The sequence below is a fragment of the uncultured Winogradskyella sp. genome (genome assembly GCF_947498345.1).
In the GTDB taxonomy this organism is placed as follows: domain Bacteria; phylum Bacteroidota; class Bacteroidia; order Flavobacteriales; family Flavobacteriaceae; genus Winogradskyella.
Map to the genome: position 1 here is coordinate 1 of NZ_CANMJY010000001.1, position 57,671 is coordinate 57,671.

The 57,671-nt window shown below is 32.0% G+C and carries 50 protein-coding genes and 2 tRNA genes (1 of these 52 running past the window's edge); 28 read left to right on the plus strand and 24 right to left on the minus strand.

Going from position 1 to position 57,671, the window contains the following annotated elements:
- Positions 1-89: 89 nt before the first annotated feature.
- Complete coding sequence (locus Q0912_RS00005; protein WP_299110593.1) at positions 90-1,100, plus strand: type IX secretion system membrane protein PorP/SprF; 1,011 nt, start codon at positions 90-92, stop codon at positions 1,098-1,100.
- A gap of 43 nt (positions 1,101-1,143) precedes the next feature.
- Here Q0912_RS00005 and Q0912_RS00010 read toward each other — a convergent pair whose 3' ends face one another.
- Both Q0912_RS00010 and Q0912_RS00015 read right to left on the minus strand, forming a co-directional pair.
- Positions 1,144-2,310 carry a vWA domain-containing protein gene (locus tag Q0912_RS00010; RefSeq protein WP_299110596.1) on the minus strand — a complete coding sequence of 389 codons (1,167 nt, stop codon included), beginning with the start codon at positions 2,308-2,310 and terminating at the stop codon, positions 1,144-1,146.
- Between the two features lie 7 nt (positions 2,311-2,317).
- On the minus strand, positions 2,318-3,346 hold the full coding sequence (locus tag Q0912_RS00015) for an SIMPL domain-containing protein (RefSeq protein WP_299110599.1): 1,029 nt from the start codon (positions 3,344-3,346) through the stop codon (positions 2,318-2,320).
- Positions 3,347-3,726: 380 nt separating this feature from the next.
- Here Q0912_RS00015 and Q0912_RS00020 point away from each other — a divergent pair, with 380 nt between their 5' ends.
- From Q0912_RS00020 to Q0912_RS00030, 3 genes are all read left to right on the plus strand, one after another.
- Positions 3,727-5,733: a histidine kinase gene (locus Q0912_RS00020; protein ID WP_299110601.1), complete on the plus strand. Its 2,007-nt coding sequence runs from the start codon at positions 3,727-3,729 to the stop codon at positions 5,731-5,733.
- A gap of 76 nt (positions 5,734-5,809) precedes the next feature.
- Positions 5,810-6,544, plus strand: a complete 735-nt coding sequence (locus Q0912_RS00025; protein WP_299110604.1) for a LytTR family DNA-binding domain-containing protein — start codon at positions 5,810-5,812, stop codon at positions 6,542-6,544.
- 125 nt (positions 6,545-6,669) lie between these two features.
- The gene (locus Q0912_RS00030) at positions 6,670-7,185 is read left to right on the plus strand and encodes a gamma carbonic anhydrase family protein (RefSeq protein WP_299110606.1); all 516 of its coding nucleotides are present in this window, start codon (positions 6,670-6,672) and stop codon (positions 7,183-7,185) included.
- Here Q0912_RS00030 and Q0912_RS00035 read toward each other — a convergent pair.
- The 9 genes from Q0912_RS00035 to Q0912_RS00075 form a co-directional block, all read right to left on the minus strand.
- A complete protein-coding gene (locus Q0912_RS00035; RefSeq protein WP_299110608.1) occupies positions 7,175-7,522 on the minus strand; it encodes a GTPase in 348 nt (115 codons plus the stop codon). The two genes, Q0912_RS00030 and Q0912_RS00035, sit on opposite strands and share 11 nt — an antisense overlap.
- A gap of 88 nt (positions 7,523-7,610) precedes the next feature.
- Positions 7,611-8,390 carry a glutamate racemase gene (gene murI / locus Q0912_RS00040; RefSeq protein WP_299110610.1) on the minus strand — a complete coding sequence of 260 codons (780 nt, stop codon included), beginning with the start codon at positions 8,388-8,390 and terminating at the stop codon, positions 7,611-7,613.
- A gap of 63 nt (positions 8,391-8,453) precedes the next feature.
- Positions 8,454-8,954: an OmpH family outer membrane protein gene (locus Q0912_RS00045; protein ID WP_299110612.1), complete on the minus strand. Its 501-nt coding sequence runs from the start codon at positions 8,952-8,954 to the stop codon at positions 8,454-8,456.
- Between the two features lie 32 nt (positions 8,955-8,986).
- A complete protein-coding gene (locus Q0912_RS00050; protein WP_299110614.1) occupies positions 8,987-10,102 on the minus strand; it encodes an OmpH family outer membrane protein in 1,116 nt (371 codons plus the stop codon).
- Between the two features lie 155 nt (positions 10,103-10,257).
- Positions 10,258-12,831 (minus strand): outer membrane protein assembly factor BamA, encoded by a 2,574-nt coding sequence (gene bamA, locus Q0912_RS00055; RefSeq protein ID WP_299110616.1) that lies wholly within the window; start codon positions 12,829-12,831, stop codon positions 10,258-10,260.
- Complete coding sequence (locus tag Q0912_RS00060; RefSeq protein WP_299111883.1) at positions 12,803-13,543, minus strand: isoprenyl transferase; 741 nt, start codon at positions 13,541-13,543, stop codon at positions 12,803-12,805. The genes bamA and Q0912_RS00060 overlap by 29 nt, the downstream gene beginning before the upstream one ends.
- A 1-nt stretch (position 13,544) precedes the next feature.
- A complete protein-coding gene (locus tag Q0912_RS00065; RefSeq protein WP_299110618.1) occupies positions 13,545-14,234 on the minus strand; it encodes a DUF6089 family protein in 690 nt (229 codons plus the stop codon).
- A 122-nt stretch (positions 14,235-14,356) separates the two neighbouring features.
- Entirely contained in the window at positions 14,357-15,235 is an 879-nt protein-coding gene (locus Q0912_RS00070) for an NAD kinase (RefSeq protein ID WP_299110620.1), read from the minus strand.
- Positions 15,236-15,238: 3 nt separating this feature from the next.
- Positions 15,239-15,895, minus strand: coding sequence for a CBS domain-containing protein (locus tag Q0912_RS00075; protein ID WP_299110622.1), 657 nt, complete (start codon positions 15,893-15,895; stop codon positions 15,239-15,241).
- 90 nt (positions 15,896-15,985) lie between these two features.
- On the opposite strand from Q0912_RS00075, the gene Q0912_RS00080 reads away from it, so the two are divergent.
- From Q0912_RS00080 to clpX, 7 genes are all read left to right on the plus strand, one after another.
- Positions 15,986-16,699, plus strand: a complete 714-nt coding sequence (locus Q0912_RS00080; RefSeq protein ID WP_299110624.1) for a pyridoxine 5'-phosphate synthase — start codon at positions 15,986-15,988, stop codon at positions 16,697-16,699.
- The gene (locus tag Q0912_RS00085) at positions 16,696-17,460 is read left to right on the plus strand and encodes an alpha/beta fold hydrolase (protein WP_299110627.1); all 765 of its coding nucleotides are present in this window, start codon (positions 16,696-16,698) and stop codon (positions 17,458-17,460) included. Before Q0912_RS00080 ends, Q0912_RS00085 begins: the two co-directional genes overlap by 4 nt.
- 18 nt (positions 17,461-17,478) lie before the next feature.
- A complete protein-coding gene (locus Q0912_RS00090) occupies positions 17,479-18,555 on the plus strand; it encodes an energy transducer TonB (protein ID WP_299110629.1) in 1,077 nt (358 codons plus the stop codon).
- An 18-nt stretch (positions 18,556-18,573) separates the two neighbouring features.
- Positions 18,574-18,921: a phage holin family protein gene (locus Q0912_RS00095; protein ID WP_299110631.1), complete on the plus strand. Its 348-nt coding sequence runs from the start codon at positions 18,574-18,576 to the stop codon at positions 18,919-18,921.
- Positions 18,922-19,001: 80 nt separating this feature from the next.
- Positions 19,002-20,324, plus strand: a complete 1,323-nt coding sequence (tig, locus tag Q0912_RS00100; protein WP_299110633.1) for a trigger factor — start codon at positions 19,002-19,004, stop codon at positions 20,322-20,324.
- Between the two features lie 86 nt (positions 20,325-20,410).
- Positions 20,411-21,085, plus strand: coding sequence for an ATP-dependent Clp endopeptidase proteolytic subunit ClpP (gene clpP / locus Q0912_RS00105; RefSeq protein ID WP_299110634.1), 675 nt, complete (start codon positions 20,411-20,413; stop codon positions 21,083-21,085).
- 45 nt (positions 21,086-21,130) lie between these two features.
- Positions 21,131-22,360 carry an ATP-dependent Clp protease ATP-binding subunit ClpX gene (gene clpX, locus Q0912_RS00110; RefSeq protein WP_299110635.1) on the plus strand — a complete coding sequence of 410 codons (1,230 nt, stop codon included), beginning with the start codon at positions 21,131-21,133 and terminating at the stop codon, positions 22,358-22,360.
- Between the two features lie 264 nt (positions 22,361-22,624).
- Here clpX and Q0912_RS00115 read toward each other — a convergent pair whose 3' ends face one another.
- Positions 22,625-23,818, minus strand: coding sequence for a hypothetical protein (locus Q0912_RS00115; protein ID WP_299110636.1), 1,194 nt, complete (start codon positions 23,816-23,818; stop codon positions 22,625-22,627).
- A 146-nt stretch (positions 23,819-23,964) separates the two neighbouring features.
- Positions 23,965-25,482 carry a GH3 auxin-responsive promoter family protein gene (locus tag Q0912_RS00120; protein WP_299110637.1) on the minus strand — a complete coding sequence of 506 codons (1,518 nt, stop codon included), beginning with the start codon at positions 25,480-25,482 and terminating at the stop codon, positions 23,965-23,967.
- Between the two features lie 54 nt (positions 25,483-25,536).
- Between Q0912_RS00120 and Q0912_RS00125 the strand changes: the two genes are divergently transcribed.
- Positions 25,537-26,328: a DUF2797 domain-containing protein gene (locus Q0912_RS00125; protein ID WP_299110638.1), complete on the plus strand. Its 792-nt coding sequence runs from the start codon at positions 25,537-25,539 to the stop codon at positions 26,326-26,328.
- Here the strand turns inward: Q0912_RS00125 and Q0912_RS00130 are convergent.
- From Q0912_RS00130 to Q0912_RS00150, 5 genes are all read right to left on the minus strand, one after another.
- Complete coding sequence (locus Q0912_RS00130) at positions 26,325-26,957, minus strand: LysE family transporter (protein ID WP_299110640.1); 633 nt, start codon at positions 26,955-26,957, stop codon at positions 26,325-26,327. The genes Q0912_RS00125 and Q0912_RS00130 overlap by 4 nt on opposite strands.
- Before the next feature lie 112 nt (positions 26,958-27,069).
- On the minus strand, positions 27,070-27,264 hold the full coding sequence (gene rpsU / locus Q0912_RS00135) for a 30S ribosomal protein S21 (RefSeq protein WP_218546125.1): 195 nt from the start codon (positions 27,262-27,264) through the stop codon (positions 27,070-27,072).
- Between the two features lie 76 nt (positions 27,265-27,340).
- Positions 27,341-28,204 carry an RNA polymerase sigma factor RpoD/SigA gene (locus Q0912_RS00140; RefSeq protein WP_299110643.1) on the minus strand — a complete coding sequence of 288 codons (864 nt, stop codon included), beginning with the start codon at positions 28,202-28,204 and terminating at the stop codon, positions 27,341-27,343.
- A gap of 112 nt (positions 28,205-28,316) precedes the next feature.
- Positions 28,317-30,974: an AsmA-like C-terminal region-containing protein gene (locus Q0912_RS00145; protein WP_299110645.1), complete on the minus strand. Its 2,658-nt coding sequence runs from the start codon at positions 30,972-30,974 to the stop codon at positions 28,317-28,319.
- Positions 30,975-31,082: 108 nt separating this feature from the next.
- Entirely contained in the window at positions 31,083-31,787 is a 705-nt protein-coding gene (locus tag Q0912_RS00150) for a queuosine precursor transporter (RefSeq protein WP_299110648.1), read from the minus strand.
- 71 nt (positions 31,788-31,858) lie between these two features.
- Here Q0912_RS00150 and folK point away from each other — a divergent pair, with 71 nt between their 5' ends.
- Entirely contained in the window at positions 31,859-32,986 is a 1,128-nt protein-coding gene (gene folK, locus Q0912_RS00155; protein WP_299110651.1) for a 2-amino-4-hydroxy-6-hydroxymethyldihydropteridine diphosphokinase, read from the plus strand.
- Positions 32,987-33,066: 80 nt separating this feature from the next.
- On the plus strand, positions 33,067-34,731 hold the full coding sequence (locus Q0912_RS00160; RefSeq protein WP_299110653.1) for a T9SS type A sorting domain-containing protein: 1,665 nt from the start codon (positions 33,067-33,069) through the stop codon (positions 34,729-34,731).
- Here Q0912_RS00160 and Q0912_RS00165 read toward each other — a convergent pair whose 3' ends face one another.
- Both Q0912_RS00165 and Q0912_RS00170 read right to left on the minus strand, forming a co-directional pair.
- On the minus strand, positions 34,732-35,388 hold the full coding sequence (locus tag Q0912_RS00165; protein WP_299110655.1) for a class I SAM-dependent methyltransferase: 657 nt from the start codon (positions 35,386-35,388) through the stop codon (positions 34,732-34,734).
- Positions 35,381-35,914: an RNA methyltransferase gene (locus Q0912_RS00170; protein WP_299110657.1), complete on the minus strand. Its 534-nt coding sequence runs from the start codon at positions 35,912-35,914 to the stop codon at positions 35,381-35,383. Before Q0912_RS00170 ends, Q0912_RS00165 begins: the two co-directional genes overlap by 8 nt.
- A gap of 110 nt (positions 35,915-36,024) precedes the next feature.
- Here Q0912_RS00170 and mutS point away from each other — a divergent pair, with 110 nt between their 5' ends.
- The 12 genes from mutS to Q0912_RS00230 all read left to right on the plus strand — a co-directional run bounded on the left by mutS (position 36,025) and on the right by Q0912_RS00230 (position 50,800).
- On the plus strand, positions 36,025-38,637 hold the full coding sequence (gene mutS / locus Q0912_RS00175) for a DNA mismatch repair protein MutS (RefSeq protein WP_299110659.1): 2,613 nt from the start codon (positions 36,025-36,027) through the stop codon (positions 38,635-38,637).
- A 94-nt stretch (positions 38,638-38,731) separates the two neighbouring features.
- Positions 38,732-38,803: transfer RNA gene (locus Q0912_RS00180), tRNA-Gly, on the plus strand.
- Between the two features lie 43 nt (positions 38,804-38,846).
- Positions 38,847-38,931: transfer RNA gene (locus Q0912_RS00185), tRNA-Leu, on the plus strand.
- A 162-nt stretch (positions 38,932-39,093) separates the two neighbouring features.
- Positions 39,094-39,942, plus strand: coding sequence for a helix-turn-helix domain-containing protein (locus tag Q0912_RS00190; RefSeq protein WP_299110661.1), 849 nt, complete (start codon positions 39,094-39,096; stop codon positions 39,940-39,942).
- Positions 39,943-40,014: 72 nt separating this feature from the next.
- A complete protein-coding gene (locus Q0912_RS00195) occupies positions 40,015-41,559 on the plus strand; it encodes a S8 family peptidase (protein ID WP_299110663.1) in 1,545 nt (514 codons plus the stop codon).
- 97 nt (positions 41,560-41,656) lie between these two features.
- Positions 41,657-43,243, plus strand: a complete 1,587-nt coding sequence (locus Q0912_RS00200; protein WP_299110665.1) for a serine hydrolase — start codon at positions 41,657-41,659, stop codon at positions 43,241-43,243.
- A gap of 6 nt (positions 43,244-43,249) precedes the next feature.
- Positions 43,250-44,701 carry an amidohydrolase family protein gene (locus Q0912_RS00205; protein ID WP_299110667.1) on the plus strand — a complete coding sequence of 484 codons (1,452 nt, stop codon included), beginning with the start codon at positions 43,250-43,252 and terminating at the stop codon, positions 44,699-44,701.
- Between the two features lie 88 nt (positions 44,702-44,789).
- The gene (locus tag Q0912_RS00210) at positions 44,790-45,605 is read left to right on the plus strand and encodes an AraC family transcriptional regulator (protein ID WP_299110669.1); all 816 of its coding nucleotides are present in this window, start codon (positions 44,790-44,792) and stop codon (positions 45,603-45,605) included.
- Positions 45,606-45,705: 100 nt separating this feature from the next.
- Complete coding sequence (locus tag Q0912_RS00215) at positions 45,706-46,845, plus strand: DJ-1/PfpI family protein (RefSeq protein ID WP_299110671.1); 1,140 nt, start codon at positions 45,706-45,708, stop codon at positions 46,843-46,845.
- A gap of 15 nt (positions 46,846-46,860) precedes the next feature.
- On the plus strand, positions 46,861-48,195 hold the full coding sequence (locus Q0912_RS00220; protein ID WP_299110673.1) for a sialidase family protein: 1,335 nt from the start codon (positions 46,861-46,863) through the stop codon (positions 48,193-48,195).
- Positions 48,196-48,200: 5 nt separating this feature from the next.
- Complete coding sequence (locus Q0912_RS00225; RefSeq protein WP_299110675.1) at positions 48,201-49,064, plus strand: hypothetical protein; 864 nt, start codon at positions 48,201-48,203, stop codon at positions 49,062-49,064.
- 89 nt (positions 49,065-49,153) lie between these two features.
- Entirely contained in the window at positions 49,154-50,800 is a 1,647-nt protein-coding gene (locus Q0912_RS00230) for a M20/M25/M40 family metallo-hydrolase (protein WP_299110677.1), read from the plus strand.
- Positions 50,801-50,900: 100 nt separating this feature from the next.
- On the opposite strand, the gene Q0912_RS00235 is transcribed toward Q0912_RS00230, so the two are convergent.
- From Q0912_RS00235 to Q0912_RS00250, 4 genes are all read right to left on the minus strand, one after another.
- Positions 50,901-51,275, minus strand: coding sequence for a DUF3052 domain-containing protein (locus Q0912_RS00235; protein ID WP_299110679.1), 375 nt, complete (start codon positions 51,273-51,275; stop codon positions 50,901-50,903).
- A gap of 7 nt (positions 51,276-51,282) precedes the next feature.
- Positions 51,283-52,197: a hypothetical protein gene (locus tag Q0912_RS00240; protein WP_299110681.1), complete on the minus strand. Its 915-nt coding sequence runs from the start codon at positions 52,195-52,197 to the stop codon at positions 51,283-51,285.
- Between the two features lie 11 nt (positions 52,198-52,208).
- On the minus strand, positions 52,209-52,616 hold the full coding sequence (locus tag Q0912_RS00245; protein WP_299110685.1) for a DUF1761 domain-containing protein: 408 nt from the start codon (positions 52,614-52,616) through the stop codon (positions 52,209-52,211).
- A gap of 69 nt (positions 52,617-52,685) precedes the next feature.
- Positions 52,686-53,531, minus strand: a complete 846-nt coding sequence (locus Q0912_RS00250) for an AraC family transcriptional regulator (RefSeq protein ID WP_299110687.1) — start codon at positions 53,529-53,531, stop codon at positions 52,686-52,688.
- Between the two features lie 448 nt (positions 53,532-53,979).
- Between Q0912_RS00250 and Q0912_RS00255 the strand changes: the two genes are divergently transcribed.
- Both Q0912_RS00255 and Q0912_RS00260 read left to right on the plus strand, forming a co-directional pair.
- Positions 53,980-56,787, plus strand: a complete 2,808-nt coding sequence (locus Q0912_RS00255) for a triple tyrosine motif-containing protein (RefSeq protein ID WP_299110690.1) — start codon at positions 53,980-53,982, stop codon at positions 56,785-56,787.
- Positions 56,788-57,055: 268 nt separating this feature from the next.
- Positions 57,056-57,671, plus strand: the 5' end (the start) of a protein-coding gene (locus Q0912_RS00260) for a glycoside hydrolase family 2 TIM barrel-domain containing protein (protein ID WP_299110693.1). The gene runs 2,579 nt beyond the window's last position; only the first 616 of its 3,195 coding nucleotides appear in the window; it begins with the start codon at positions 57,056-57,058; its stop codon lies off the right edge, out of view.

Genomic DNA, 57,671 nt, shown 5'->3' on the forward strand with positions numbered 1-57,671 from the left:
TATTGGTTCTTGGTTGAGTACGACGAACCAACATCAGGACAAAGAAAAGAGTTTAAAGCCCATTTTACCTTGAAACGATAAAATTTATTATGAGATTAAAAAAGTTTTGTTTAGTAGCGTTTACTGCAATAGTAGCAAATTTTAGTTTTGCACAAGAAGGAGTACCAATTTATTCAGATTATTTAACCGATAATTATTATTTAATACACCCTTCTATGGCAGGTGTTGCAAATTGTGCTAAAGTGCGACTTACAGCTAGGCAGCAATGGTTTGGTGTTGATGATGCACCAAGTCTACAAACATTAAGCGCCAATGGTAGAATAGGGGATTCTCCAGTAGGGATTGGTGGTATTTTGTTTAATGATGCCAATGGTTACCATTCTACTGTAGGTGGGTATGCTACTTTTGCTTATCATTTAATGTTCTCAAGAAATGAGATCGATTTAAATATGTTATCATTTGGATTAAGTGCAGGTTTCCTACAATATAAATTAGATGAAACCGATTTTTTAGCACCAGGTGAGTTTGATCAGGCTATTGCTGGTATTGAGCAAAGCGCTACAAATTTTAACATTGATTTTGGCTTCTCGTACCATTTTTTAGATTTTTATGCTCATTTCACAGCTAAAAACATATTAGCAAACGAAGGTATTAATTTTAATGACCAAGGTTTTGAATTTGATAATCTACGAACTTATTTAGGTTCTATAGGCTATACTTTTAGCAAATTTGGAAGTGATTGGAGCTACGAACCTTCGATTATGTATATGTACAGAGATGCAACAGAGGAATCATCTATTGATATTAATGGAAAGGTATATCGTGAGATGGATTTTGGAAAAATATGGGGAGGCTTATCCTATAGGAGAAGTTTAGATGGTGCTGAATTTGTTGATGGTTCGGGTACAAGTAGCCAAAAGCTACAGTACTTTACTCCTTTTATAGGTGTAGACTATAATAATTTTGTGTTTGCTTACACTTATTCTTATCAAGCTAATACCATTAATTTTAATACTGGAGGTTTTCATCAAATCACACTAGGTTATAATTTTAATTGTAGAAGAGAGAAATACGAATGTAATTGTCCAGCAATAAACTAATAAAAAAGGCTTGATTTTTAAATCAAGCCTTTTTTATTTTGAACTATTCCCACGTATAATTTTTCTGTTGAGCTTGTGTTTTTATAGCTTTTATCATAGCACTTTCTAGACCGTTAGTTTTATTTGTTGATTTTTTTGAAATATAATCACGACGCTTTATATTTAATTCTACGATAGCTTGTTGGAGCTTTTCTCTGTCTTTACTTTTCTTTTCGATATAAGATTTTATTTCAGCTTTAGACTTTCCTTTTAGTTCATCAGGGAGTTGTTCTTCTTTTAAATCATCATAAGAAAAATGGACATCTTTCTCAGCATCAACTAAATCCCAAGAACTGTTTTTGTACAACCTGGAACTTTTACTTACAGTCCTGCTCACAGCATTTGCTTTATTATAGCCTCTGGCATTAGAATCTTGTTGAGCTTGAAGTTGCATTTTTGCCAGACCTGTTCTTCCGTATGCAACATAAGTTTTATTGAGTTTTTCGTTTAGCTCTAGGATTTTATCATCATAAGGAGAGGCTACATGAACTGTTACTTGATTATGGCTTATCGCCATATAATCACCATGGGTTAAATCAGCACCATCTTTCCAATAACTCGAAATACCTTGATTATAATCACCACAAAATATAGTATTTACAGTAACATCATTCTGATGAGCTAATTTTGAAGCTTCTTTATAATTCACTTGCCCTTGAGTATAAGGTTCATTTCCTGCTATAAAAATAAGTTTTAGATCGTTTTTGTTATCACCCCATTCTAATTGATTCAATGCTGTCTTAATTACTTTCCCGCAATATTCATTTCCTCCGTTAGTTGTTAATGAAAATAAAGATTTAGAGATCTCATCCAGATCATCACTAAATGCAATAACTTGTCTTAAGTAGCCTTCATCAGCGTTAAGATTATCATTGCCATATTCGTAGACTGCGATTTTAAGGTTAGGGCTCTTTTCTTCACATTTGGCATAAGACAATTCGTTTACAATTTGCCAAAGTTGTGCCTTAGCTTGGTCAATAAGTCCGTCCATGCTGTTGCTTGTGTCTAGTAAAAGAGCGACTTTAATTTCAGGTTTTTTTATGTTTGATTTGGTTACTAGTTTTGTTTCAATAATAGAAACATCTTGAGTATTATTCTTTGAATTTGCATTACAAGCTGTAACTATTGCTAGGCTTAATGCCAGAGTTGTGGTTTTAAATACATTTTTCATAACTATATTATTTTGTTTTTAATTCTTTTACATCAATGGTGCCATTGGGTGAAATAACATAATATTTGTGCTCAATTTCTGTTTTTGTAACGGGCCTTTCTTTTTGTTCTTTAGGTTTTGGAGTCAATACTAATTTTATATTCATTCCCATTTGTACAACAGGTTCTAATATTGATGGATTAATTACTAAATCGTAACGCTCATAGGTTAGTGGTTGATAGTAATATGATGTTTGCTTTTTTACAGAATTAATAGCTTTTCCTTTTTTTAAAGCATCAAATGATACGCTGTTGTAGGCTTGGTAGCTTTGATAAAAGTCTTTAGGGAAATAACAATACTTATCATCTGCAATTGTAACATTGTATTGTGATAAATCAAAGCCAAGTATGCTATAGTAAGCCTTTTTATCTACAATAAGTTTTAATAATTCACCTTGAAGGTTTTTATAAACGGTCTGAATATTTTCGATAAAATAATCGACCTTAACTAAATTATATACTTCACTTTTTGCACAGGCTTCAAGAATACTTTCAAACTGATTAGTTTTAGTAAACTGAATATGTATATTTTGTTGTAACTCAAATCCTTTAGGAACTTCAGTATACGTTTTGCTAAACAACTTTTTGGTAACTTCAACTTCGTATACAGGTACAAATGATATCACATCAATCGCAAAATTTTTCTGAGTAATCCCTTTTGCATTTAACCGCATTTTAATACTATCTATACGTTGTTTCATTAAGGCATTTGTTTTTTCTGCAGTAGGTCCTATTTGAGATATATTAAACATTGCCGTATATGTGGTTGCGCTTACATTTTGAAGCGCTTTTACATCTATAGTTAATACATTACTTGGGTGTAATATTTTATTAATTTGTTGATGTACAGTTGGATTATATATTGTTGCATTACCAGAAGCAAGTATGTTTTGCCTAGAAATTTCTGGTGTAATTTGATTGTAGTTTCCTCTATGTTGAGCAATTAGTATGCTACAACAGAATAGAAATACCATGGAGGCTAAATTGTTTTTTTTCATTTTGATTTATGTGTTTTGATTAATGATGCCATAAAGCTCTGTCGAAAAAACTTCAATAAAAATCAAGAATGAGTGAAGCGTAGTTGTCGATGCGTAAAATAGGTCTAGCCTTTAGTTAACTATACCAATTGATTACCTAAAAAACCTCAATTTTTATGATGCTATTTTTTGAAACCAAATAAAGTATGTAAGTTTAGTCCAATTAATAAATATTAGTGTTAGTGAAACCAAATAATATATACATATTAATCCTATTTTTTTGCACTCTTAGCTTATATAACTTTGGGCAAAACAATAGGGTTGAAAATTTTGAGGATGAACGACTATTTATTATAAGAGGATCTGTGTATGATAAATTTACTCACAAGCCCTTTAGAAATGTGGAAATATTTATTAATGGAGGTAAATACACAAGAACAGCTGTAGACGGAACATTTAATATTCAAGCTAAAATAGGTGATGAGCTTATTGTGCAGCACAGTGATTTTGAACCTATATACTATACTATAAAATCGAATGAACGTATCAACATTGAGGTTATAGATGAGCAGCAAGGTAGAAGATCTAAAGTAGATGTTAATACGAAGAATTTTAATAAAATGATTGACTCTGCAGATGCGTATTTAAAAACCGATGCGGAAAAAAGTATAAAATTTATAGGTAATGCTTTAAATATAGAAATTTCATCATACCAAATAGCAGAAGCACATGAATTATTAGGTGATATTTATATGTATTGGAAACAATACGACTTGGCTATTTCTGATTATAAAATTAGCATTCAAAATGCCGAAAAATCTTCTGCCATATTAAAATTAGCAAGGGCGTATTTTAATAATAGCGATTATTCAAAAAGTCTTTCAACATATCAAGATCTTAATGAAAAAGATTTATCTAATTATGACAAAACAGTTTTGTACGAGGGTATAGGGGATGTTTACCTAAAAATGGGTGATATACCAAAAGCTATTAGCGCATATAATAAAGGATTAAAAATAGCTAAGAAACATTTAATAGCACCAAAAGTAACGGATTTTAATTCTAAAATAGCAGAAGCGTATAATGAAAAAGGGGAAGTAGATAAGGCTAAGAATTTTTATAATAGTTCTCTTAATTTAGCTGCTAAAGAAAATAAAAAACGAGTCGTTGAAGAACAAGTAAAAGTAGCAGAATTTAATAGCGCAAATGAAGATTATGAAAGTGAGATTGTATTAAGAAAACAGGCTATTGAGAGTATTGAGGATATAGAAAAAGATTCAATTATACCTAATGAAAGTGCTTTGACATCGCAGAAACAAAACTATAAATTGGGTAATGCCTATCTACTTAATAATGATCTTGAGAATGCTATTCCTTCGTTTAAAAAGAGTATAGAAGAATCTGAAAAAAAAGGAGATTTAGATGTAAAGAAAGACGCAACACGAAAGCTATCAGAAGCATTTATAGATATGGGTAATGCTGAAGAAGGCTTAAAATGGTTAAATGAGTATAAGAAAACGGTTGATCAAGCCTATGCCAAAAAAGTACAAGAGTTATCCCAAGTAGCGCGTTTTAGCAGAAATCTGGCAGAGCAACAAAATAGAATAACCTCCTTAGAAAGTGATAGAGCGTTATCTAGAAGTACATACGAACTTACACAAGAGCGTAATAAAAGCCAGCAGCTTATTATTTATTCGCTTATTGGTGGTTTGATCTTGTTATTAATAACAGGCTATTTAATGTTTAAATATATAAAGCAGCAACGTTTAGCAAATAATCTGTTAGCATTAAAATCCTTAAGAAGCCAAATGAATCCGCATTTTATTTTTAATGCGTTAAACTCTGTAAACAGTTTTATAGCTACCAATGATGAGCGTACAGCTAATAAATATTTATCTGATTTCTCACATCTTATGCGTTCGGTTTTAGAAAATAGTGAAGAGGATTTTATTCCTTTAAAAAAAGAAATTGAATTATTAGACTTATATACTAAACTCGAACATTTCAGATTCCAGGATAAATTTGATTATTCTATTGATGTTGATGAGAGTGTAAATGTTGAAGAGTTTCAAATTCCACCAATGTTATTACAGCCTTATATAGAAAATGCAGTTTGGCATGGATTGCGCTATAAAACCGAAAAAGGACATTTAAAGATTACTATACAACCTAAACATAAAGGAGAAATAGCCATTACCATAACAGATGATGGTATTGGCAGAGAACGTTCTAAAGCCTTAAAAACAGCTAATCAAAAAAAGCAGAATTCTAAAGGTATGAATAACATAAAAAAGCGTGTTGCCATTTTAAATGAGATGTATAAAGATAAAGTCGATGTGGTTATAGAAGATTATCAAAATTTAGAAGATGCAGGCACTAAAGTTGTTGTAACATTAAAAAAAGATTAAATAAAATTAGAAATGCATTGTTTAAAGTTGAGAGTAACTTTTGCGATACACAGTTTCTAGATTCAAAGTAAAAACCATGAAGTTAAATGCTATATTAGTAGAAGACGAAGAAAAAAGTAGAGAGATACTTAAAAATTATCTTACAAAATATTGTCCAAATATTTCCATTATTGGGGAAGCAGCAAATGTAGATGATGCACTTGTACTCATAAGAAATAACAAATTAGACGTTGTGTTTTTAGATGTAGAAATGCCCTATGGCAATGCTTTTGATTTATTAGACAAAGTAGGTGATATTAATTTTGAAACCATATTTGTAACGGCCTATAATCATTATGCTATTGAAGCCCTTAATGCCCATGCATCCTATTATCTCATGAAACCTATTTCTATTGATGAACTGATAAAAGCTGTAGATTATGTTACCGAAATTAGAGCTAAGGAGGATGCTTTACAAGATCAGGTTTTAGTGCCAAAAACAAATTCGGTAAATGGTAAGATCACTCTACCACAACAAGATGGTTTTGAGATTTTAGAAACTGCAGATATAATGTATTGTAAAGCAGATGATAATTATACAGAAATCTACCTTAATAACAATAAAAAGAAGCTAGTCAGTAAGACCTTAAAATATATAGAAGAAAGCTTAAAAGATGCCAATTTTGCCAGAGTACATAAAAGCTATTTGGTTAATGTTAATGAAGTAGTAAAGTATAAAAAGGGTAAAGGAGGAAGTGTTGTATTAAGCAATGGAAAAGAGATAATGGTATCTGCTTCTAAGAAATCAGATTTGTTATCCTATTTTAAATAATACTTTGCTGCATTAATACAAGAAATTAAATAGATGCAACCAATAATTTTGTATTTTGAATTAATTATAACCCAAAGGGATTTTAATTACTTTTTTGCGAAATTCCTTTTCTCAAAAGAATATATATGCCAATAATAGAAGCAGTAAAAGGAATATATCCTCAAATTCCTGATAATTGTTTTATCGCTGAAAATGCAACTATAGTTGGGGAAGTCACTATGGGAAATAATTGTAGTGTTTGGTTTAATGCCGTGATTAGAGGAGATGTACATTTTATAAAAATGGGAAATAAGGTTAATGTACAAGATGGAGCGGTTATCCATGCTACATATCAAAAATCGCCAACTACAATAGGAAACAATGTCTCTATTGGACATAATGCTATTGTACATGGTTGTACAATTGAAGACAATGTACTAATTGGTATGGGAAGTATTGTTATGGATGATTGTGTAATAGAAAGTAATAGTATTATTGCAGCTGGCGCAGTAGTAACCAAAAACACTATAGTTAAATCAGGAAGTATTTATGCAGGAGTGCCAGCCATAAAAGTAAAGGATATTAGTAAAGTTCTAATCTCTGATGAGATAGACAGAATAGCTAATAACTATGTCAAATACTCTAGTTGGTTTAAACAATAATTTTTAGTAGCTCAATCAATTCTTCTACAGTTGTAATTTCATTTAAAACATCTGGGCTTAAAATAGTGGTAAGCTGATGTTCTTCTAGTTTTAAAACTATTGGGTACATCATTTTAACATTTGGAAATGTGTTTTCGAACACATCTTTGTGGTAAAATTCCATATCAAAATGATTTTCTTCTCTAAAGGTTTTCCAAATCATATTTTCAGAAAAAGTATCGTAAGTCAGTGCACACAAGTTACAAGTATATGTAGAAGGACTAAACAGTTTATGGCCAACATCTAAAAGGGCATTTAATTTTCCAGAATTGGCATTGTAAATAAAAAGTAACTTCATATTCTAATTAGTTACAAATATTCATTAACCCTTACATAATAGTAGTTAAAACGTTTCATAGAGATTCTTGCTTTTTGTTAGAATAACACTAAAAATCTAAATAATAGGTTTCAAATTTATGGTTCATTATTGTATTAAGAACCTCTGTATCTCCGTTAGAGTACAACTTAATTGAAGGTGGTTTTGTGTTATGATTCAATAAATCATTATTTATAAGTATGGCTTTGGTTTGCTTTGCTACAGCTAAACCAGAATCTATAATTTTCACATGTTTAGGGAGCATCTCAGAAAGTATTGGAATAAGATAAGGGTAATGTGTACAGCCTAGAACCAAATAATCGATGTTATGCTTTAGCATAGGTTTTAGATAGGTTTTTAAAAGATCTTGCATTTCACTAGAATATAACATTCCAGATTCTATGAGAGGAACAATACCTTCGCCAACCTGCTCAATAACTGTAATACCATTAGCATATAAATCGGTTGTTTTGTAAAACAAATGACTACTCAAAGTACCTTTGGTCGCTAATATACCAATAGCTTTGGTTTGTGTATTTAAAGCTGCTGGTTTAATTGCAGGCTCTATGCCAATAAATGGTACATCGTAATTAGCTCTTAAATACGAAATAGCATTTGTGGTTGCCGTATTGCAAGCTACAACTATAATTTTACTGTTTTTGTTGAGAAGTAATTCGGTGTTTTTAATACCTAATTGAAGTATTTCTGCTTCAGATTTATTACCATAAGGGGCGTTCTTACTATCAGCCAAATAGATATAATTTTCGTATGGTAAAAGTGTATAAATCTCTTTAAATATAGATGTGCCTCCAATACCAGAATCAAATATGCCAATAGGTGAATTACTCATAGTACAAAAATAAAAAGTCGCTTATAAAATAAGCGACTTTCTAAATGTTATTTCTTTATTAGATTAAATTCCCATCTCAGCTTTAACATCTGCCATAAGGTCTTTGCCTTTAGCAACTATTAAACCACCAGCCTCTAAAACATAATCAAAGCCTTGTGTTGCAGCTACTTTCTCTATAGCAGCTTTAGCTTTTTCTGTTATAGGTTTTAATAAATCAAACCTTTTTTTCTCTAAGCCTTGTTGTGCTTGTTGCTGATATTGACCTAAACTTTGTTTCATGCTTTCAACTTCTTGCATACGCTTTTGGTTTTCTTCTTGTGTTTGGGCACTAGCTTCAGCATCGTATTGTTTCAACTTGGCTTCAAGTTCTTTAATGGATTCTTGTATTGTCGCTTGATACGTTTGACCTAACTTAGCAATTTCATCATCTGCCTTTTTATATTCTGGCATTGCCTCGATTAGTTTTTGAGTATCGATGTGTGCAATTTTACTTTGGGCAGCCATAAAACTCGTAGCTCCGATAAAAAGTGCTGTTGCAAACAATAGTGATTTTAAATGTTTCATTTTTTCTAAATTGTATTTGTGTGTTATAATTATTAATTGTTTTCTCCTTCGTTCTTCTTAGCTTTAGCTATAGAATCTCTCTTTCTTAGTTGTTTTTCACGCTCTTCGCGTGCTTTTTTTCGTTGATCAATTATTCTTTGTTTTTTGGCTTCTAATGCTTTTCTTCTTCGTTCTCGGTCTTTAGCTTTTATTTCTGCAGCCGTCAAAGGTTTTTTAGCCTTTACCGAATCATTCTTTACAGCCGTTTTTGCTTTTGTACTATCTGCAACCGCTGTTTTCGAGTTTGTTTTTGAATTAGCAGGTGGTAGATTTTTAGCTTCAGTTTTTTCAGTTTCTGCCTCAGTTTCTTTGTCGCTAGATTTTTTATCACGTGCGTCTATCACCTTTTGTCGTCGTTCTGCTGCTTCACGTTTTTTTGCTGCTCTAATCGAATCTTGAGTCGCTCTTCTTGCTGCCAGTGCTTTTTCTCGTTCAGCACGTTTTGCGGCTAATTCTGCTTCTCTCGTTGCTTTTCGTTCGTCTAGAGCTTTTTGGCGCTCATCTTTTTCTTCACTTACTACAGGTACAACCTCTTCATCTTCTAAAGCTTTTCGCTCTTTCTTGCTTTTTGCCTGATTTCTTTTAGATGTTCTTGTAATTGTTCTGAGAACTTGCTCACTAATATCGTAACGTTCAGCAGAATATAGCATCACTACGTCTGCAGACTTATCAAAAACAAAATCGAACTTTTTGGTTTCAGCAATTTGCTGTACAGCCGAAAATATCTGATCTTGTATAGGTTCTATCAATTGACGTTTTTGAATAATTAAATCTCCGTTTGGACCAAAACGTTTTTGCTGATAATCTAATATTTCTGCCTCTTCAAATGAAATATCTTCCATGCGTTCTTCATACAATTCTTTAGTAAGTAAAACGCTCTCGTTTTCAAGCTCTTTTTTCTTTTGCTCTATAACACCGAGTTTTTTTTCGATCTCTGTTTTCCATTGCAACACTTTTTTATCGAGTTGTGTAGATGCTTCTTGATATTCTGGCACATTTTGTAAAATATATTCAGTATCAATATAGCCAATCCTTACACCACGCTGCGCATTAGCACCAAAGCTTATTAGACCTAATATTGCCAGTAAAAAAAGAACTTTAAATTTCATCATTTTTGTTTTTTGTTTGGAGACATTTTTCTTGTCAATCAAATGTTTTGTCGTTTAGAGTGTTACTAATCTTCAAATTTAACGAAATATATCTTTAAAAATTTTAACACCATGATGAAATCCATATTCTACAATTAGAAAATATCGTGCCAAACTTAAAATTGTTGTCCAATAATAAAGTGTGTTTCCCATTTTCTAGGCGATGTTCCATCGGGTAAATCATCAAAAGCGTGACCAAAATCTATACCAAGTAAACCAAAGGCTGGCATAAAAATACGTAATCCAACACCAGCCGATCTTCTTAAGTTAAAAGGATTAAAATCCTTAAAATCATTAAGAGATTGACCGCCTTCTAAAAATGAAAGTGCATAGATTTTTGCTTGAGCGCCTAAGGTAATTGGATAACGCAACTCTAAAGAAAACTTATTATAGATTGAGCCACCATCTTGCGAAGATAAGGATTGATTAGGGTAACCACGTAGCTGAACGACTTCTCTTCCGTCTAATGCAAAATTTCCTAAGCCATCACCACCAACAAAGAAACGTTCAAATGGGATAACACCTCTATCGTTGTTATATGCTCCCAAAAATCCAAATTCTAAACTTGGTCTTAGGACTAATTTTTTTGTTAATGCAGTATACCAATCTGCTCTAAACTTAATTTTATAAAACTCTAACCACTTAAAACGTTCTTGGTCAATTTCGCCAATTCTTGCAAAATCGTCTGGATCGGCAGGATCTAATTGCTCACGTTCTTCTTTTAATGCTTTGTAATCTACACCATTAACCAGTGAGTAAGGAAAAGTAAATTTTGCTGAAGCCGTAAAGCTAGATCCACCTGTTGGAAATATAGGGTCTATTGATAGGTTATTTCTACTTAAACCTATAGTGTAGGATAAATTGTTAGAAGATCCATCCCCAAATGTAAATAAGCCCGTATTATAATTTTTTAAATCATAATGCTGATAACTTATGGCCTGAGATAATAAGAAATAATCATCTGGTTTTCTAAGTCGTGTTGAAAGCCCTACAGTTAACCCAGTAATATTAAAACGCCTGTTTCTATCTGCTCTACGTGTCTGTGGATTAAATAAAAATTGTCTGGAATATGAAAGTGATGTTGATAGCTGAAATGGTTTTTTGCCACCTAACCAAGGTTCGCTAAACGAAAAACTATAGGTTTGAAAAAACTGACTTGCCTGTAATCTTAGAGCTAAACTTTGGCCATCACCTCTGGGTACAGGCTTGTAAGCATCTTTTTTAAAAATATCTTTAATAGCAAAATTATTAAAAGATAAGCCTAAGGTACCAATGAAGCCACCACCACCATAACCTCCTTGTAGTTGTATTTGGCTAGAACCTTGTTCTACTACTTCATATTCTATATCTAATGTCCCTTCTACAGGGTTAGGGTTTTTTATGTTTGGTGTTAGTTGTTGGGCATCAAAAAAACCGAGTTGACCTAGTTCTCTTAATGTTCTAATGATATCTGACTTTCTGTATAATTCACCAGGTCGAGTTCTTATTTCTCTATATATTACATGGTCATTGGTAATATCATTACCTTTTACTGTAACATTATTAAAGTATGCAGGTTTACCTTCTGAGATACGAATTTCCATATCTATGACATTACCATCTGCACTAACCTCAACAGGGTTAATAGTTGAGAACATATAACCAGTATTCTGATAGAGGTTGGTTAAATCTGCTGCATCAGGATTTTTAGTATCCGCTATGCGCTCTCTAAGCTCTACACCGTTATAAGTGTCTCCTTCTTTTATTCTTAGTACACTTGCCAATTGTCTGTCTGTATACACAGTATTACCAACAAAATCAATTTTACCGAAGGTGTACTTTTCGCCTTCTTCTACCTTGATGTTTAAGCTTATAGTTTTATCATCGTTGTAAATAATTGAATCTGAAATAATCCTCGCATCTCTATAGCCATTCTCTTTGTATTTATCTACAACACTAACCAAATCAGTTCTAAAATCTTCTTCTATATATTTAGAGCGTTTTAAAATTCTGATAAAATTTCTCTTCTTCGTATTTTTCATGGCTTTACGAAGCTTTTTATCTTTCATCTTTTCATTGCCAACAAAGGTGATTTTTTTAATTTTTACTTTTTCGCCCTTGTCAATTTTTACAAGCATATTAACTCGCTCTTTCTCGAGAGAATCAACAACTTGGGTTGTTACAATGTTAACCTTAGTATTTAAAAATCCTTTTTCTTTGTATTTGTCGGTAAGATAATTTCGGGTTGTAGCAATAAGATTCTCGGTTACTTTTGCACCAGACTGGAGTTTATTTTCGCTAATAACCTCATCTTTTTTACGTTTCTTAATACCTTCTATTGTTACTTCATTGAGCTCTGGTAAATCGATAAGACGAATCTCTAAATCTGCAGTATTACCCTTAATATTTGTTATAAAAATATCTATACTACTAAATAGATTAGATTTCCATAATGTCTTTACTGCATTTGCAATTTTCTCTCCACCAACTTGTATTTCTTCATCTTTTCTCAGTTTAGAGTATGCAATGATGGTTTGTTCACTAAAGTTAGTGTTCCCCGTAACAGAAATGTTTTTGATTATGTATTTTGCTCCACCTTCAACTTGGGCATTACCTACCAGTGAAATTGAAAAAAATAGTAAGGTACATATAAATTTAGTAAAGGTGCTCAATACTGATTTATTAGGTAAGTTGTTCGCTTGTTTTTCCAAATCTTCGTTCTCTATTTTGATAATTTATCAGCGCTTCGTATAAATCTTCTTTTTTAAAATCAGGCCATAAAATATCTGTAAAATATAATTCTGCATAGGCTATTTGCCATAGCAAAAAGTTACTGATGCGCTGCTCACCACTTGTGCGAATTAGCAGGTCTACATCTGGTAAATTTTGCGTGTAAAGATGCTTATTTATAATGGATTCGTCAATACTTTCTGTAGAAATTATATTATTTTTAACTTTAAGTGATAATTCTTTAATAACATTAACAATTTCTTCACGAGAACCATAGCTTAATGCTAAAGTTAATGTCATATTCGTATTGTTTTTAGTTTTTTCTATAACATCTAAAAGTTCTTGATTTGCTTTTTTGGGTAGATCTTGTAGAGAACCAATTGCTGATAATTTTATATTGTTATCCTGTAAGGTTTTGATTTCCTTTTTTAAGGATTTTACCAAAAGCTTCATCAATGTCTGTACTTCTAATTTAGGTCTGTTCCAGTTTTCTGTAGAAAATGCATAAAGCGTTAGGTTTTTTATACCTAATTCAGCACTGGCTTCAACTACTTGCCTTACAGCTTTAGTGCCATTTTCATGCCCTATAACACGCATAAAGCCTTGTTGTTTTGCCCAACGTCCATTTCCATCCATTATGATTGCCACATGGTTTGGAAGTTTTTCTTTATTTATTTGTTCTTTAAGGCTCATGTTAAAAGTTACAATAGCAAGGTCTTCTACCAAAGGTGTAAGTTAATGTAATTCCTGAAAATACATACCAATCATTACTATTGGTATTACCAAAGCTTAAGTTTTCTCTAGATTCAGCGTCTGGTACACTCCCATCTAATTCGTCTGAAAATGTGTATCGAGCCCCTATCTCTGCGGCCAAAACTAAATGATTAGAAATGTTGCTTTTATATCCTAAAACCATTGGAATGCCATAAGCCCAACTACTCGTATTTTCTGATGTATACTGTCCAGTAGTAGTGAAAAAGTAATTATCATGATTGGTTAAGGTGATACCAGAATAAAGATAAGGGGTACCTTTTATACCAGAAGTATGTAAATCAAAATCCCAAAACGTAAACTCCATACCTGCAGAAATTTCTAAAATACTAGTATTAAAGCTATACCCACGTTGTTTTCTCCTTGGATCATCAGATTTACCATCTATACCTTCTAAATCAGAAAATATTACAGAGGCTCTAAACGAATGTCTGGGACTTCTGTTCCACTTTACTATAGCACCAAATGCAGCTTGATTAGGTGATATGTAATCCGTAGCTCCAACATCTCCTATAAAGTTACTTCCGCCAGCAAATATACCAACCTCATAGATTTGAGCACTAGTATTTTGGGTGAAACATATACTTATTAAAATTAGGATTAAATACCTCATAAATTTTTCAAAGTTTGCAAATATAACAATTCTGATTAGCCTATAACAATTTGACACAAAATGTCTTACAGATAAACAGTTTTTGCGAATATTTATTGTGCTAAAAGGGTGTGCATTTATGTTTAGTTACGTCGATCTTCTCCCCAAAGCAATTTTTTTCTGAGCGTATCTAAAAAGGTTTCATCTAAGCGTTCTACCATTTTAATTACAAAATCAGCTTTTTTCACAGTAACTGTTGTTGCATTTGAGAGTGTTACAATACGAGAATCTAAAGACATTAAAAACTGATTTTCCCTACCATCTACTTTAAATGTTACCTCTGTGTTGTCTGGTATAATTAAAGGTCGGGCGCTGAGGTTATGAGGGGCGATTGGTGTTAATGCAAAGTTGTTGGCATCTGGGGCTATTACGGGACCTCCACAACTTAAAGAATAACCTGTAGAACCAGTTGGTGTAGAAAGTATTAAGCCATCAGCCCAATACGAGGTTAAATACTCATTATTGAGATGTGTTTGTACCGTAATCATCGAGGTAGTATTCTTTCTGCTTAAGGCAATCTCATTAAGAGCAAAGTTAATGTGTTCTACATTGTCATTTTTTGGTGTAGTTTCTACACTGAGTAACGTGCGTTCAGAAATTTTATAATCTCCTTTAAATATTTCCGAAAGGGCAGTTTCAATTTCATCTGTTTGTATGGTGGCTAAAAACCCTAGTCTTCCAGTATTAATACCTACTATCGGAATTCCTAAATCCCTTACATAAGTAATGGCTCTTAGAATTGTTCCATCTCCACCAATACTTATTAGTAAATTAAAGCTATCATCTAATTCACTAAATTTTTTAATCGCAGAATTATTCTGTATCGTAGCATTTAGAGTTTTTAAAAACGTTGTCTCAATTAATACATCAACTTCTTTTTTAATTAGAAAACCGAGAAGTTGCTCTACTGCTTTTTGAGATGTGTCTTTAATATAATTCTGACCATAGATGGCTACCTTCATATTTTACATATTTAGATATTTGTTAAGATACTGAGAGCGTTCTTTTAAGCTTTCGATGTACGAATCTTCTTCGTGCCCAGAAACAATATTATAACTATAACGTCTAAAGGTTTGAATAATCTCGTTAAGGCTCGCATTACTAATTTTAATGGTAATTCTTGCTAAATCACTATCCATTTTAGAAATAAACGCACCTAACAACTTAGCATCGTTTGACTCAATAATTTGGCTGATTTCACTAAAGGAATAATCATTAATACCTTTCTCGACTATTAAAATACCTCCAGGTTCCGAAAAGAAAGGCGTTTCATTAAATAAATGTATAATATCATTAAGCTCATAATAGCCTAAATATTTATTATTCTTATCTAAGACAGGCATAATGTTAGAGTCATTTTGAGCAAAAGCTTCAAGAACATCTAACCAATTAGTTGATGGTCTTACAAAAAAACCTTCGATGGTATAATTGCAATCACTTATAGATTTAGCACCATCAAAACAATGTGCATCAGTTTCAGAAATACAACCCATGTATATACCATTGTTTTGAATTGGGATATGAGAATAGGTTAACTGATTAAATAGCATTTGTAAGTCACTGATTTTATCAGTAATATTTAATGGTTTTATGTCATTGATAACAAAATCCTGTAACTGCATAAGTAGAGTTTGAATATCTTGCAAATTAATTAAAAATAACCATAAAATGGATGTTCGTCTTTGTATTTTTGTAATTCAAATTCTAATAAAATGGCAAAGTTAAGTGTTAATATAAATAAGATTGCAACACTGAGAAATAGTAGAGGTGGAGATGTTCCAAATGTAGTGCAATTTGCAAAAGATGTTCAGCGTTTTGGTGCTGAAGGTGTTACTATTCATCCAAGGCCAGATGAACGCCATATTCGTTATCAAGACGCATTTGATTTAAAACCTGAGGTTTATACAGAATATAACATAGAAGGCAACCCTATACCAAAATTTATAGATATGGTTTTAGAAATAAAGCCAACACAAGTTACTTTAGTGCCAGATGCTGAAGATGCAATTACATCTAATGCAGGTTGGAATACCGTAAAACATAAAGATTTTCTGATTGAAGTGATTAAAGAGTTTAAAAATAATGGAATTAGGACGTCTATTTTTGTTGATCCAGATCTACACCAAATTGAAGGTGCTAAAGAAACAGGCACTGATCGTATAGAGTTATACACTGAGGCTTATGCACATCAATATAGTTTAGGTAATAAAGAAGCAATAAAACCTTACATGGCATGTGCTGGCTTGGCTAATGCACTACAGTTAGGAATCAATGCAGGTCATGATTTGTCTTTAGATAATATAAAATTCTTTAAAGAGAATATTACAGGTTTGTTAGAAGTTTCTATCGGGCACGCTTTGATTGCTGAAAGCTTATACATAGGTGTGGAGAATGTTATAGAAATGTATCTGGATAAATTGAAATGATTTTACATTCTAATATAATAGGAGAAGGAAAGCCTTTAATAATTCTTCATGGATTTTTAGGCATGGGTGATAACTGGAAAACTTTAGCCAGAAAGTTTTCCGAATCTAATTTTCAAGCTCATTTAGTAGATCAACGTAATCATGGTCGAAGTTTCCATGCTGATACTTTTGATTATGAGTTAATGGCTAATGATTTAAAGTATTATTGTGACGAAAATAATCTAAGTGACATTATATTGTTAGGTCATTCTATGGGTGGAAAAACAGCGATGTTGTTTGCTGCTAACTACCCAGAACTGGTTGACAAGCTTTTAGTTGCTGATATTTCGCCAAGATATTATCCTGTTCATCATGATGTTATTTTAGAAGGGTTGAGTCAGTTAGATTTTACTTTTGTAAAAACCAGACTTGAAGCAGACCAGGTTCTGGAGTCTTATGTGTCTGATAATGGCACAAGGCAATTTTTATTAAAAAACCTATATTGGGTAGAAAAAGGGCAATTAGGATTACGTATCAATTTATCGATTTTAAAGGAAAATGTTTCAGAGGTAGGTGAAGCATTACCAATACATGCAACTTTTCAGAAAAAGACTTTGTTTTTAAAAGGAGATAAATCTGAATATATTGGAGAATCAGATGAAGCTATTATACGACTCCATTTTCCAAATTCAAAAATAGTAACTATTACTAATGCTGGCCATTGGCTGCATGCTGAAAATCCTCAAGACTTTTATAATGCAGTAATGGATTTTGTTCAATAAAAATTAATCATTTTCTACATGAAAAACTTTTTTCTAGTTACCATATTTCTCCTCAGTTTTCAATTATTCTTTGCTCAAAGTCGACCAGATGATGGGCCTTTTAAAGATTATCATGATACTGGCGAGTTAATGTTAGAGGGTCAATATAAAAATGGTAAACGTGTTGGTGAGTGGAAAGGGTATAATAAAAAAGGTCAAGTGGTTAATATATCGAGTTTTACAAATGGTAAAAAGAATATCCCTGAGATTTCTTTTTTTGATAATGGTACAGTTAAACGGAAAACAGAGAGAGAAGGTGATATTTATATAGTAAGAGCATATTATGAGTCTGGCAAGTTGTTTTACGAACGCGCATATATGAGTGGGTATTATAAACAATATACCGAAGAAGGGAAACTGAAAATCGAAGCTAATTATAAGGACTTTCAACTTTACGGTAAATGGAAATCTTATAACGAAGATGAGAATTTAGATTGGAGTATCAGTTATGAAAATGGATATAGAAACGGTGTTTATCAAAATTATTATAATAATGGACAACTAAAAGTCCAAGGTGTAATTTTAAATGACAGAAAAAATGGCGAAGAAAAACGTTACGATGAATCAGGAAATTTAGTTTGGAAAGGTTACTACCAAAATGATGAATTTGTAAAGACTTGGATTAAATATAATGAGAAAGGCAAAAAGATTAAAAAAGTAAATACCAAAAAAGAAAAATTAGAAATATTACCGACTAAAGTAGTAGATGGGGTTATAGAAAAAGTACCAGTTTTTCCAGGTTGCGAAGAGGTTTTTGGAAATAGATCGCGTAAAAAATGTATGAGTCAAAGAGTGGCTGAGCATATTATCTCAAATTTTGATAAAAGAAAAATAGCTAATTTAGGCTTGTCACCTGGTAGAAAACGAATTTTTGTAAAATTTAAAGTTGATAAATCTGGTAAACTAAAAGCTATTCAGGCAAGAGGTCCGCATCCAGCCATTGAACGAGAAGCAATACGAATTATTAAATTGTTGCCCAATTTAGAACCAGGTACCCAAAGAGGTAAACCGGTTACAGTGCCTTATTCATTGCCTATTGTTTTTGTTGTAGAATAATTTTGTTAGATTAGTAATATGAATTTAATCATCAAACTTTTATTAAATGCAGTTGCCGTATTTGTGCTAGCAGAAATCTTAAATGGAGTTTATGTAGATAACTATATAACATCATTAATTGTTGCTGCTGTAATTTCAATACTTAATGTATTAGTGAAACCAGTTTTAGTGTTATTAACTTTGCCAGTTACCATCCTTACGCTAGGTCTGTTTTTATTTGTAATTAATGCATTGATTATTTTGTTAGCAGATAAGCTTGTTGATGGCTTTAGAGTAGATGGTATATGGACAGCCATCCTTTTTAGTATTCTCTTGTGTATCCTTCAATCCTTATTGCATTCCTTCTTAAAAAAGGATAAAAAGTAGCTGTAATACAAAGACTTAAAACTATTGTTGAGTTGTAAAAAATATTGTATTTTTGCAGCCCAATTTTAGTTTCAATAATAATGAACATTACAAGAGAAAACATCGATGCATTAAATGCAGTTGTAAAAGTGGATATCGCTAAAGAAGATTATAGCGATAAAGTAGAGAAAATCTTAACAGATTACCGTAAATCAGCTAATATTCCTGGATTTAGAAAAGGACATGTGCCAATGGGAATGGTTAAGAAGCAATATGGTAAAGCGGTATTGGTAGATGAGGTTAATAAATTACTTCAAGATGCTTTAGGGAAATATCTGGTAGAAGAAAAATTAGATGTTTTGGGTAACCCACTACCAAAACCACAAGATGATTTAGATTGGGATGCTGACGCATTCTCTTTTGAATTTGAATTAGGTTTAGCACCAGAATTTGATGTGAAACTAAAAGGAAAAAAAGCAATTACACATTACAGCATCGTTGCTGATGACAAGATGATTGATAATCAGGTTGAGCACATCCAAAAACAATATGGGAAGCTTATTTCTCAGACCGAGGTTGCCAAAGACTCTGAAATTACAGGAAAATTTACTAACGCAGAAAAAGGTATTGAGAACATAGCAACATTCACTTTAGATAAGCTAAAAGGAAAAACAAATCCGAAGAAATTTATCGGAGCTAAAGTAGGTGATGTTATTACTTTAAAAACAAAAGGTCTTTTTAATGACGATCACGATTTAATGACGTTTTTAAAAGTATCTCATGATGATGCTCATGGACTAGCTATTGATGTTAATTTTGAAGTATCAGAAATCAATAAACGCGAATTAGCAGATCTAGATCAAGAGTTATTTGATAAACTTTTTGGATCTAAAGCTATAACCTCTGTGACTGAGTTAAAAGCTAAAATTAAGGAAGATTCTGAAAAGCAATTTGCACAACAAGGTGATCAGAAATTATTAAATGACGTTACTGAGTACCTGGTTGAAAGTACAAAGTTTGATTTACCAGCTGAGTTTCTTAAAAAATGGATGCAAACTGCAGGTGAAGAGCCAATGACTGAAGAGCAAGCAAAGGAAGAATATGAAAAGTCTGAAAAAAGCATGCGCTATCAGTTAATAGAAGGTAAATTAATTCAAGAACACAACCTACAAGTTCAGTTTGAAGAACTAAAGGCTTACTCTATGGAAATGATTAAAGGGCAGATGGCACAATTTGGTCAAATGAACCCTTCTGAAAAAGAATTAGAAGACATAGCAGCTCGTATTTTAGGAAATCAGGAAGAGGTTAAAAGACTGTCTGAACAATTAATGAGTCAAAAATTATTAAACCTATATAAATCTGAAGCAAATCTTAAGACAAAAGAAATCACTTATGATGATTTTGTAAAAGAGTTCTACAGTTAATGGGTATAGAATAAATTAGTATCTTTAAGGCGTAGAACTCAATAGTTTTACGCTTTTTTTTTAATCAAAAAACAAATTGAAATTAAATGAATTACGAAAAAGAATTTGAAAAGTTTGCTATAAAGGATCAAGGGATTAATAGTATGTATTATGATAAAATAATGCAAAGCATGTATCCTACAAATCTAACACCCAATATTATAGAAGAAAGACAGCTAAATGCTATTGCAATGGATGTGTTTTCGCGACTAATGATGGATCGCATTATATTTTTAGGAACAGGTGTAAATGATCAAGTAGCAAATATTATACAAGCACAATTGTTATTCTTACAAAGTACAGATGCTTCAAAAGACATTCAAATATATATTAATTCGCCAGGAGGTAGCGTTTATGCTGGTTTAGGTATTTATGATACGATGCAGTTTGTAAAACCAGATGTTGCTACAATTTGTACAGGTATAGCAGCTTCTATGGCAGCGGTGTTATTATGTGCAGGTGAAAAAGGAAAGCGTTCTGCATTAAAACATTCGCGTGTAATGATTCATCAGCCAATGAGTGGTACACAAGGACAAGTATCGGATATGGAAATTGCAGTACGTGAGACAATAAAAGTAAAAGAGGAATTATATAATATCATTTCTACACATTCAGGAAAAGCATACGAACAAGTGGAGAAAGATTCTGATAGAGATTACTGGATGAAATCAGATGAAGCATTGGCTTACGGAATGATTGATGAAGTTTTAGAACGCAAGTAATATGTTTTACTTACGACTAAAATTCTCTAAACTAGAACTAAGATTATGGCAAAAGAAGAATTAGAATGTTCATTTTGTGGTAGAAAAAAACCAGAGACAAATTTATTAATCGCTGGGCTAGATGCGCATATCTGTGATCGTTGTATAGAACAAGCACATGGTATAGTCATTGAAGAGTCTAAGCAAACAGGCAACTCAGAACTTAGCGCTGAGCTAATGCTTAGAAAGCCAAAAGAAATTAAGGCTTTCTTAGACGAATATATTATTGGACAAGAATATACTAAGCGGGTCATGTCTGTTGCAGTATATAATCATTATAAACGTTTATTGCAGCCACCATCTGATGATGACATTGAAATCCAAAAGAGTAATATTATTATGGTTGGGCAAACAGGTACAGGTAAAACCTTAATGGCAAAAACTGTTGCCAGAATGTTGAATGTGCCTCTTGCCATTGTTGATGCTACGGTTTTAACTGAGGCTGGTTATGTAGGTGAAGATGTAGAGAGTATTTTAACACGTTTATTACAAGCTGCCGATTATAATTTAGAGAAAGCACAACGTGGTATAGTATTCATTGATGAGATAGATAAAATTGCACGCAAGAGTGATAATCCTTCTATAACCAGAGATGTATCTGGTGAAGGTGTACAACAGGCTTTATTGAAATTACTTGAAGGCACTGTTGTTAATGTGCCACCAAAGGGAGGGCGTAAACATCCGGATCAAAAATTCATTGAAGTCAATACTGAACATATTTTGTTTATAGCTGGTGGTGCTTTTGACGGTATAGAACGTGTTATTACAAAACGTCTAAACATGCAGGCTATTGGCTATAGCTCAATAAAAGATGATAATATAGATGATGATAATATTCTTCAATATATTATTCCTAAAGATTTAAAGGATTTTGGTTTAATACCAGAGATTATTGGTCGTTTACCTGTGCTAACGCATATGGACCCATTAGATGCTAATACACTAAGAGCTATATTAACAGAACCAAAGAATGCTATTATTAAACAATACAAAAAATTGTTTTCTATGGATGAGGTTGAGTTTAGTATCACCGAAGGAGCTTTAAATTACATTGTAGAAAAAGCCATAGAATATAAATTGGGTGCTCGTGGCTTACGTTCACTTTGTGAAGAAATACTAACCGAGGCCATGTTTGATTTGCCTGGGTCTGGCGAGACAAAATTAAATGTTACTAAGGTGTATGCTGAAGATAGATTGTCCAAGTCTACTCTAAAGAAGTTAAAAGCGGTGTCTTAAAGGATTTTTAAACAAATAAAAAAAGCCACAATTTCAATATATGAGATTGTGGTTTTTTGTTGAGTTAGGATTGATTAATTTAATATTGCTTGCAATATTTTTTATAAATTCTTAGGGAATTATAGTTGTTAATAGCACATTTATTTACTGCTAATATAGAACCTGTATATTGAGTAATTTCTTTTTTATTTATTTTTTAGTTAAAGTCATTTTTAATTTCGTTGTATGAAACTGCGATGCACTTTTTAACGTTAAATGACCAAACTATTTAGCAAGAAGTTTTAAGATCGCTTTTAATTCTTTTTCATCGGATTCAAAGCTTAACGTATAATCTTCATAACCATCTTTAAGTACTTTAATTTGATAATCTTTATAAGGCTTTATCTTAAAGTTATAGGTAGCATCCTTGTTTGTAATCTGACGTTCAATTTCATTCCCTTCATTGTCTAAAAGAATAACTATAGAATTTGGTAAGATCTTTTCCTTTTCAGAAATAACAATCCCTCTTAATTCATTGTATAGCTCTCTAGATTGAAAGCGATATAAATTAAAAGCATTTTTCGTATTATCCTTATTAGAAGAAAACACACCTTTCTTATTGTCAACAAATACGAATGCAATTTCATCCTTATCAGAGTTAATAGAATAGCCTAAATTGCGTGGGCTTTTATACTTAGAATTACTAATTGTAGATATAAAAATATCATAACCACCTATACTATTATGCCCTTTTGAAGAAAAGAATAATTCATTACCATTCTTAGCTGTATGAGGATACTTTTCATCTTCAGAAGTATTAATGGTTTGCCCTAAATTTCTAGGTTCTCCGATACTCCCATCTTTAAAAATTTTGGCTTTATAGATATCAAAGCCACCATAACCGCCTTTCATGTTTGATGAAAAGTACAAGTACTTTCCGTCTTTGGTTACATGTGGGTTTTCAATTGAGTAATTATCGTTACTTATAGGTAGCTCTGTTTCGTTTGTCCAGTTACCATAAGAATTTTTTTCTAATTCTGCTTTATATAATTTGTAGTTTAATGTATTAGAGCGTTCACTTCGAGTATAGTAAATGGTATGTTCATCTGGTGAAAAAGAAACCTGACCTTCATTAGCCTTAGTATTCAAAACACGACTAAATAGTAAAGGTTGTGATAATTCGCCATAAGCCTTAATATCAGTGCAGAATAAATCTGTGTAAGGTTCATTAGTTAATGGGTCAACCCCATTACCTAAAGCTCCGATCTTTTTTGAAGATACAATGACTAATTTCTTTCTAAATGTTGCACAGGCTATTTCGGAGTATTTAGAATTAATTTTAGAGACATTTACCGAATAAGCGTAACCACTTTTATTAAGGTTGTCAATTTTGTCTTTTTTTACTGGATCAGTTTTGTGCGAAGTAGAAAATGCACTAAACATAAGTGCCGTCAATAGCACATTAATTGTAGCTTTCATAATGTAGGGATTATGGATTAATTACGATGGTAAATTACTATCGGTGGTATAATTACTAAAGTTTTATCGCATTTTTTAGATAAGACTCATATTTTTCCGATAATTTATAACAGAATACGAATATATTCGATGAAATAATACTCTATTTATAGGGCGTTTAAACGCAATAATTCATCAACATAGTCTCTAGAGTTTGATAAACGTGGTACTTTATGTTGTCCACCTAATTTATCATTTTTCTTTAACCAGTCGTAAAAAAGATTTTTTCTGGCACAGTGTATTTTAGGTTTGTTAAGCGTCATGTTATTATAACGCTTGGCTTCATAATCAGAATTTAAAGCCTTTAAGGCATTATCGAATAGCTCTTCGAAATATGACATGTTTTCTGGTGGCTTCTTAAACTCTATAATCCATTCGTGAGCGCCTTTTTCTTTACCTTCCATAAAGATTGGTGCGGCTGTATAATCTACAACTTCTGCCGCTGTACGCTTGCACACTTTTTTAAGAGCATCTTCAGCATTTTCTATAATTAACTCCTCACCAAAGGCATTGATATGGTGCTTGGTGCGACCTGAAACTTTAATTCTATGCGGGTTTAAACTCACAAATCTAATAGTATCACCAATTTTGTATCTCCACAACCCAGCATTAGTTGTAATAACGACCGCATAATTTTTATTGAGCTCAACCTCGCTCAAAGAAATGACTTTCTGTTTATTTGTACCATAAGTATCCATTGGGATAAATTCATAGAAAATCCCATAATCTAGCATCAATAACAAATCTCCAGAATAATTTTGATCTTGTATGGCAAAAAACCCTTCAGAGGCATTATAGATTTCGTAATATTTAAAATCTTTTTTTGGCAGAATAGCTCTATACTGCTCTATATAAGGGTTAAAACTTACACCTCCATGAAAATATACTTCGAGATTAGGCCAAATATCAAAAAGACTGTTTTTACCTGTTTTATCTAAAACGTTATTTAGCAATACTAGCATCCAGGATGGTACACCTGCCAAACTTGTTACATTTTCTTCAATAGTTTCGTCAACAATGGCTTGCATTTTGGTTTCCCACTCACTCATTAAAGATACTTTATTACTTGGCGTACTGCTAAATTCTGCCCAAAACGGCATATTATCAATTAAAATAGCACTTAGGTCTCCAAATACAGTTCCGTTTTCTTTGTAGAGTTCTTTGCTTCCTCCTAAACGTAAACTCTTTCCGGTAAACAATTGCGAATCTTCATTATTGTTAAGGTACATGCAAAGTAAATCTTTACTTGCGGCATAGTGACAATCTTCTAATGAATCTGTGCTTACAGGTATAAACTTACTTTTGGCATTAGTTGTGCCGCTAGATTTAGCAAACCATTTAATGGGCCTTGGCCAATAAATATTTTGCTCTCCACATCTGGAGCGTTCAATCAGTGGTTGAATGGCTTCATAATTTACAACGGGTATGCGCTCATTAAATTCTTTATAGGTTTTAATAGATGCAAAGTCATACTGTTTTCCTATTTCTGTATCCTTTGCAAACTTTAATAAGCTAAAAAGTAATTCGTTTTGTACTTCATTAGGGTACTTTAAAAAGAGCTCAATTTGATGAAACCGTTTTTTTAAAAACCAAGAAGCGATAGAATTTACAATAGGAATAGGCATGGAATACTTTTCTTTTGGCTAATTTAGCAATGCTAAAAATACTAAATTTCTTCTATGATTTATAAAGGCGTCCTTACTAAAATGCAGACTGAGTTTCTAGAGCCAATTCAATATTATTTGGTGTTTGAGAATGATTTTATTCACGTCAATCAATTACTGAATAAGCCCATTGAAATGAAACTTATTGGTCATCAATGTTTAAGCTGTGGTTTAGATAGACCAATTTACAGACAAGGTTTTTGTAAAACCTGTTTTTTTGAAAAGCCAGTTGCTGGTGATTGGATAATGCGACCAGAATTAAGTACTGCTCATTTAGGTAAAGAAGACAGGGATTTAGAATATGAAAAAAGGGTACAATTACAGCCCCATATAGTGTATTTAGCAAATTCTAGTAATGTTAAGGTTGGGGTAACAAGGAAAAGTCAAGTCCCTACCCGTTGGATAGATCAAGGTGCTCACGAAGCTATAGAAATTGTAGAAGTACCTAATCGCTATTTGGCAGGTATTACTGAGGTCGCTTTGAAAGCCCATGTGGCAGATAAAACCAATTGGCGAAAAATGCTTAAGAATGATATTGAAGATGTCAACCTTTTAGAGTGGAGAAACAATTTAAAAACTTATATTCCTGATGAAGTTAAGGATTATTTTATTGAGAGCAATTCGGAAACTCACCTAAAGTTTCCTGTTGAGAAATACCCTGAAAAACCCAATAGTTTAAATATAAAGAAGCAAATAGAATATTCGGGCAAACTTGTTGGTGTAAAAGGGCAGTATCTTATTTTTGAAGATAATACCGTTTTTAATATTAGAGCAAATGAAGGTTTGGTGGTTGAGTTGAATGTCTAAAGCAGATAGAGTTTTAGAACATTAATTAAACCTATAAAGAATAATAAGCTTCCTGTAACTTTATTAATAATTGTATTTATATTTTTAAACTTCTGCATTATAATTAAGCTAAACTTACTATATAGATGTAATGTCAGTAGTTTTCCTGCGTAAACACCAGCAAAAAAAAGGAAAAGAACTAATAATGATGATTGTAAGGATAGTGTAATGTTATTGTTGTTTATTATGCTATAAACTACGAGCCAGTATATTAAAACAGGAGGATTTAAAAGCCCCAAAAAGAAACCAGTAGCATATTTAGATTTTAGAAATCTATTGGAGCGCTTTGAAGGTTTACTTCTTTCTTTTGCTGTTTTAAAAAATAAAAAACTACCTACACCTAATAAGATAATTGCAATAAGTATTTGTAGCCACTGGTTTGCATTAAAAAAATCTTTTACTATCATGTTACAATGTAATGCGTAGTAGGATAATAACACTTCTGCAATACCTGCTGTAAGTGCTATTTTAAATGCCTGAGAAGCATTTTGCTTAAGCGTAGTATTTATTACCGCTATATTTGAAGCTCCTAAAGGTAATGCACCAACCACAGCAGATATTAAACCAATAAAAAAATAAAGAATTATCATGCTGCTTTTGTAGCAACACATCTTAAAAGCTTACAATTTAAACTATAAATAACAAAAAAAGAGCAATATTTCTATTGCTCTATATATTTATAAGTACGTAAAATAAAATTTATTATACGTTTTCAGCGTCTCTTAATCCTTGGATATATTGAGCTTTCTGAATTTCTCTTCTTCTCTTAACAGATGGTTTAGTGAAATAACGAGACTCTCTTAAGTTTTGCATAATTTGCACATTACGATGCTTACGCTTATAACGTTTAAGAGCTCTCTCAATGTTTTCTCCTTCTTTAATTTCGATTTTAATCATTATCGATATATTTTTTAACTATAATTCTTGTAAATGGTCGGCAAATATATGCTAACTATTTGAAAATAAAAAATTATTAGCCTAAATAAGTTTTAAGTATTTTACTCTTGCTTGCGTGTCTTAATCGTCTAATACCTTTTTCTCTAATTTGACGCACACGTTCTCTTGTTAAATCATAGATGCCACCAATTTCCTCTAAAGTCATAGGTGGCTGATCGCCGATACCAAAGTTTAAACGTATAACATCACTTTCTTTTTGAGTTAATGTTTCTAAAGCGCGTTCAATTTCAGTGTTTAATGATGCCTTCATTAAATCTTTATCTGGCCTGGGTGATTCACTAGCACTAACGACGTCGTAAAGACTAAATGTCTCACCATCTTTTAATGGAGCGTCCATTGATAAATGACGGCCCGAATTTTTCATAGACTGCTTTACTTCGCGAACGCTAATGTCTAGTTCTCGAGCAATCTCTTCAGCATTTGGAGGTCTTTGATGTATTTGTTCTAAATGCGAAAACGTTTTGTTAATCTTGTTTATGGTGCCTATTTTGTTTAAAGGTAGGCGTACAATACGAGATTGTTCTGCTAATGCTTGCAGAATAGCTTGTCTTATCCACCATACAGCATAGGATATAAACTTAAAACCTCTGGTTTCATCAAAACGTTTTGCGGCTTTTACCAAACCAGCATTTCCTTCATTGATTAAATCAGGTAATTTTAAACCTTGATTTTGATATTGTTTAGCCACAGAAACAACAAACCTTAAATTAGCTGTTGTTAATTTGTCTAAAGCTTGTTGATCACCATTTTTTATGCGCTGTGCTAATTCAACTTCTTCATCTGCAGTAATCAACGGAATTTTACTTATATCTTGTAGATATTTGTCTAAAGATTTATCTTCTCTGTTGGTTACTTGCTTGGTGATTTTTAACTGCCTCATGTAGTCATTTTAAAATTAGTGAACCTACATTATAATGGAATAATTAACAATTCCAAAAAAATGACTAATTATTAACAGAAATTGGGAAAAATATATAGTATTAAGGTAAAAACTATTCGTTTTTGGTTGAATCTTTAGCTTGTTTATCCTTTTTCTTTTTACTTCCTCCGAGAAGTCCCCCTAAAACAGAGTTTACTCCTTCCTTGATGGTGTCTTTGGGATCTTTCTTTGTGTTGTCTGTTTTAGTCGTTGTTGAATCTGCCTTTTTATTATTAGAGTTTCCCCCTAAAACATCGCCTAGTATGTTATTGATTTTATCTTTGCCTTGTCCTAATATTTTTTGTTTTTGAATTTCAACAAGCTGTTTGGTTAAATTAGAAACACCACTTGCTAAATCTGTTGAAATATTAGGGCTGGAAAAACTCCCATTAATATTAGCAGTGACAGGAATTGAAATATTATCAACTTCTGGATCATTAATTTTTCCTATTAAACGGTTGACTTCACTACCTAAATACTTGGCTGGCACTTGAAAAACAACATCATATTGCATGTTGTTTGTAAAAGTGTGCTTACCTGAAATCTCAATAGGAATATCTTTATACTTAACAGTAAAAGGTTTTAGGGAAACCTGTCCATTTTCAAAACTTAGTTTAGTTTTAATATCCTTTTGAAGTTCTTTAAAATCAATAAAGTTCAGTTTGCTGTCTAGTCCAGCGAGTAATGGGCTTTTAGATACATCGATATTAGAGGTCAATACTTCTGCTAAAGCATTACCAGAAATTGTACTTAAGTCTGGGGAAAAGTTTTCATCTAATAAACCACTTACATCTATGGTAGAATTTAATTTTCCTTGCACAACCTTTGCAATTGGTGCTAATGCTTTTAACATTTCTAAACCTTTGAAGGATTGCGAAATATCAAACTGTTGCATAGCTAATTGCATATCAAACTTTGGTTTTGCTTCTTTTGTAGAAACATTACCAGAAATACCTAATTGTCCATTAAACAAATCCGTTGTCATGTTTTTGAGGTTTGCGTTTTGGTCTTTAATGCGTAGTTTACCTTTTACATTCTTTAAATTAAGGTTATCATAAATAACTGTATTAGCATTTGCAGTAATAGTACAGTCTAAAAAATCTGGGATCTTAAGTGATTCATCATCAGAGGTTGTCTTATTAGATGCTTCTGTTGCAGATTCGTCTTCAACCATAAAATCAGAAATAGCAAATGTATTAGAATTGACTGTGAAATTTCCCTGAAGCTTTTTGTCACTCAAAAGAAAGCCTAATAAATTATTAATGGTTCCTGTTGCAGAAAAATCACTTTTACCTGTTAAGGCATCAAAACTATTTAGGCTTACTAAACCAGGTTTAAGAGTTAGCTCTGCTTTATTAATTTGAATAGGGTTTACAATATCTTTAGAAGAAAAAATGAAGTCCGTTATCGAAACACTTCCATTATTTTTAATACGTTGGTAAGCATTGGTTTCAATAGCATTCATATCAAAGGCCGTATTCAACTTTCCTTTAAGAATTCCGCTAAGTTGATTTTCTAATTCAATAGGATAGGCTTTGGTAATATTAGCTAAGTTTAAAACACCATCTAAGTTGGCGTTTACTAACATATTACCAGTAAGGTCTTTAATATGTGCTTCAGATTTAAAAACATCCTGGTCAATTTTAAAATCTAATTTATTGATGTCTACATAAGTGTCATCAACATTACCTGACGTATTTTTAATAGAAGCATCAATCATAATATTATCCACACTTTTTGGTAAGTCAGGATATTTAAAAGACGCATTATTAGAACGCATATTAATATCTAAAGTCGGAATTGTTTCTTCTGAAACTAAACCTTTTATCAAGCCATTAACGGTGAAGTTTCCTGTGGTATTTACATTCTCTATATTTTTTGTGTATTCCTTCGGAATTACAGCTAAGAAATCTTTAAAAGAAGATTCAGGATTTTTAAAAGAGATATCAATTTGCTGACCTTCTTCAACCATTTGAACAAACCCTTGAAACTCTAACGGTAAAGCATTTATAAAACCTTTATTTTCTTTAAACGTATATTTTTCCTGCTCTAAATCCATACCTATTAGAGCATCAAGTTTAATAATATTGTTGCTTAGGTATTCAGTGCTATCAATAGACATACTTATTCTTGCTTCAGTATTTGTGTCTAATTCAGATTGCTCTCCAGAGAAAATACCTTTACCATTATGATTAATTTCTGTGGCATAAATACTGGTATTAGAACCTTCATCTATATAGGTAAAGGCACTATTGTTGAGCTCGTAATTTTCTATATCAAAACTAAAACCAGAAGATGTAGAATCAGAAACTGTTTCTGTGCCTTCACCTTCTTTTACAATATCATAATTTGTAGTTCCGTTTTTGTTTGTTTTTAGAGTAAGAAGCAATTCATCTGCTATGATTTCATTTACAGTAAGTGGTTCTTCTGTCCCTTTAAATAATTCACCAATTGGCATTTCAAAGGATAAAGATTTAGCTGTTGCTAGAGTTTCATCCTTAAAAGGTGCTCTGTTGGTAATTTTTAAATTTTCAACATTGACTTCAGCACTTGGAAAACTGCTTATTAAGCTTAGGCTAATATCATCAAAACTTAAATCTGCATCTAAATTTTCATCGGCATAATTTTGAACGATAGCATCTATTTTAGATTCTAAAACGAATGGAATTGCAATAAGGATTGCAATAAAAAGGAGTAAGATGATTCCTATAATTTTGAAAATTTTTTTCATAACAAGTTCTTGTGGTTTTAGAAAGGGGTTTAAATATAATACGTAAAGTTCTATATTATAGTTGTTTTGTTAAGAAACTTTAGCAAGATTTTAATGATTTAGTAACAATTAGAGTAACTCAATTTCCTCATTCACTTTAAGTTTAAAGCGTCTTCTAAACAGATATACACCTAAATAAAGAAAAGGTGTGTCTAATGCTGCTATAAGCACTTTAAACAAAAAACCAGCAGCAAGTAAGCCTAAAAATTTATCCCATTCAATTTTTCCAAAACTGCAAAGTAGTATTAGTACAGTTGCGGTATCGACAAACTGAGAAAGAAATGTAGAAAAGTTATTGCGCAACCATAAATGTTTGCCTTTAGTGAGGCGTTTCCAGAAATGATAGATCTGTATATCCACAAATTGAGCTAATAAATAAGCCATCATACTTGCGAATACGGCTATAGCTGTACTTCCAAAGACAGTAGAAAACATAGCATCTTGTACAGGTGACCATGTGGTTGCTGGTACAGTATTAGCTGTATATATGATTAACATTGAAAAAAAAGAGGCAAATATGCCTATAACCACCATGTCATTAGCTCTTTTCTTACCATAAATTTCACTAATTAAATCGGTAATTAAAAAGGTAATAGGATATGGTAAAATGCCGACAGAAATTTCAAAAAGCTTACTTCCAAAAATTTCTACATCAACGGGATACCAATAGAAAAACTTCTGGAAGATTAAGTTTGAGACTACTAATGATGTAATAAAAAGCGCACCTAATAAAAGATAAATGCGTTGTGCTAAAAGCTTGTCTTTTAGTTGCATTAAAAATGGTTAATAAATTGTTGTTGTAAAGATAATCTATTAATATTTCTTTTAGTTATTTTGCTAATTCCATGACATTTACTAAAACCGTTTACATAGCATTAGGGAGTAACAAAGGCAATAAATTGCAGTATTTGCAATCTGCCGTAGATGCTATTTTTGAGAAAATAGGTTTGGTAAATAAGATTTCTAAAGTATATAAAACACCAGCTTTAGGTTTTGAAGGCGATGCTTTTTTTAATGCTTGCATAAAGGTAGAAACGGAGTTAAAACCAAAGAAGCTTTTAAAAGCGCTTAAGCAAATAGAAAAAGAACTTGGGAGATCTACAAAAAAAACAGATAAGTACGAATCTCGTGAAATCGATTTAGACATTCTATTTTATGACGATGCAGTTATTGAAGAAAAGTCTTTAATGATACCACATCCCGAACTTCACAAACGTAAGTTTGTTTTAAAACCTTTACAGGATATCGCAAAAGATTTTGAGCACTGTAAATTGAATAAAGTTGTTTCTGAACTGCTCAAAGAATGTCAGGATGATTCTGAAATCGAATCGGTTAATATCTGGCTAAAAAACCCCAGGAAGAATTTTGGTTTTAGCGACTACAATTTTATAGCCATTGAAGGTAATATAGGTGCAGGTAAAACAAGCTTGTCTAAAAAAATAGCCCACGATTTTAATGCCAAACTCATTTTAGAGCGTTTTGCAGATAACCCATTCTTGCCTAAATTTTATAAAGAGCCAGAACGTTATGCATTTACACTTGAAATGTCTTTTTTGGCTGATCGGTATCAGCAGATCAGTGATGATTTATCACAGCTTGATTTGTTTAAGGACTTTATGGTAAGTGACTACGACGTACATAAATCACTTATATTTTCTAAGGTGACTTTGCCCGAAGATGAGTTTAGACTCTATCGTAAATTATTTTTTCAGGTATACAAAGATATTGCCAGACCAGATTTGTATGTGTACCTCTACCAAAACACAGAACGTTTACAAGCTAATATTAAAAAACGTGGTCGCAAATATGAGAAAGAAATACAAGATGAATACCTTGAGAAGATTAACTCGGGTTATCTTAGTTTTTTAAGAAATCAAACAGATTTAAACGTAAAAATCATTGATATTTCGGATAAGGATTTTGTAAAAAAGCGTGAGGACTATTTGTGGTTGTTGAGTGAGATAAATTCATAGTAATTTAACTTCAAATATTCAATTTGCTAAACGAATTATCTTATATTTAAGACAATTAATTTCTTTTAAATCAATCATATATGAATAATAGATTCTTGTCTTTCGTTATTTTATTTTTTTTTACAATTTCGCTTTTAGCACAAAATCCAATTTTTCAATCAAATTTTGGTTTTGATATAGAGATAGTCAATATTATTAATAATAATAATAGAGATGACATAAATGGTAGTGATATATCTCCATATGATTGGACGACTACATTAACTGAAAATGCTAAATTCGGGGATTTTGATAATTTTTATATTCAGTATGTCAATGGTGATTATTCTGAACGTAAGGCAAGTATAGAAGATCCGATTTTCTCTGGTTCACTAAAAAATGTTTTAAAGTTTGATATTATAAGTCCTAATAATGGAGGCTCAAATGGAAGAATACAAGCAAACTTTAGTAATAATAAGCATGGACTAATCGGTACAGGGTTTAAAACTTTCCATTATTCTGTTAAGTTATTTTTGCCAAGTTATTTTAATAATTATTTAAACGATTCTTCATACAATAGCAATTTTTTTACGCTTGCAGAGTTTTTTAATGATATTGGTTATAATGCAGTTTACCCTAATGACTTTCCATTTAGAATGACAATTAGTTTAAGAAAAGCTTTAGACGAAAATAATATAAACGGGTTTGTATTGACAGTAGAAGGTCAACAACAATTTCTTAATGAAGAAACTGGTAATTGGAATGGGAACTGGACAGATTCAGGGGCAACTCTTTGGAATAAAAGCACAAGGCATATCCCTGTGGGTGAGTGGATTACATTAAAAGTTTTAATTAAGGAAGGCGATGCTAATAATGGCGCGTTTAAATTAACGGTGTTGGACGCATCTGATGAAACAATTACTTCTTTTGATGTTGGTAATTATACCCATCATCCGCAGAGTACCAACATAAATGGGATAACTCATATTCAGCCGATGAAATTGTATACATCAGCTAATACAGTTAACAAGTTTAATTGTGGTGATATAAATTGTCCAACAAACATTCTTAATCCTCAACCATATAACCCTATTGTTGGTGAAGGTATTGAGGTGTACTGGGATGATTTTATTATTTATAATGATTCTGAGTTGAGAGAAAAACTGATTAAGTTGGTCGAAGATGACTGTTCTAATGGTATAGATGCGAATGATATGACCCTTTCTGTGCCAAATATAGTAACCGCAAATAGTGATAATAGTAATTGGCAATATCATTTTAGATTTAAAAATATAACAGATACTAATAATGCAGATATTTTAATAGTATCTAATCAACCTACTATAGATTTAATGGACTACCTTGATGAACCTTTCATAGGTTCTCACGAATATAGGTTATATGTAAAAGTGAAAAATCATCCATACTTTAAATACTATGGAATAGGTGTTGATAATTATTGTACTATTATTTACCCTTCGTTTTCTGGAGGAAGAAACACTGTTAATAATAAATTAGAAGTCAATTCAGAGATGTCTATCTATCCAAACCCTGTTAAAGACATATTAAATATTAATCTTGGTTATGAGACTAAAGCTAACAGTTTTGAGATATTTAACATCCATGGATTACTTTTAAATTATAAAGAAAATATAGTCGGTACTAATTTTGAGGTTAGTATATCTAACTTATCTAAAGGGGTTTATTTTATTAGAGTTACTGATGAGAATGGAAGTCAAAAAACAAGAAAGTTTATTAAGGACTAATTAAAGGGTATACAAAGTAGTTCTGATTTTTCCTTTGTTATTTTTTAAAATCACCTCATTAAGTAGCTGCTCTTCTTTTATATTTAAACTAAAAGGCTCAGCTAATAAATCAACTCCGCTATTTTGTTTTAGTCGTATACCTTGACTTGCAATTTTATCCTTATTAGGAACAAAATCTCCAGCAGGAAGATGTTCAGTTAGTATGATGTATCTATAGCTTGAAAGTTTATGGGTAATGCTTTTGATTTCAGTATTCGATAAATGCTGAAGCACTTGTCTTAAAATAACACAATCTGCTTTCGGTAATTCATCTTTTGAAATATCCAAGCACTGAAATTCTAAATTTTCAAGTTGGAATAAAACTCTATTTCTTTCAATTAATGATTCTACGATATCAATACCAAAATAATATTTGGTGTCTTCTACAAGGTATTTTCCAATATTAAAATCACCACAACCAAAATCACAAACTGTTAATTCATTGTTTTTAGATTTTAAGAAACCTGAAACAACCTCTATATAAGGTTTTGTAATTTCTGGATTGTGTGAGCCTTCACCAGAATAGAAATCAGAATCTTTTCCTCCCCAAAGATGTTTATCGTAAATCTGCTGCATCACAGCTTTAGTTGGCCAAGGTGTTTTAGATTTCTTAGACATTTTTTAATTTTGAAAACACATCCCAAATCACAACACCACAGCTTACCGAAATATTCAACGAATGTTTGGTGCCATATTGTGGAATTTCAATAACCACATCACTCACATCGACTATGTCTTGAGCCACACCTTTAACTTCATTGCCAAATACAAAGGCATATTTAGTATTGGGCTGAGGTTTAAAATCGTTTAACATAGTCGCATGTTCAGCTTGTTCAATGGAGCAGATGTTTACACCTTCAGCTTTTAATTTTGTAATAACTTCAAGTGTGTTTTCATGGTATTCCCAATCTACAGTTTCTGTACTACCAAGAGCAGTTTTTCGTATGTCATTATGTGGTGGTTGGGCTGTAATACCGCAGAGGTAAATCTTTTCGATTAAAAAAGCATCACTCGTTCTAAATACAGAACCAATATTGTTTAAGCTTCTAATATTATCAAGAACAATAATAATTGGTGACTTTTTAGCTTGTTTAAATTCTGAGACCTCTAAACGGTTTAATTCACTGTTTTTTAGTTTTCGCATGTTGAAATCTTAGTCTTTTTGTAGATAACTTCTGTTATAATCACTTTATATAACAAGGCTATTTAGCTAAATTAGCACTCTTACATTTTTAACAAAAATACGTAAATCTCTTGGCTAAAACCGCAAAAAAAGAAACACCATTAATGAAGCAATACAATGCTATAAAGGCAAAGTATCCCGATGCATTACTGTTGTTTAGAGTTGGTGATTTCTATGAAACCTTTGGAAGTGATGCCGTAAAGGCTTCAAAGATTTTAGATATTATTTTAACCAAACGTGGTGCAGGTAGTGACAGTGAAACAGAACTTGCTGGTTTTCCTCATCATTCGTTAAATACGTATTTGCCTAAATTGGTTAGAGCTGGAGAGCGTGTGGCTATTTGCGACCAGTTGGAAGACCCAAAACAAACCAAGAAGATTGTTAAACGTGGTGTCACAGAATTAGTAACACCAGGTGTGGCATTGAATGATGATATTTTGCATTCAAAATCCAATAACTTTCTATGTGCTGTTCATTTTGATAAAAAATACATTGGGGTTTCCTTTTTGGATATTTCTACAGGTGAGTTTTTAACCTCTCAGGGAGATGCTGAATATGTGGATAAATTACTTCAGAATTTTAATCCAAGTGAAGTATTAATTTCTAAACAAAGCCGAAAAGAATTTGCCGAGACCTTTGGAAATGATTTTCATACGTTTTATCTAGAAGATTGGGTATTTCAGGCAGATTATGCACACGAAACATTAACCAAGCACTTTAATACCAAAACCTTAAAAGGCTTTGGAATTGAAGATTTATACGAAGGTATTATTGCTTCTGGTGTGGTATTACATTATTTAAGTGAAACACGACATAATAAGCTAGAACATATTGCTACAATTTCGAGGATTGCAACCGATGATTATGTGTGGATGGATAAATTCACCATTCGTAATTTAGAGCTGTATCATTCTACAAATGCTAATGCGGTAACGCTTATTAATGTCATTGATAAGACCATTTCTGCAATGGGAGGCAGAACTCTCAAACGTTGGTTAGCCTTACCATTAAAACATGCCGATAGGATAAAACAACGCCATGAAGTTGTTCAGTATTTATTGGATAATGAAGCTGTTCTTCAGAAGACTCAAGAGCAAATAAAACACATTGGTGACATAGAGCGCTTAATTTCAAAAATTGCAACCACCAAAGTGAGCCCAAGAGAGGTAATTCAGCTTAAAAATTCACTAGAAGCCATTGTACCTATTAAATCGGTTGCTGAACACTGTGATAATGAAGCTTTAAAGATTTTAGGTAACAATCTTAATAATTGTGATTTATTAAGAGAGAAAATAAAGCAAACCTTAAATGAAGAAGCACCAGTAAATGTTTTAAAAGGTAATACCATTGCCGAAAGCTTTTCAGAAGAATTAGATGAGCTCAGAGGCTTATCAAAATCTGGTAAAGATTATTTGGACGCCATGCTGCAACGTGAAAGTGAACGTACAGGAATTCCTTCATTGAAGATAGCTTCCAATAATGTGTTTGGTTATTATATTGAAGTACGAAATACGCACAAAGACAAAGTACCCGAAGAGTGGATACGTAAGCAAACACTCGTTAATGCAGAACGTTATATCACCGAAGAGTTAAAAGAATACGAAGCTAAGATTTTAGGCGCAGAAGAACGCATCTTAGCAATTGAACAGCAACTGTTTGCTGAGTTGGTGACGTGGATGCACCAGTTTATAATTCAGGTGCAACAAAATGCGCAACTTATAGGACAGTTAGATTGCCTTTGTGGTTTTGCGAGTTTGGCAAAATCCAATGCATATAACTATCCACAAATTGATGACAGCTTTGATTTAGAAATTAAAGATGGTCGTCATCCGGTTATAGAAAAGCAATTACCTCTTGGTGAAGCTTATATTGCTAATGATGTATATCTCGATAGGGAATCTCAACAAATCATTATGATTACTGGTCCAAATATGTCTGGTAAGTCTGCTATATTAAGACAAACAGCATTAATTGTTTTATTAGCGCAGATAGGAAGTTTTGTACCAGCTAAAGAAGCCAGAATAGGATTAGTTGATAAGATTTTTACACGAGTTGGTGCTAGTGATAATATCTCAATGGGCGAATCTACCTTTATGGTTGAGATGAATGAAACAGCATCTATTCTTAATAATATTTCTGAACGTAGTTTAGTGTTGTTGGATGAAATAGGTCGAGGTACAAGCACTTATGATGGTATTTCTATTGCCTGGGCTATAAGTGAATACTTACACGAACATCCTGCACGACCTAAAACCTTATTTGCAACACACTATCATGAACTCAATGAAATGACAGAGACGTTCTCTCGTATTAAAAATTTCAATGTTGCTGTTAAAGAATTAAAAGACAATGTACTATTTGTACGTAAGTTGGTAGAAGGTGGTAGTGAGCATAGTTTTGGTATACACGTCGCAAAAATGGCTGGTATGCCTCAACAAGTGATTAGACGGGCCAACAAGATATTGTCTAAATTAGAGAAATCCCACTCTAGCGAAGAATTAACGGATAAGGTAAAATCGCTTAAGGAAGATATGCAGTTAAGTTTCTTTAATTTAGATGACCCCTTATTAGAAGAAATAAAAGACGAAATTTTACATACAGATATTGATACGCTTACACCTGTTGAAGCTTTAATGAAGCTTAACGAAATAAAGCGTATGCTTCTTAAGAAAAAACAAGCCTAAAATAAATTCTATTTATTTTTAAAAAAGGCTTTGCTTTTCTGAGAAATATTTTAAATTTGCATCCGCTTTTATAGCGAATAGTTCTTTAAATATTGCGAAAGTAGCTCAGGGGTAGAGCATCACCTTGCCAAGGTGGAGGTCGTGGGTTCAAATCCCATCTTTCGCTCAATATAATATTTACCAATTAAGTTACAGTCTGTAACTTGGATGCTGAAGTGGTGGAATTGGTAGACACGTTGGACTTAAAATCCAATGGCCATTATGGCCGTGCGGGTTCAAGTCCCGCCTTCAGTACAAAGCCTTAATCATTTTGATTAAGGCTTTTTTAGTGCCTTATTTTTACTCTATAAATAGAGATGCAAAAGTGTTATTTTTATGTTAACGCATAACTTTTTCGCTCTTACCTGAGCAACAAATTGTAATTTTTCGATATGCATAGAATATTATAATAATAATATGTATTTCAAAGAATATTATCCTGGAGAATTTTTTTCAAAATATATTGATAGCTATTTTGAAATAGATAGCAGATATATTATCGAAGATATTACAGACTTAGTAGTGCCAGATGGAACATTTGGTCTGTTGTTTATTGATGAAAAGAATCTTAAGCGTAGCAAATCAATTAATAATCCACCAATTACATTAAAGAAGTCTACAGTTTTTGGGCAAAAAACTAAACCAATAAACTATTACTTTACCAAAGGCAATTCTTCTGCTTTTGGAATTAAGATAAACCCATGTGGGTTTCATTTATTCACTGGGTTAACGAGTAAGGAATTTAAAGATTTATTTGTAGAGATAGACTTATTGGGAAATTCCGATTTACTAGACTTGGAAAGTAAAGTATTTGAAGCCAATGATATTGATAAAAAGATCAATGAAGTAGAAGCATATATCTTATTGGCTTTAAAAAAATATGGTTTAGACGACGACCATTTTTTGTTTGAGTCTATTGTAGAATATATTTATTGCCATAGAGGCGAAGTTCGGTTTAATTCATTGATTGAAACGTTTAATACCAATTATAAAAGAATTGAACGTTTATTCCTTAAATATTTGGGTATAACCCCAAAAACGTATATTAGGATAGTTCGCTTCAATGCAGCAGTCAATCTTCATATGAATAATAAGAATGAAAGCTTAACCCAAATAGGACTACAATTAGGGTTTTTTGATCAATCACATTTTATAAGAGACTTTAAAAAGTTTACATCTTTATCGCCAAAAAGCTTTTTTGACAAAGATATTAGTGCATCTGAGAAAAAATACCTACAAATGCTATCCGTAAGGTGGTCAAATTAGTATGGTGTCTATTTTTTACAATTTTTCTTCAGCTTAATATTTTAATTTGGTTTTAAACCAAATTAAAATATAATGAATACGAGAAGGCTTATGGTCATTTTTTTGACCTTATTTTTTACAATTTTAACCATCGCACAATCAGAAATTTCAAATGATTGGCATCATGTAAGTACTGATAATAACAATTTTAAAGGGATATCAACCAATGAAGCTTTAGCATTATTGGAAGGTGAAAATTCAGAAACAGTAATCGTTGCGGTGATAGATTCTGGTATAGATCATGATCACGAAGACCTAAAGGAAGTAATCTGGGTAAACGAAGATGAAATTCCTAACAATGGAATTGATGATGATTTAAATGGTTACATCGATGATATTCATGGTTGGAGCTTTTTAGGAAATCCAAATGGTGATACTATTACTGGTGAAACCTTAGAAGAAACAAGAATATTTGCAGCAGGCGAAGCATTTAAAGGAGATAGACAGACCTTTGTAAAAGCAGTAAAAGCTTATGTGTCTTCTAGAGAAAACTATCTAAAGTATCAAGGAAGTACTCAGGAGAATATTGAAAACATTACGTTACTCGAAAAACTTTACCCAAATGAAGTGTCCGAGAATAATTTTGATGCGATTGCTAGTAAAGATCCAGATATAGAAGTAATGGCCAATACATTATCAAAATATATTAAAGATGGGGGAAGTTTTGAAAATTATAAGCAACAATTGCAATCTGCTAAAGCATTCTATGATGATGCGATAAACTTTTACTACAATACAAGTTTTGATGGTCGAAGCATTATTAAAGATAATTATGACAACCAAAATGAGCAATATTATGGCTGTAATGATAGTAAAGGGCCAGACTCAGCTCATGGTACACATGTAGCAGGTATTATTGGTGCTAATACTAAAAATACAATTGGTATGAAAGGTATTGCTAATAATGTTAAAATTATGTCTATTAGAACTGTACCTAATGGAGACGAAAGAGATAAAGATGTGGCAAATGCGATTTACTATGCTGTAGATAATGGTGCTAAAATAATTAATATGAGTTTTGGTAAAGCGTTTTCGTGGAACAAGAAAGTTGTTGATGATGCGGTTCGTTATGCGCAACGCAAAGATGTTTTATTAATTCATGCTGCAGGCAACAGTGCATCAGAGTTAGATGGTACTAATAATTTTCCACACAAAGAGTTTGAGAAAAAACGTTTTCTGGAAAAAAAGACACCAAACAATTGGATAGAAGTAGGTGCAACTACATACAACTTCAATGAAAATTTTGTCGCTTCATTTTCAAATTTCGACAATTATTTTGTAGACATTTTTGCACCAGGTTATCAGATATATTCTACAACACCCAATAATACGTATTCAAAATTCAATGGTACAAGTATGGCTAGTCCAATGGTAGCTGGTGTAGCTGCATTACTTCGTAGTTATTTCCCAAAATTATCAGCCAAAGACGTAAGACAGATTATTTTGAAATCAGCTACTCCTATTGATATAAGAGTTAAACGTCCAGATAACAAACAAATAGTACCTTTTAAATCTTTAAGTGTTACAGGTAGTGTACTTAATGCAGAGGCAGCGGTTAAAATGGCATTAAAAAAGTAAAAGTTTAGGCTTAAAAAAACTAATGAGAATTAATAAATAAAGAATAACACTTTTACTTGGCAGTTACTGTCTAACTCTAATCAATATTTAAAAAGATATGAATTCATTAAAATATGCATCGACAATTATTGTCGTATTATCAATAGCATTTAAAGCTAACATACAAGGAATAAAGTACACAAAAAAAAGCAATATTCTTTTTCTAGCACTTCTATTCTGCTATGAGGGTTTTTCTCAATCAACAATTGAAAAACTTGAGGTTGACCTGCAAAATACCCTCAATGCTATAGTTGAAAAATATCAAGTACCAGGGATAACATTAGCTGTAAATTTTGATGATAAAAATATTATAAATCTAGCTTCCGGATTTTCTGATAAAGAAGAAAAACTAAAGATGAGTGCAGAGACCAGAATGCCTTCAGGGAGTGTAGGTAAAATGTTTGTTAGTGCAATAGCGCTTCAACTTATTGAGCAGCAAAAGTTAGACCTTAATGATAAAATTGAAGATTATTTAGGAGATAGGACCTGGTTTAAAGAATTGCCTAATGCTAAAGATATTAAAATTAAAAACCTTTTGAACCATACCTCGGGCTTACCTAGGTATATATTTCAGCAAGAGTTTTTAAGCGACATAAAGATACATCCTTTAAAGGATAGATCTCCAGAAGATTGCATTGCTTTTATAATGGGTAAGCCCGCAGTTCATCCTGTTGATAATGGCTGGTCTTATTCAGACACTAATTATATAATTCTAGGTCTAATAATTGAAAAAATATCTGGAGTAACCTATAATCAGTTATTGAAAGATAATTTGATTTCAAAGTTGGGATTAGAACTCACCGAGGTTCAAAATAAACGTACTTTTAGCAAATTGGCTCAAGGTTATATAGGATCTCAGAACTATTTTGGGTTACCCAAAAAAATGGTTAAAGAAGGAAAACTTGAAATAAATCCAAAATTTGAATGGACAGGAGGAGGCATAGTGACTAACGTTAAAGATTTAGCAAAGTTTATAAAAGTGTTACACGAAAGCAATATTTTAAATAATGAATCTAAACAATTACTCACCACACCTGTTAATATGGCTACAGGTCAACCACTAGATCAAGGCTATGGCTTAGGTAATTTTGTGTGGAGTAAAAGAAATGACAGACGTTATGGACACTCTGGATTTTTCCCAGGGTATTTGTCTCATGTAGAGTATTCTTCAAAAAACCAATATGCTATAGCAATTCAAATTAATACTGATCAAGGCTATGCTTTATTACAACAATTTGTGCATTTAGTGGATGAAGATATTTCAAAATACTTAGATGAATTAGATGAAGCTAAAATTAGAAAAAACTTTGAAACCCAAGAGCAATGCTGGAATAATGCTAACATTGAATGTTATATGAATGCCTATGCTACAACAGAGCTTATCCAAACTGCCTCAAGAGGTGGCCTTACTTTTGGGTACGATGATATTATAAGTAATTACAAAAAATATTTTCCAAAGGAACGTATGGGTAAACTGCATTTCGATAATTTTAATTACAGACGCTTATCCAGTAATTTATATTTTGTTAGTGGTCGTTTTAACTTAAAATTTCCTGATAGAGAAGAAATGGCTAGAGGGTGGTTTTCGGTAGTTATGAAACGTATTAATGGGGAATGGAAAATGATAACGGATCATTCGAGTTAATAACATATGTATAGAACTTTTATTTTTATCTGTTTTTTTTCAATAGTATGCTTGTCTTGCCAATCAGAACTAACTATTGATGCTGATGTTGTAATTTCTAATGTTAATATTATAGATGTTGTTACTGGAGATATAGAATATTCAAAAGATGTTTTTATTAAAGAGAATCGGATTATAAAAATTGAACCCAATTCAGAAAATAAAACACACAAAGAGACTAAGATTGTAGAGGGTTCTGGAAAATATTTGATTCCTGGGCTTTGGGATATGCATACACATCCAGATGATCCAGAAGTTTGGCGTATGAATCCTAAAACTGAAGAAAAAGATCTTTTATTACCATTGTTTGTTGTCAATGGGGTTACAGGAATACGTGATATGGCAGGAGATCTAAACTTAGTAAAACGTTGGAGGAGATTATCTGACAATGATTCCCTTCTTGCTCCTAAAATAGTCGCAGGCGGCCCTCTTTTAGATGGCCCAAATCCAATGTGGGATGGTTCAGTTGGTATTGCTTCGAAAGAGCAGGTAAAACATGTTGTAGATTCATTAATTGTTGAAGGAGTAGACTTTTTAAAGGTATATTCATTATTGCCTAGGGAAATTTACTTAGAGCTAAGTATATATGCTAATGCAATAGATTTTCCTTTTGTAGGTCATGTTCCATTTACCGTTCGCCCTTCTGAAGCAGCGGTAACAGGTATGAAAAGTCAAGAACATTTGCTGGAGATTATTAAGGAATGCTCTTTAGATTTTGATGAAAAAACTTTAGCACAAATAAAATTGGAAAAATTAGGTGTAAACAGGTATATAATTGCAAATAATTTTAGAATCAATCATTATAACGAAACAAAAGCTGATTCTTTATACCAAACTTTCGTAAAGTATAATATATGGCACACACCCACATTGAGCATGTGGTATAAAAATGCTTGGTTTGAAGAAGAGCTGATAAAGGATAATGAACTATTAAGTTATTTACCAAAATACCTTCAAGAATACTGGACTCCTAAGCATAATGATCATTTAAAAAATAGAGACCATAAGGATTTTATAGATGTTAAAAAGAGACTATATGCAAAGTATTTGCATATAGTGAGTAAAATGAACTCTAAAGGAGTTAAGTTACTTGCAGGAACTGATATGGGAGCAAATCCATTATGCTTTCCTGGAATTGGTCTTTATAATGAGTTAGAAGCATTTATAGATGCAGACTTATCTCCTTTACAAGCTCTACAAACCGCAACAATTAATCCTGCAATTTTTTTAAAAATAGAAAGTGACTATGGGACTGTAACAGAAGGTAAAATCGCAGATTTATTATTGTTGGATAAAAACCCATTGGATGAAATGAGTAACCTAAGAACTATAAATGCAGTAATCCAAAATGGTAATGTTTATAACTCAAATGACATTTTGAGAATAAAAAAGGAAATAAAAGATAAAATCAATAATTAAAACAGAAAGAGTTGCTACATCTTTGGCCATGTTTTTAGGTGTCTAGAAGAAATAATATGTTTTTATTACAAGGATAAAGTCTATTTTTATGAGAGATATTTCAATTAATTATTGGAATGTAGATACTTGGCCTGGAACTTCATTTTCTAAAACTACTTACAGTAGTTTTGAATTTGGAAAACACTTTCACGATTACTACACGTTAATTCTCATTGAGCAGGGTATTAATGAAGGATTTACTGAGAAAAAGAGATACAAAATTAATCGAGCTAACACACTTTTTATCAATCCTGGTGAATTACATGCCGGAAATTCTTTTGAAAGAAATTTACTTAGCTTCAATACTTTTAGGTTTGATAAAGAATATCTCAAAGCATTAGAGAATACCTTTCAACACAATACCAGAAATATTCATTTTATTAATGAACCAATTAATGATCAGCGTCTTCAAACTAAATTAAAGCAGTTCTTTTATCAAAGTAAACAGCTAGACTATAGATTCAGTTTAGAATGCTTGAATATTGAAATTTTCGAATTACTATTTAACAATTATACTGATGATAAAAAGCTTAAGCTGACAGCTTTAAAAAAACATAATTGCCTCAAAAAAGCTATAGAGTTTTTGAATGATAATTTTAATGAAAATTTCACCTTAGATAAATTAGCAAAGCATTCAAATGTCAGTCCTTATCACTTAATACGAGAATTTAAAAAGATATACAACCAAACACCTTTTGAGTATTTAAGAAATATCAGAATCGAAAAATCCAAGAGCCTTTTAAAAACAGAGGTTTCAATTACAAATATTGCTTTAGAGTTGGGTTTTTTTGATACGAGTCATTTTACTAGAAATTTTATTTATAATGAAGGTGTATCTCCTTTAAGATATAGGCAGTATAATTAATTTTTACGGTCTTGTAAACTTTAGCTTTTGTTTAACGTTAATAGCAATCATATACAAGCAGTGTAAGTCGCTTTGCGCTAATTTGCTCAAAAAAGTAATCATGAGAGTCAAATTAATTTGTATTGTATCAATGTTTTTGTTTAATGCTCATTCACAATCGAGTTTATTTACAAACTCAAAATATAATGTTGAATATTATTGTCCGCCATGTGGCTGCCCAGATGATGATAAAACCTTTCAATCTCCTGGAGTTTGTGCATCATGTAATATGGCTTATAATACTAGAGTAAAAGGTCTTGAAAACAAACCCACAAATACCTCCCCAAGACGAGCAGCCGCTATTTTATTATTTGATTATGCAGATATAATGGATGTAACTGGGCCTATGTCGGTATTTGAACACGCTGGCTTTAATGTTGTTACTGTAGCCAAGGATGAGAACCCCAAGCGTATAGGTAGGTATACTGATTTAACACCAGATTATACGTTTTTAAACTTACCAAAAGTAGATGTTATTGTGGTTCCTGGTGGTGGGCCAGCAGAGCGTAACCAAGATATGGACATTGTTAATTGGTTAAAAGAAAAAGATAAATCTACTGATACAATGTTTTCTGTCTGTAGTGGTGCTTTTTATTTGGCTTTAGCAGGAATTTTAGATGGAAATGAAGCAACGACTTTTGCATCGTTAATACCTGCTTTGAGAGAACAATTTCCCCAAATAAAGGTGCTCAACAATGTTAAATATAGTAATAATGGGCATGTCATCACATCTTCTGGATTGTCTTCGGGTATAGATGCTTCATTTGAAGTTGTGGCAAAGTATTATGGAGTTGGTGGAGCTCAAGATATTGCAAATCATATGGAATACCCATGGAAGCGTAGAAACGATTATGTAAGAACACAACTTGCAGACAATTATATCATCGGAATAAACAATCTAATAAGAAGATTTGCAACTAAGTATACGTATTCAGAGGGAGATATGAATGAGTGGGAATATAGATTTATACTTTGGTCTGAAGTGGATAAGAAAGCATTTATTAATCTGGTTAATGCCGAAATTGAAAAACTGGATGGGTTTTTGAAAAGTAAAAAAGGAAAGACATTTATTAAGGCAGAAATTAATCATAAGGACTTAAAAAATGGAATTATAGAATTAAATATTCTTAAAAAAGAAAATAAAACAGAGGTAAGCTTAAGAGCCAAAAGATTACGACCTGTTTCTTCCTCTAAAAGTTAAAACATAGCAATAAGCATGAAACAATTTTCTATAAATTATATCATTACATTATATCTTTTAATATTTTCTTTGAGTAGTATAGCATCAATATTAGAAGCGCAAATTTCAGATGATATTTCAAAAGTTAAACTCGACGTTAGAAATGATGCAATCATTGGAAAAAACATTGCAATAAAATCAAAATTCTTTGGTTTACCAGTTGTAGAACCGTCGATTAGCGCACATCCAAACAACAATAATCATTTACTTGCTGCAGCAATGATAGTTACCGATATCAATAGGCCTTATGCAAGTTGTAGACTATCAAGCTTTGTCTCTAAGGATGGTGGTAACAACTGGTCGGAAACAGCACATAATTATTGGGGTTACGATCCATGGGTTGCAATACTTCCTAGTGGTAACGCTGCTTTAAGCTGGTTAGGAACCCCAAATAGCTTTAGACATAGCTTCCCTTTAAAAATCTTTACCTCAAATAATGGAGGTGATACTTGGAGTAATAACATACAATCTTTCAATGGTTTTGGTCATGGTCATGATGGTACTAAGCTTGTTGGGTATAAAACCTCATTTTACCTTACTACTGTAAGATTCAATGGAGATATGAGTGCAGATGTTGTGTTATATGAATCAAAGAACAATAATGTTTTTAAAGAAGTTGCTTTAATAAAAGGAGAGGGACTACGTCTAAATTTTTGTGAACCTGCTATTCTAAACAATGGTACTGTTGTAATTCCAACGTTACATAATTCGAGTAAAATTTGGGTGAATTTATATAATCCAAAAACAAGACAACTTTCTGGTAAAAAGAAAGTTTCAAAAAACCCTAAGGTAGGGCGTGGATATCCTAGAATGGTTGCAGACGTTGGTCTTAACTCAAGATTTATAAATAGGATTTATTTTGTTAGAGCTGTTGCTAGTGGCACTAGCTCTAGAGGAATTTGGATTAATTACTCAAAGGATAATGGTGAAACCTGGACAGAAGAAAAACGCATAGACCATTTTGAAACCGATTGGCTGAGTAAAGCCAATGTGGCTAGTGTAGCTATAAATAAAGATGGAGTCATAGGTGTCTCGTGGGTAGATAGCCAACACGATAAAAACCAAAAAGCATATGATGTGTATTTAGCAATTTCTAAAGATGGAGGAGAGAGCTTTCAAAAGCCTATTAGGGTAACTAATGTAAGTTCTAATCCAAGAACAAAAAAAAATGGTGATGTAGCAAATAAATTTATTGGCGGAGGACATTACCTAGGTTTAACTGCAAAAGCTAATGGTAGCTTTCAACTTATTTGGAGTGATAGTCGTGATGAGGTTTTTCAATTACAAACGTGTAATGTAACAATAAAGTGAATTATATGATACGCTCGGTGACTTTTATAATAGTCTTTTTTATTTTTCAGGAAATCATTGCGCAAAGATTTCAACCTTACGAGGAAAATGCCAAGAGATTAGTGCAAGGAATTAGTTTTTCTAACCATGATAGTACCCTATTATTTTCATTACCTCACAAGGAATTTTTGTTATTCCAAGGGCATAAAATCTCTGAAAAAACACCACGTCTGGCAATTTATAAAGCACAAAAAGAAGAAAACCATTGGACAACACCTGTTTTATTAAGTTTTTCGGGTCATTATAAAGACTATGAGCCAACAATTTCCCCAAACGGTAAAATTCTTTTTTTTAATTCCAACAGACCTATAAATGGTAAAGATGTAACAAAGACCAATATTTGGTTTTCTGAAAAGGAAAACGATCAATGGAATACCCCAAAATTTATGTTTTATCTAAATGAGAAAGATGAGGAGCAATCCTATCCAACGATTTCAAAATATGGTAAGCTTATCTATACTAAAGAGGTTATCGAGGGAGGTAAGAGTCATTATTATTTATTTGAAACTCATTTTGCAGGAGTGGATACTAAAATGGGGAATAAGATTAGTTTTCCCAATTTTCATTTAAATACTTCCGATCCTTGTATATCTAGTGATGGCGATTATTTGATCTTTACTGGTTTTGATACAGGTCAATGGGAGAAAACATGTGATTTGTACATTTCTTATGCTCTAGATGAAGGATGGTCTACGCCTAATTTATTAAAAGATTTGAATAGTGATGGTCCAGATTTTTCACCAACGATTTCATCTGACGCAAAGCATATTTATTATCGGAAAAATTACAATATGATTAAGGCAACTCTTATGATTAAAGACGAAAATTAAATAAATAAAATATAGCATTTATGTCTAATTTTTACAATTAGATAGAATTTGTATAGGCTAATTTTGGTTGTTCATTAACTCAGAAAAAAATGAATTTGAAATTATTAAAATTTTTAGCCCTAATGTTATTCTTGCATATCTTTTGTAGTTGTAATGGGCAATCTTTACCATCTATATCTGAAGACAATATTAAATCTCATATAAAAACTCTGGCTTCAGATGAATTTCTTGGGCGGAAACCAGGGACTCTTGGTGAACAGAAAACCATACAATATCTTGCAGAAAAGCTAGAAGCGATAGGTATAGAGCCAGCTAATGGAGATAGTTACTTTCAAGAGTTTACAATTTCTCGACTCAAGTACAATAAACCTAGCGCGATGGTTATTTCTAAAGCTAATGGCAAGACCTCAAGATATGAAAGCAGTAAAGATTTTTATTCTAAAACCAGCTTTAAAGCTAATGATCAGATATCCTTAAATGAAGCCGAAATAGTATTTGTTGGATTTGGTATTATTGCACCAGAATATAATTGGGACGATTATAAGCATGTAGATGTAAAAGATAAGGTCGTATTGGTACTTTTTAGCGATCCAGGCTTTTATACTAAGGATGAAAACATGTTTAATGGTATGAGTGTTTCGCAGTATGGGGATTATAATCTTAAGAAGAAACTAGCCATGGAAAGAGGTGCTAAGGCAGTTTTTATGATACATCACGAGTTTATCAATTGGGATCAGATAGGGCAATCCTCTAATAGTGGATATTCTAGTGCTTATGTAAAAAATCAATCTGAAACGGTTTCAGATGGTCTCCTATGTTCAGGTATTATTTCTATTCCAGTGATGAAAGATTTACTTTCTTCCTCTGGTTTTGAGGATAATTATGTAGAGCAAGCTTTAGGTAAAGACTTTAAAGGATTGCATATTACATCTAAAATGTCACTAACCAACTCTTCAACACCAGAAGACGTGGTTAGAACCAAAAATGTCCTTGGTATTCTTAAAGGAAGTACTCGGCCAGATGAACATATTATATATACTTCACATTGGGATCATGTTGGCACCAGACCATCCACGTTTGGAAAAGATTCTATTTTTAATGGTGCTATAGATAATGCATCTGGTACTGCAATGCATTTAGAAGTCGCCAGAACATACAAAGCATTGCGAAGGAAACCCGAAAGGTCTATTGTGTTTTTCTTTACATCGGCTGAAGAAATGGGTTTGTTAGGAGCAGAATATTATGCAAACAATCCTATATATCCTTTAAAAAAAGCGGTATGTGTCATTAATGCAGATGGTCATTTTGCGACAAACAAAATGAAAACTGCTACCAGTGTGCTCAAAGGATATTCTGAAATGGATAAATATGTAGATAATGCAGTTGCCAAAATGGATAGGAATGCAGTAGAAGATACCTCACCTGCCTATATGAAGATTTTTCAGCGTTCAGATCACTACCCTTTTGTAAAAAAAGGAGTTCCAGCAGTATGGGCTATTGGTAATCAGAATCCTGTAGAGGGAGGTGAGGCTGAGGCTCAAAAAATTGCAAACTACATGCAACATTACCATCAGGTAACTGATGAATATTATGAAGGATTCAATGCTCAAAATATAGCAGCAGATGCTTTAATGAATTTTTTAATAGGTTTAGAATTGGCTAATTCTTCGGCGTGGCCCAACTGGAATAAAACATCAAAGTATAAAGAAATAAGAGATAAAAGCATACAAGATTAATATTTTGCAAAAGAAATCCTAATTAAGGAAGTGCATTGTTATAGCATTTATTAGTAGATAATTAACGGTTTTCTTTGCGGTACATAAATTTAAGTCCAGACTAGTCCTTGTCTATAGCACAGACTTTAATATCAACTAATCTGGTTTTTAGCAAATGCTCTCGTACGGGTTCGCGCTTTAATTCAGTTGGTATTTTTGAAGCACCTTTAGGCCAACTAATCCACAGTATACCGTTCTTCTTCATAGCGGGTTTAACAATTGATACTATGCGTTCTAGCTCAGCTTGATTTTGAACAAAGATGTGGATGAAATCAAAGCTTTCTGAATCTAGTTCTTTCTTGCGAATGGTGTCGTTAGGAAACTCTTCAAATAAACTCATATAGTGTACGGGTTCATTGACCAACATAATAACATAGCCCTCTTTTATACCTAGTTTTTTTGCTAAAGGAGTTTTTGAATACCCTGCGTTTTTCATTGTTGAGTTAATTTGATTTTACAAATACTGGTGCATATTGCTCTATAGTATCATCAGTTAGCTGAATAATTTTTCCGTCTTTGGTACGTTTGTATAGTTCGTAACCATTGTGATTATTCATTGAAGCTTCAAATATAAGCTCTCCATTGCTATCCCAATGATGGAATACCTGATTGTTTTCGGATGGAGTTATCGATTCTAAACCAGTACCATCTTGATTAATAAGATAGATGTTATAATTATTATTCTGTTTTGAAGCAAAAGAAATTTTTCCATCAGCACGCCATCTTGGTGCAGCGGCAAGATATCCTGTCCATTGTTTGCCAGCACCTTCATCAGCGTGAGATGTTATCTTTTTCATTTTCTTGGTTTTTAAGTCCATAACAAAAAGTGCATCAGTAAAACCTAATTCTCTTGGAGAAACGTTATCACTACCACGAAAAACAATTTGTGTTCCTTCTGGCGAAAATGCTGGGTCATTAGTGTATGCCAAGTCAACGTTTACTTTTTCGATAACCTCACCATTTAAATTTATAATATAAAAAGAGGCATCCTCAGCTTCAGCAGGTTTTACTATAAATTCTGTACCATTTTTTCGACTACTTAACCAACTGTCAGCCAATTTAAAGTTGGTTATTTTACGAACATTATGACCTTCAATATCCATTTCGTAAAGATATAGGCATCTAAAGCATTCATTTCGGTCAGAAAGGAAATAAATTTTTTCACCAAAGCTATCGTAAACCCAATCTACCGATTTTGAATTGGTGATATTCTTTGCATTGTTACCATCAATGTCCATTATGTAAATTTCATAGTCTTGTGTGGCAGCATCTTGTAATACATTGTATGCTATCTTCTGTTGTGTATAGCAACTTAAAGCTGTAAACAGAATAGTAATTGTATATAGTATGTTTTTCATTTTTAAAGGTATTATCGCCAGAATCCTAATACAAATCCTATGAGTGTAAAATAAATAATAATATATCCACCGTTTATAAAAATATATTTCCAGGATTTTTTTTCAAATAATGCTATAGCAGTAAATATCATTGCGCAAAAGCCAAAACCTGTATAGAAACCAGCAGACAGTCCCCAAAACCAATCTGTACTAGCATCACCCAAGAAAAAGGCCATATTATAAGACATAATTAACGCCAATATAAAGCTAATACTATAGAGTTTTCTCATATTAATATTTTCGAAATCAGTATCTGTGAGACCGTTTTCTTTTTTCCAAGCCTTGTAAAAGAGAGCTGGGCTGTACCATAGCGCTCCAACAACTAAATTTAAAACAGCACAGACGATTACAGCTATGTGATTAATGTATATAGATTCCATAAATTTTATTTTTAACGACTATTACACCACAAAGAAACAGGAATAAGAAATTTTAAAATTGTAAAAAATTTACTTTATAGGTAGAAAGTTGGGAAAATCTTCAATATCACAAAGATATTTTTTAGGATTAATGCCTGAAAACGATTGAAAATCTTTTATAAAATGAGCTTGATCAAAATAGCCACAATCATTGGCAATAGTAGTCCATGAAATTCTTTCCTTATTTTCTACAACTGAAAGTATTTCATTAAAACGAATAATACGATGAAATTGTTTGGGTGTTAGACCAACATATTTCTTAAACAGTTGTATAAACTGCTTTTGAGAATAACCCATTTTTTTGGAAAGCTCATTTAGGTTAATATGCGTAGGCGAGCTTTCAATGTTATTGATGGCATAACGAATGACTTCTAAATAAAAATCATCTGCCTTTAATTGTTCATTTAGCCATTGTTCGATTGCCAAAAACTTCTCTTGGACTGATGTTGGTAATTTAAGCTCTTTAAGTAATAATAAGATGTGTTTGCCAAAAATTTGCTCTGCAGGCACCACCTGGTTAGTATATTTTGAAACTGAGGAGTGAATCAACGGAAACCCAGCTCCAGGTTTAAAGACTAGTACTATCATTTCTTCATGATGACTACTGATGGTTATATAATCTTTTAAGACACCAGAAAACCAAACATCTGTGCATTTCTGAGCTATTTTTCCAGTTTCATTATCATAAATGAATTTAGGGTTATTGGTAAGTTCAAAAACGATGTTAATAGTGCCGTCGGGTAGGTACTTATCTTTCTTATGTTCAGGAAAGTAGTCTTTATGATATATTAAGTTAGCTATATGCTTTTCTAATCGTAGAGGGATTTTATATTGGTTAAAGATCATTACCTCTAAAATAACAAAATTGTAAAACATACTTTATTATTTTGATTAACCCCAAACGCATAATTCTCGATTTTTAATTAGAAAATAATTGTAAATAAGGCTATTTTTAAAATTGAGTCAACAGTTTTAATTAAAAAAATTTAAGCGAACTAACTTAGGTTCGATTTTTTGAAAATTTGTTAAGACTTAAGTTTAACAATGTTTTTATGAGCAAAAATGACAATCAAAAGCTGCTGATTTTTAAGATAATAAGCATAATTTTATGTTATAAACTTTAGATGAATGTAAAAGATTATTTCAAGCTCATTAATAAGTTTTTTCTGTCAAATTTATCTTATTTGTTATTGTAGTGCTACGTTACATAACCTGTACAAATCATTGTTAATCCTCTTATTTATGTATATTAGTACCTTAACATAATGTATTAGGCTGTGTTTTGATTAAATATTTGAGCATAGTTTTTTAAACTTGTTAATTAATGAGCTTAATAAAAAGAATTCATTATTTTTTAGTGTGCTTAGTAGTACTAAGTCTTCAATCTCAAGAGGTGCCACCTATTCAGGTTTTTAATCCTCAAGATTATAGTGCCGAAGATCAAAATTGGGCAATATCTCAAAATGAAAATGATTTTATTTATGTTGCTAATAATAAAGGACTTTTAGAATATAATGGTGCTTACTGGCAATTATACGAATCCCCTAATGATGATATTTTGAGATCAGTACATGTAGTTGGAGATAGAATTTATTCTGGCGGTTATATGGATTTTGGGTTTTGGACAAAAAACAAGTTTGGTGGCCTTCATTATAAATCTTTAACTAAAAACAAAGCTTTTAAAATTAAGGAAGATGAAGAATTTTGGGGAATCATAGATATTGAGGGATTTGTTTTGTTCCAATCTCTAGATAGAATATATATTTATAATGCATTTGATGAGAGTACTAGAATTATTGAATCCGAATCCAGGATCAATAAAATGTATAAAACCAATGAAACTATTTATTTTCAAAAAAGTGGGATAGGTGTTTTTAAAATAGAAAATGGAAAAGAAGTTTTTGTCACCTCGTCTCTTAGTATTGATAATATTGAGATTATAAATGTATTTGATAATCAAAACACCTTACTATTTTTAACTAAAGAGGATGGGTTTTACGAGTTTAAAAACGATAGGGTAGAAAAATGGAATGCTACCGAAAATGCATTATCTAATGTAAGTATATATAGTAGTACAAAATTGAATGATGGAAGCTTTATTCTCGGTACTATATCCAATGGTATTATTCAATTAGATAAGGAGGGAAAGATTAGATTAAAAGTTAATAAATCTTATGGTCTAAGTAATAATACAGTATTGTCTGTTAAAGAAGACAATGATGGTAACATTTGGCTAGGCTTAGATAATGGAGTTAATGTTATAAATTTAAACTCACCCTATAAAGTTTTTAAGGATAAGCAAGGTAGATTAGGCACAGTATATGCTTCTGTAAAAACAGACAAAAACCTCTATTTAGGAACTAATCAAGGTTTATTTTATAAAGCGTTAGATTCTGAGTCTGGTTTTAAATTTATTACTGGTACCGAAGGGCAAGTATGGTGCTTAAAAATTTTACAAGGTATATTGTTTTGCGGGCATGATAAAGGAACTTTCATAGTTAATAATAATAATGCTCAGAAGATTTCAGAAGAAAAGGGAACTTGGGAAATAAAAGAAATAGACGATAACCCAAATCTTTTAATCCAAGGTAATTATAGAGGTTTAACCATTTTAGAAAAAAGCACAAATAAGGATTGGCGATATAGAAATAAAATAAGTGGGTTTGATATTTCATCGAGGTATATAGAGTTTTCGGGAGTTAGTGAAATACTGGTAAGTCATGAGTACAAAGGAGTATACAAAATCGAAGTCGATAGTACTTATACCAATGTATTAGAATCTAAAAAAATAGCTATAAAACAAGGCGTAAAATCTAGTATAGTTAAGTTTAATAATTCAGTTTTTTATAGTTATAAGGAAGGTGTTTTTCGTTATGATGAAAATAACGAGAGATTTGAAAAAGATAGTCTTTTAAGTGCGTTTTTAAGTAAAGAGAAATATCTGTCGGGTAAGCTTATTAACGATAAAAAAGAGAATAGACTTTGGGGATTTAATGACAACGAGATTGTTTACATTGAGACAGGTAAACTATCAAATAAGCCCGATGTGAACATTATATCTATTCCAGGGGAATTGCGCAGTAATAAGACGGGGTATGAGAATCTACTTAATCTGAGTGATGGTAATTATTTGTTTGGCACTACTGATGGATATTTTGTTATTAATTTAAATAAGCTTCAACAAAATTCGGATAAAATTTATTTAAATGAAGCCTCCTATAGCTCGCTCCATAACGAGTTGGATCCAATAGATTTTAGCAAGCAAGGTTTAGAATTATCAAACAAAAATAACAGCCTTAAGTTTAAGTATAGTGTTACAAATTATGATAAGCTGTCATCATCAAAATATCAATATAGATTATTAGGTATATACGACCAATGGAGTGCATGGTCAAAAGACTCTGAAGTGTTTTTTGAAAACCTACCTTATGGGGATTATAATTTTGAAGCTAGAGCTATAACAGGCGGTGTTATTACTAACAACAAATTGTCCTATAAATTTTCAATTGACAAACCATGGTACCTAAAGCCATTAGCTATTACATTATATGTATTATCGTTTTTATTGTTGGCACTGGTTACGCAATATTTAAATATACGTTATTATAAAAAGCAAAAACGAAAGCTTATTGAGAATAAGGAAAGAGAGTTAGAGTTGAAACAGTTGGAGAGTCAACGACAGTTAATGGAATTTAAGAATGAGAACTTACAACTAGATATTGAAAACAAAAATAGAGAATTAGGTATTGCAACAATGAATTTGGTGAAACGTAATGAGTTTCTCAATACTATTAAAGAAGAATTGTCTAGGGGTAAATCATTAGATGATTTTAAAAAGGTAATTAAGCTCATTAATTCAAATTTAAATGACACTAACGATTGGAAACTATTTGAGGAAGCTTTTAATAATGTAGATAAAGACTTTATGAAAAAAGTTAAATCGCTACATCCCTCTATTACTCCCAACGATCTAAGATTGTGTGCTTACCTGCGCTTAAATTTATCCTCAAAGGAAATAGCCCCATTACTTAATATTTCACATAAAAGTGTAGAGGTTAAACGCTATCGTTTGCGTAAAAAGATGGGATTAGATCACGAACAAAGCCTCACAAATTACATTTTAGAGCTTTAAGACCTATACAAATTTAAATCAATACTATACATAACCTATACAAATTGCTTTTTTAGCCATAAAACCTAGCAATTCTTAATTAAATATTAATAAGTTAGAGTCGCAAATTAAAAGGCGGATAACTAAATTATTATCAAGTATTACCTCATTTCATTGCATTGTATATTTTTTGTATAGGATAAATTTGAGAAATTGATAATTTTTAATTCTAAGTTTATATCCACTAATGTTGTAATTAATCAAAATAACTAAACTTAAAAACAAGATTATGAAAAATTACTTTCTCAAGTTAATATTAATATGTCTTGCTATTCCTGTTTTTGGACAGGTGGATAAGGTATCAGTTCAAAATGACAGTGAAGGGATGAAATTGGTTGTAAATGGTGAGGACTTTATGATCAATGGGATGAACTGGGACTATATACCCATAGGCAACGACGTTGTAGATGCAAACTTATTTAGAAAATCAGATGAGGTTATTAAGTCTGCCCTCGATAGAGAAATGGCACTCTTAAAAAATATGGGCGTTAATGTGATACGTCAATATACAGGAGTACCCGCAAAATGGATACAGTATATTTATGAAAATTATGGCATATATACAATGCTAAATCATTCATTTGGCAGGTATGGTCTAACATTAAATGGTGTTTGGACACCAGTTACAATTTACGACGATAAAGTTACTCAAGACCTTTTAATGAGTGAGTTAACAAATCTAGTCAATGAATATAAAGACACTCCTGGTCTTCTAATGTACCTTTTAGGTAATGAGAATAATTATGGTTTGTTTTGGCAAGGAGCAGAAACAGAAGATTTCCCTGAAGGTGAAGAACAAAAAAGAGCAGTTGGAGAGAATCGAGGAAGACCTATGTATAGGCTTA

What these genes read in the sequence shown, in the direction of transcription:
- Q0912_RS00005 (WP_299110593.1), top strand. Translation starts at nt 90, where the DNA reads ATGAGATTAAAAAAGTTTTGTTTAGTAGCGTTTACTGCAATAGTAGCA.
- Q0912_RS00010 (WP_299110596.1), bottom strand. Translation starts at nt 2,310, where the DNA reads ATGAAAAATGTATTTAAAACCACAACTCTGGCATTAAGCCTAGCAATA.
- Q0912_RS00015 (WP_299110599.1), bottom strand. Translation starts at nt 3,346, where the DNA reads ATGAAAAAAAACAATTTAGCCTCCATGGTATTTCTATTCTGTTGTAGC.
- Q0912_RS00025 (WP_299110604.1), top strand. Translation starts at nt 5,810, where the DNA reads ATGAAGTTAAATGCTATATTAGTAGAAGACGAAGAAAAAAGTAGAGAG.
- Q0912_RS00030 (WP_299110606.1), top strand. Translation starts at nt 6,670, where the DNA reads ATGCCAATAATAGAAGCAGTAAAAGGAATATATCCTCAAATTCCTGAT.
- Q0912_RS00035 (WP_299110608.1), bottom strand. Translation starts at nt 7,522, where the DNA reads ATGAAGTTACTTTTTATTTACAATGCCAATTCTGGAAAATTAAATGCC.
- murI (WP_299110610.1), bottom strand. Translation starts at nt 8,390, where the DNA reads ATGAGTAATTCACCTATTGGCATATTTGATTCTGGTATTGGAGGCACA.
- Q0912_RS00045 (WP_299110612.1), bottom strand. Translation starts at nt 8,954, where the DNA reads ATGAAACATTTAAAATCACTATTGTTTGCAACAGCACTTTTTATCGGA.
- Q0912_RS00050 (WP_299110614.1), bottom strand. Translation starts at nt 10,102, where the DNA reads ATGAAATTTAAAGTTCTTTTTTTACTGGCAATATTAGGTCTAATAAGC.
- Q0912_RS00060 (WP_299111883.1), bottom strand. Translation starts at nt 13,543, where the DNA reads ATGAGCCTTAAAGAACAAATAAATAAAGAAAAACTTCCAAACCATGTG.
- Q0912_RS00065 (WP_299110618.1), bottom strand. Translation starts at nt 14,234, where the DNA reads ATGAGGTATTTAATCCTAATTTTAATAAGTATATGTTTCACCCAAAAT.
- Q0912_RS00070 (WP_299110620.1), bottom strand. Translation starts at nt 15,235, where the DNA reads ATGAAGGTAGCCATCTATGGTCAGAATTATATTAAAGACACATCTCAA.
- Q0912_RS00075 (WP_299110622.1), bottom strand. Translation starts at nt 15,895, where the DNA reads ATGCAGTTACAGGATTTTGTTATCAATGACATAAAACCATTAAATATT.
- Q0912_RS00080 (WP_299110624.1), top strand. Translation starts at nt 15,986, where the DNA reads ATGGCAAAGTTAAGTGTTAATATAAATAAGATTGCAACACTGAGAAAT.
- Q0912_RS00085 (WP_299110627.1), top strand. Translation starts at nt 16,696, where the DNA reads ATGATTTTACATTCTAATATAATAGGAGAAGGAAAGCCTTTAATAATT.
- Q0912_RS00090 (WP_299110629.1), top strand. Translation starts at nt 17,479, where the DNA reads ATGAAAAACTTTTTTCTAGTTACCATATTTCTCCTCAGTTTTCAATTA.
- Q0912_RS00095 (WP_299110631.1), top strand. Translation starts at nt 18,574, where the DNA reads ATGAATTTAATCATCAAACTTTTATTAAATGCAGTTGCCGTATTTGTG.
- tig (WP_299110633.1), top strand. Translation starts at nt 19,002, where the DNA reads ATGAACATTACAAGAGAAAACATCGATGCATTAAATGCAGTTGTAAAA.
- clpP (WP_299110634.1), top strand. Translation starts at nt 20,411, where the DNA reads ATGAATTACGAAAAAGAATTTGAAAAGTTTGCTATAAAGGATCAAGGG.
- clpX (WP_299110635.1), top strand. Translation starts at nt 21,131, where the DNA reads ATGGCAAAAGAAGAATTAGAATGTTCATTTTGTGGTAGAAAAAAACCA.
- Q0912_RS00115 (WP_299110636.1), bottom strand. Translation starts at nt 23,818, where the DNA reads ATGAAAGCTACAATTAATGTGCTATTGACGGCACTTATGTTTAGTGCA.
- Q0912_RS00120 (WP_299110637.1), bottom strand. Translation starts at nt 25,482, where the DNA reads ATGCCTATTCCTATTGTAAATTCTATCGCTTCTTGGTTTTTAAAAAAA.
- Q0912_RS00125 (WP_299110638.1), top strand. Translation starts at nt 25,537, where the DNA reads ATGATTTATAAAGGCGTCCTTACTAAAATGCAGACTGAGTTTCTAGAG.
- Q0912_RS00130 (WP_299110640.1), bottom strand. Translation starts at nt 26,957, where the DNA reads ATGATAATTCTTTATTTTTTTATTGGTTTAATATCTGCTGTGGTTGGT.
- rpsU (WP_218546125.1), bottom strand. Translation starts at nt 27,264, where the DNA reads ATGATTAAAATCGAAATTAAAGAAGGAGAAAACATTGAGAGAGCTCTT.
- Q0912_RS00140 (WP_299110643.1), bottom strand. Translation starts at nt 28,204, where the DNA reads ATGAGGCAGTTAAAAATCACCAAGCAAGTAACCAACAGAGAAGATAAA.
- Q0912_RS00145 (WP_299110645.1), bottom strand. Translation starts at nt 30,974, where the DNA reads ATGAAAAAAATTTTCAAAATTATAGGAATCATCTTACTCCTTTTTATT.
- Q0912_RS00150 (WP_299110648.1), bottom strand. Translation starts at nt 31,787, where the DNA reads ATGCAACTAAAAGACAAGCTTTTAGCACAACGCATTTATCTTTTATTA.
- folK (WP_299110651.1), top strand. Translation starts at nt 31,859, where the DNA reads ATGACATTTACTAAAACCGTTTACATAGCATTAGGGAGTAACAAAGGC.
- Q0912_RS00160 (WP_299110653.1), top strand. Translation starts at nt 33,067, where the DNA reads ATGAATAATAGATTCTTGTCTTTCGTTATTTTATTTTTTTTTACAATT.
- Q0912_RS00165 (WP_299110655.1), bottom strand. Translation starts at nt 35,388, where the DNA reads ATGTCTAAGAAATCTAAAACACCTTGGCCAACTAAAGCTGTGATGCAG.
- Q0912_RS00170 (WP_299110657.1), bottom strand. Translation starts at nt 35,914, where the DNA reads ATGCGAAAACTAAAAAACAGTGAATTAAACCGTTTAGAGGTCTCAGAA.
- Q0912_RS00190 (WP_299110661.1), top strand. Translation starts at nt 39,094, where the DNA reads ATGTATTTCAAAGAATATTATCCTGGAGAATTTTTTTCAAAATATATT.
- Q0912_RS00195 (WP_299110663.1), top strand. Translation starts at nt 40,015, where the DNA reads ATGAATACGAGAAGGCTTATGGTCATTTTTTTGACCTTATTTTTTACA.
- Q0912_RS00200 (WP_299110665.1), top strand. Translation starts at nt 41,657, where the DNA reads ATGAATTCATTAAAATATGCATCGACAATTATTGTCGTATTATCAATA.
- Q0912_RS00205 (WP_299110667.1), top strand. Translation starts at nt 43,250, where the DNA reads ATGTATAGAACTTTTATTTTTATCTGTTTTTTTTCAATAGTATGCTTG.
- Q0912_RS00210 (WP_299110669.1), top strand. Translation starts at nt 44,790, where the DNA reads ATGAGAGATATTTCAATTAATTATTGGAATGTAGATACTTGGCCTGGA.
- Q0912_RS00215 (WP_299110671.1), top strand. Translation starts at nt 45,706, where the DNA reads ATGAGAGTCAAATTAATTTGTATTGTATCAATGTTTTTGTTTAATGCT.
- Q0912_RS00220 (WP_299110673.1), top strand. Translation starts at nt 46,861, where the DNA reads ATGAAACAATTTTCTATAAATTATATCATTACATTATATCTTTTAATA.
- Q0912_RS00225 (WP_299110675.1), top strand. Translation starts at nt 48,201, where the DNA reads ATGATACGCTCGGTGACTTTTATAATAGTCTTTTTTATTTTTCAGGAA.
- Q0912_RS00230 (WP_299110677.1), top strand. Translation starts at nt 49,154, where the DNA reads ATGAATTTGAAATTATTAAAATTTTTAGCCCTAATGTTATTCTTGCAT.
- Q0912_RS00235 (WP_299110679.1), bottom strand. Translation starts at nt 51,275, where the DNA reads ATGAAAAACGCAGGGTATTCAAAAACTCCTTTAGCAAAAAAACTAGGT.
- Q0912_RS00240 (WP_299110681.1), bottom strand. Translation starts at nt 52,197, where the DNA reads ATGAAAAACATACTATATACAATTACTATTCTGTTTACAGCTTTAAGT.
- Q0912_RS00245 (WP_299110685.1), bottom strand. Translation starts at nt 52,616, where the DNA reads ATGGAATCTATATACATTAATCACATAGCTGTAATCGTCTGTGCTGTT.
- Q0912_RS00250 (WP_299110687.1), bottom strand. Translation starts at nt 53,531, where the DNA reads ATGTTTTACAATTTTGTTATTTTAGAGGTAATGATCTTTAACCAATAT.
- Q0912_RS00255 (WP_299110690.1), top strand. Translation starts at nt 53,980, where the DNA reads ATGAGCTTAATAAAAAGAATTCATTATTTTTTAGTGTGCTTAGTAGTA.